We start from the raw sequence: 55,404 nt of genomic DNA, 5'->3' as shown, positions 1-55,404 counted from the left end.
AAACGCTGCAACGCAATCGCTTCTTCGATCGGGTTGAGGTCTTCACGCTGGATGTTTTCGATCAACGCCATGGCGATGGCGGTTTCATCCGGTACATCGCGCACCATCGCCGGGATGGTTTCCTTGCCGGCCTGCTGGCTTGCGCGCCAGCGGCGTTCGCCGGCGATGATTTCAAACCGACCGCCGCCAATCGGGCGCACCACAATCGGCTGCATCACGCCCTGGGCCTTGATCGAGTTGGCCAGTTCTTCCAGCGCCTGGGGGTCCATATCCCGGCGTGGCTGGTATTTGCCGCGCTGGATCAGGTCCAGCGGCAAATGTTGCAGCTCGCGCTCGTCGGCCTGCACCGCTTGTTCTTCAAGCGAAGTGACAGTCGGACCACTCAGCAGTGCATCCAGTCCACGTCCGAGACCTCGTTTCTTGACGGCCATGGGGATTCCTTAAGTTGGCTGGGCTGCAGCGGTGCGTGAGTTGCGGCGTTGACGGCGAACCATCTCGCCGGCCAGTGCCAGGTAGGCAATGGCACCACGCGATGATTTGTCGTACGCCAGCGCGGGCATGCCGTAGCTTGGCGCTTCGGCCAGGCGGATGTTGCGTGGGATCACAGTGTCGTACAACTGATCACCAAAGTGTTCCTTGAGCTGCGCCGACACATCGTTCATCAGGCTCAGGCGCGGATCGAACATCGTACGCAGCAGGCCTTCGATCTGCAGGTTCGGGTTCAACAGCTCAGCGATTCGCTTGATGTTATCCACAAGGTCGCTCAAGCCTTCCAGTGCGTAGTACTCGCACTGCATGGGGATAATCACCCCATCGGCGGCCACCAACGCGTTGAGCGTCAACATCGACAACGACGGTGGGCAGTCGATCAAAATGTAATCGTAATTCTCGCGGATCGGCGCCAAGGCGCTGCGCAGACGGCTTTCTTTCATCTGCATTTCGAGCAGCACCACTTCCGCCGCAGTCAAATCGCGGTTCGCCGGCAGCAGTTGGTAACCACCGTGCTCGGAGTAGTGCATGGCCTGGGCCAGGTCACACTCGCCAATCAGCAAGTCGTAGACCGAATTTTCCAGGCCGTGTTTATCCACACCGCTACCCATGGTGGCGTTGCCCTGTGGATCAAGATCGATCAACAGCACCCGACGCTTGGTGGCGACCAGGGATGCTGCGAGGTTGATGCAGGTGGTGGTTTTGCCCACGCCACCTTTCTGGTTCGCTATCGCGAATACCTTAGCCATTCTTGCTTGTGTTCCCAATCATGCCGTGCGGCGCAGTATCAGCAGATGGCGTTGGCCTTGGCAACCGGGTACGGCCAAGGCGTGTTCGCTATCGAGGTGGAAGTCTGTCGGCAATGCTAACAGCTCGTCGCTTGGATGAACGCCCTTCATTGCCAGCCAGCGGGTGTCACGGTCGCCCAGGTGGCGCGTCCAGTTGCTGAAGTTCTCCATGCTGCTGAAGGCCCGGGAAACAATTCCGTTGAAGGGCCGTTCAGGCATGAACTCTTCTACACGACTGTGGATAACTTGCAGGTTGTCCAGTTTGAGCTCGAGTTTTACCTGGGTCAGGAAGCGGGTTTTCTTGCCGTTGCTGTCCAGGCACGTCACTTGCGACTCGGGAAACAGGATCGCCAGCGGAATACCTGGCATGCCGCCGCCACTGCCCACGTCAAGCCAACGGCCGTTTTCGATAAACGGCATCACGCTCAAACTGTCGAGCAAATGCCGCGAAACCATTTCGTCAGGGTTACGCACCGCAGTCAGGTTGTAAGCCTTGTTCCACTTGATCAACAGGGCCAGGTAGCCCAGCAGCAATTCGTGCTGGGCTGCGGTCAGGTCCACGCCCAACTGGCGTGCACCTGTGGATAACTCTTCGGCGTGTTGCGAGGTGACCAACGAACTCAAGCGCTTTGCTCCAACTGACGGCCCGCGCCGCGTTTTTTCAAATGAATCATCAACAGCGAAATCGCTGCTGGTGTGACGCCGGGAATACGCGAAGCCTGGCCCAGCGTTTCCGGCCGAGTTATCCCCAGCTTGCTTTGGATTTCTTTCGACAACCCGGAAATCCCGGTGTAATCAATATCCACAGGCAGTTTGGTGTTTTCACTGGCGCGCAGGCGAGCGATCTCGTCCTGTTGGCGGTCGATGTAACCGGCGTATTTGGTCTTGATCTCGACCTGCTCGGCAACCTGTGGGTCTTCTGCGCCCTGGCCTGTTACTTCGACCAGACCAGCGTAGTCGATTTCCGGACGCGACAGCAGGTTGAGCAAGTTGTATTCGTGGGTCAGCGGCGTGCCGAATTTTTCCGCAATCGCATCGCCCTGCTCGGTGCCCGGGCGAACCCAGGTACTTTTCAGGCGCTGCTCTTCGAGCGTGATGCTTTCACGTTTTTTGCAGAAGGCTTCCCAACGCGCATCATCGACCAGGCCCAGTTCGCGACCTTTTTCGGTCAGGCGCAAGTCGGCGTTGTCTTCGCGCAGGATCAAACGGTATTCCGCCCGGGAAGTGAACATCCGGTACGGTTCCTGGGTGCCCAGGGTAATCAGGTCATCGACCAAAACACCGATGTACGCTTCATCGCGACGCGGGCACCAGCTGTCTCTGCCCTGTGCACGCAATGCTGCGTTGGTCCCGGCGAGCAAACCTTGGGCGCCGGCTTCTTCGTAACCGGTGGTGCCATTGATTTGGCCCGCGAAAAACAGACCGGCGATAACTTTGGTTTCGAGGCTGTACTTCAGGTCACGCGGGTCGAAGTAGTCGTACTCGATGGCGTAGCCCGGACGCACGATGTGGGCATTTTCCATACCGCGAATCGACTGCACGATCTGAATTTGCACGTCGAACGGCAAGGATGTGGAAATCCCGTTCGGGTACAGCTCATGGGTGGTCAAGCCTTCCGGCTCGATGAAGACCTGATGGCTTTCCTTGTCGGCAAAGCGATGGATCTTGTCTTCGATCGATGGGCAATAACGCGGGCCAATGCCTTCGATCACCCCTGAATACATCGGCGAACGGTCGAGGTTCGCGGCAATGATTTCGTGGGTGCGGGCGTTGGTGTGGGTAATCCAGCAGCTCACCTGTTTCGGGTGCTGTTCTTTGTTGCCCATGAACGACATGACCGGGATCGGTGTATCACCGGCTTGCTCGGTCATTACCGAGAAATCCACAGAACGCCCGTCGATACGTGGCGGGGTTCCGGTTTTTAGGCGACCGACACGCAGCGGCAATTCACGCAGGCGTTTTGCCAAGGCAATCGACGGCGGGTCACCGGCGCGACCGCCGGAATAGTTCTGCATACCGATGTGGATAAGTCCGCCGAGGAATGTACCGGTGGTCAACACCACGGACTCTGCGAAGAAACGCAGGCCCATCTGAGTGACAACGCCCTTTACCACGTCCTGTTCGACGATCAAGTCATCGGCAGCTTGTTGAAATATCCACAGGTTCGGCTGGTTTTCCAGGGTTTCACGTACCGCAGCCTTGTACAGGATGCGGTCGGCCTGTGCCCGAGTAGCGCGTACGGCCGGACCTTTGCGGCTGTTGAGCACGCGAAATTGAATACCACCTTTGTCGGTTGCCATGGCCATGACACCGCCAAGGGCATCAATTTCCTTGACCAGATGGCTTTTGCCGATCCCGCCAATGGCGGGGTTGCAACTCATGGCACCGAGGGTTTCCACGTTATGCGTCAGCAACAGGGTTTTAACGCCCATGCGTGCTGACGCCAGTGCTGCCTCGGTACCGGCATGACCGCCGCCGATGACGATCACTTCAAAACGGGAAGGGAAATCCACCACGCACCTCGTGCCTGCTTATGTAGGTAATCAGGAATTGTTTGTTGAAAGAGTTTTAGAGCTTTGGCGGCAAGTATAGGGACTTACCCCTCCCTAAAGAACCCTTTGCACAAAATTTAACCAGCTGTGGATGAATCACAGACAATAGAAATTAAAAAAGAAGAAATTTATAAGATCTTTGTTTTTATGTTTATTTCTACTGAGCCTGTTTTCTGTGGATAGATCTCTACAGACCTCTATTTACGTCGTGTACAGAGATTCAAAAGTCTGTGGTCATGTGCCAATGAGGCCCTTGGATAAGTGCTTTAAGCCTGTGGATTAAAGGGTTGGTTATCCACAGAGGGGTTTTTACTCAGGTTTCAGGCCCTGTTATCAACTGGGCACAGGTGCGGTTATTCACAGGGCTTAATCTACAGAAAATGGCCTGCGTCGCCAGATGTCGCCCACGCAAAAGCCACCCGCCATTTGGGTAATGAGTCAAAAATGGGAATTGAATACCCTGAGGCGGGCGAAACAGACAGGCGCGAATGGCCTGCCTGTGAACAACGAAGGGTTATTTACCGATGCAGAAGCTGGAAAAGATCCGTCCCAACAAATCATCGGAGCTGAACGCACCGGTGATTTCCCCAAGCAGCTGCTGCGCCTGGCGTAAATCCTCAGCCAGCAGCTCGCCAGCCCCCGCCAAGGTCAGCTGAGCCCGACCGTGCTCCAACGCCGCACTGGCGTGACGCAGAGCCTCCAGGTGCCTGCGGCGTGCGCTGAAGCTGCTTTCAGAGGTCTGCTCATAGCCCATGCAGGCCTTGAGGTGGTCGCGCAGCAATTCCAACCCATCGCCAGCCGACTTTGCGCTCAGGCTGATGGTCACGTGGCCATCGTCACTGGTCTGCATGGCAATGGCTTCGCCGGTTAAATCCGCTTTGTTACGGATCAAGGTGACGTTGGCCGGGTCCGGGCGTTGCTCGAGAAATTCCGGCCACAGGGCAAAAGGATCCATTGCCTCTGGCGCAGTGGCATCCACCACCAGCAATACGCGGTCCGCTTCACTGATCGCCTTGAGCGCACGTTCCACGCCGATCCTTTCCACCTGGTCGTCGGTATCGCGCAAGCCGGCGGTGTCGACCACGTGCAGCGGCATACCATCGATGTGGATATGTTCGCGCAAAATGTCCCGGGTGGTGCCGGCAATCTCGGTGACGATCGCAGCTTCACGGCCTGCCAACGCATTGAGCAGGCTGGACTTGCCGGCATTCGGCCGCCCGGCGATCACCACGGTCATGCCGTCACGCAGCAAAGCACCCTGCCCGGCTTCGCGCAGGACGGTGGATAACTCATCGCGAACTTTATCCAGCATCGCCAGGACGTGGCCATCCGCGAGGAAGTCGATTTCTTCCTCTGGGAAGTCAATCGCAGCCTCAACGTAGATGCGCAGACTGATCAACTGCTCGGTCAAGTTATGCACACGCAGGGAAAAAGCACCCTGCAGCGAGCGCAGCGCATTGCGCGCCGCCTGTGCAGAACTGGCTTCGATCAAATCGGCAATGGCCTCGGCCTGGGCCAAGTCGAGTTTGTCATTGAGGAATGCCCGCTCGCTGAATTCGCCTGGGCGCGCCAGCCGGCAGCCCAATTGCAGGCAACGCTGCAGCAGCATATCAAGCACCACCGGGCCGCCATGGCCCTGCAGTTCCAGGACATCTTCACCGGTGAACGAGTTAGGGCCGGGAAAATACAGCGCCAGTCCCTCATCCAATACCGTTTCGTCAGCATCCAGGAATGGCCCGTAATGGGCATATCGGGGTTTCAACTCACGGCCGCTGATAGCCTGGGCCGCCACGCTGGCCAGCGGCCCGGAAATTCTAACGATACCAACACCGCCGCGACCTTGAGCGGTAGCGACAGCAGCGATGGTTTCACGAGGAGCGCTCATCAGCAGGTTCCAGAACAAAAGTGACAGAAAGCAAAACGCCCCACTAGGGGGCGTCTTGAGTGGTTATCCACAGAGTAAATTACGCCGCAGCTTTTTTGGTAGCCGCTTCGATTTTACGTGTGATGTACCACTGTTGAGAGATCGACAACACGTTGTTGACCACCCAGTACAGCACCAGACCAGCAGGGAACCACAGGAAGAAGAAGGTGAAGATGATTGGCATCATTTTCATTACCTTGGCCTGCATCGGATCCGGCGGAGTCGGGTTCAGACGCTGCTGGATAAACATGGTCGCGCCCATGATGATCGGCAGAATAAAGAACGGGTCTTTAATCGACAGGTCAGTTATCCACAGAATGAACGGTGCCTGGCGCATTTCGACGCTTTCCAGGAGCACCCAGTACAGCGACAGGAATACCGGCATCTGCACCAGAATCGGCAAGCAACCACCCAGCGGGTTGATCTTCTCTTTCTTGTACAGCTCCATCATGGCCTGCGACATTTTCTGCCGGTCGTCACCATGTTGCTCTTTCAGAGCCGCCAGTTTTGGCGCAACGGCACGCATACGCGCCATTGACTTGTAGCTGGCTGCCGACAGCGGGAAGAAGATCCCTTTGATCAGCATGGTCAGGAAGATGATCGAGAAGCCCCAGTTACCCACAATGCTGTGGATATGTTGCAGCAGCCAGAAAATCGGCTGGGCAATGAACCAAAGAATGCCGTAGTCCACAGTCAGTTCCAGACCTGGGGACAACTCTTTGAGCACCGCCTGGCTTTTAGGGCCGGCGTACAGGGTAGTGCTGGTTTCAGCTTTGGCACCTGGAGCGACGGTCAACGCCGGGCCAGTAAAACCAATGATGTAGTTGCCTTGGCTGTCTTTGCGGGTTTGAACCAGGTTGGCGTCACCCTTGTTCGGGATCCATGCGGTCACGAAGTAGTGTTGCAACCAGGCAACCCAGCCGCCTTGGACGGTTTCTTTCAGCGGGCCCTTGTCGATATCTTTCATCGACACTTTTTTGTACGGCTCGCTACTTGTCCACAGGGCGGCGCCCAGGTAAGTCGCGGTGCCGGTGGCGGTGCTGGAAGAAGGGTCGGCGCTGTTGTCACGCTTGAGCTGGGCAAACAGGTTGCCGGTCCATGGTTTGGCGCTTTCGTTGTCGATCAGGTAAGTGACCTTCAAGTCGTACAAACCACGGGTGAAGCTGAAACGCTTGATGTAGTTGACGCCGTCGAGGCTGAATTTCAGGTCGACGTTCAACTGGTTCTGGCCCTCGGCCAGTTGATAAGTCTTCTGTTCGGTCGAATAAACCGGACGACCGGTAGCACGAGCATCCGGACCGTCAGTGCCGGTCAGGCCGCTTTGCGCCAGATAAGTACGTTCACCACCGTTATCGAACAGTTGGAACGGAACATCCGGATGGTCTTGGCGACGTGGATACAGCGGCAGTTTCAACTGCGCGATATCACCACCTTGTGGGTCGATAGCCAGGTCGAGCACATCCGTTTTCACGTGGATGAGGTCTTTATTGGTGACCACTGGCGTTTCTAGAGGGGCGCTTGTCTCGCCATTCGCGCTGGGAACATCGGCACTCGCGGACGCATTGTTACCCAGCGGGGTGTCCGGAATAGCCGGCGCAGCCTGGTTGGTAGCAACATTCTGAGTCGGCAGGGCAGCCTGGCCGTAGTCCTGGTTCCACTTAAGAACCATGACGTAGGACACGATTGCCAGGGCGACGATCAGGATCGTGCGTTTAATATCCATGATTACTCGGCCATCGAAGAAGAACGGGAGGTAGGGATAGGTGGAACCGGGTCGAAACCACCGGGATTCCACGGATGACAGCGGCCTAAACGACGAAAGGCCAGCCAGCCACCGCGCAGAAGACCATGATTTTCTATGGCCTCTAACGCGTAGCAGGAACAACTGGGGTAGAAACGACAGTGGTCGGCCATCAGAGGACTAATGGCATAACGGTAAAACTGGATCGGAACGAGTGCCAGTTTACGCATTGGTGCTGTCTACCCCTACAGTTTCGGTGCTGACTGCTGGTGCTGGCTTGTTGGTACGCGCCAGACGTTTCCAGAGCTTGCCGAAATGCTGAATCAATTCGGGGTTTTCTACATCCCCCAAGCCTTTGCGCGCGACGATAACAATATCCCAACCAACCAGAGTGTCCTGGTGGAGGCGAAACGATTCGCGCATCAGACGCTTGAGGCGATTGCGCTCAACGGAGAGCTTTACGCTCTTCTTGCCGATCACCAACCCGAGACGGGGGTGATCCAGATCGTTGTTACGCGCAAGGAGCAGGAGATTTTTCCCCGGAACCTTGCCGGTGGGGGAGTCAAAGACTGCCTTGAAATGCCGGGGGGTTAGCAGACGCTTTTCCCGACTGAAGTCCTGACTCACCACCAGTACCGGATTATCAAACTGCCAGACGCGCACGACCTTTGGCGCGGCGACGCGACAGGACAGCACGGCCGTTCTTGGTAGCCATGCGAGCACGGAAGCCGTGAGTACGGGCGCGTTTGATGGTGCTTGGTTGGAAAGTACGTTTCATGGCGTTGTTACCTGGTTCGTCCACAACGGGCCGGAATGGCCCCCGTTTTAAGAGACCGGCGATTCTAGAGAAAGCAAGCCTCTAGGTCAATTTCCAACCAGCTTTTCCTTCAATTAGATCTTCTACAGGTATTCGCTCCTTTTCTGTACGCCAGGCTTTCACGAGCAATGCCATAGATATAAAAATAAAGAAGGAAGTTATTTAAAGCTTTTCTGTAAAGCTTATAAAAGCTAGGCAGGCGATCATCTGTGGATAACTGCCTTGAGCCCATATTCCACCTGATGTACAGAGAATGACAAGTACGGGGGAAAACGGTGCTCTGCCTGTGCTGCGCTGTCGGATAAGCTGTGGGTGGAATGGGTTGTTATCCACAGGCCAGTTACCCACAGAGTTTCGACCCCACTTGTACAACGGGCTTAGGTGCGCTTATCCACAGAGCTTATGCACAGACCATTGGTCGGCTTTTTTGCACTTAACACATTGATTTTGGCTGCCCTGTGAGCAACCTACATGTGGATAAGTGGGCGGCTGGCCGCTACAATGGCGGCTGTTTTTGCCTCACCGGCTTTCAACTTAGGGGATATCCGTGTCAGTGGAACTTTGGCAGCAGTGCGTGGAGCTTTTGCGCGAAGAGCTGCCTGCCCAGCAATTCAACACCTGGATCCGTCCGCTACAGGTCGAAGCCGAAGGCGACGAGTTGCGTGTCTACGCGCCGAATCGTTTTGTTCTCGACTGGGTCAACGAAAAATACCTGAGCCGCGTTCTCGAATTGCTCGATGAACACGGCAACGGCATTGCGCCCGTGCTTTCCTTATTAATAGGCAGCAAACGCAGTTCTGCACCTCGCGCTGCGCCGAATGCGCCGCTGGCGGCTGCTGCGTCACAAGCCCAAGCGGCACCGTCACCTGTTAATAACTCGCCGGCGTCCGTGGCCCAGGCGTCGTCGAAATCCTCGTCGCAGAAAAACGCGCCTATAAATGAAGAACCGTCGCGTGACAGCTTCGATCCGATGGCCGGCGCCAGCTCCCAGCAAGCACCGGTTCGCGCCGAGCAGCGCACCGTGCAGGTGGAAGGTGCGCTCAAGCACACCAGTTACCTGAACCGCACGTTTACCTTTGAGAACTTCGTCGAAGGTAAATCCAACCAGCTGGCTCGCGCTGCCGCCTGGCAGGTAGCCGATAACCCCAAGCATGGTTACAACCCTCTCTTCCTTTATGGTGGCGTTGGCTTGGGTAAAACTCACTTGATGCACGCTGTGGGTAACCATCTATTAAAGAAGAACCCGAATGCCAAGGTTGTGTACCTGCACTCGGAGCGCTTCGTGGCTGACATGGTCAAGGCCTTGCAGCTCAACGCAATCAACGAATTCAAGCGCTTCTACCGTTCGGTGGACGCTTTGCTGATCGATGACATTCAATTCTTCGCTCGCAAGGAACGTTCCCAGGAAGAGTTTTTCCACACCTTCAATGCCCTGCTCGAAGGCGGCCAACAGGTCATCTTGACCAGTGACCGTTACCCGAAGGAAATCGAAGGCCTGGAAGAACGCTTGAAGTCGCGCTTTGGTTGGGGCCTGACCGTAGCGGTAGAACCGCCGGAACTGGAAACCCGCGTGGCTATCCTGATGAAAAAGGCCGACCAGGCGAAAGTCGACCTGCCCCACGATGCGGCCTTCTTTATCGCCCAACGCATTCGTTCCAACGTGCGTGAGCTGGAAGGCGCGCTCAAGCGGGTCATCGCACACTCGCACTTCATGGGCCGCGACATCACCATCGAGTTGATTCGCGAATCCCTGAAAGATTTGTTGGCCCTGCAAGACAAGCTGGTGAGTGTGGATAACATCCAGCGCACCGTGGCTGAGTACTACAAGATCAAGATTTCCGACCTGCTGTCCAAGCGCCGTTCGCGCTCGGTGGCACGTCCACGTCAGGTGGCGATGGCGCTCTCCAAAGAGCTGACCAACCACAGCCTGCCGGAAATCGGTGATGTGTTTGGCGGTCGCGACCACACCACGGTCTTGCACGCGTGCCGCAAGATCAATGAACTTAAGGAATCCGACGCGGATATTCGCGAGGACTACAAGAACCTGCTGCGTACACTGACTACCTGATGACACCAGCGCAGCTTATTAAGGCAAGGGACTAGACCATGCATTTCACCATTCAACGCGAAGCCCTGTTGAAACCCCTGCAACTGGTCGCAGGCGTCGTCGAGCGCCGACAGACCTTGCCGGTGCTTTCCAACGTATTGCTGGTGGTCGAAGGCCAGCAATTGTCCTTGACCGGTACGGACCTGGAAGTCGAACTGGTGGGTCGAGTGCAGCTGGAAGAACCGGCTGAGCCCGGCGAAATCACGGTGCCGGCACGTAAGCTGATGGACATCTGCAAAAGCCTGCCCAACGACGCGCTGATCGACATCAAGGTCGATGAGCAGAAGTTGGTGGTCAAGGCCGGTCGCAGCCGTTTCACGCTATCGACCTTGCCGGCCAATGATTTCCCTACCGTCGAAGAAGGCCCGGGTTCGCTGACCTGCAGTCTGGACCAGAGCAAGCTGCGCCGTTTGATCGAGCGCACCAGCTTCGCGATGGCCCAGCAGGACGTGCGTTACTACCTCAACGGTATGTTGCTGGAGGTCGCTGAAGGCGTTATCCGTGCAGTGGCCACCGACGGTCATCGCCTGGCCATGTGCTCGATGCGTGCCGATATCGGCCAGCCGGACCGTCACCAGGTCATCGTGCCACGTAAAGGTATCCTGGAGCTGGCGCGTCTGCTCACCGAGCCGGATGGCAATGTCAGCATCGTCTTGGGTCAGCACCACATTCGCGCCACTACCGGCGAATTCACCTTCACGTCCAAGCTGGTCGATGGCAAGTTCCCGGATTACGAGCGTGTGCTGCCAAAAGGTGGCGACAAGCTGGTGATCGGCGATCGTCAGGCGCTGCGTGAAGCGTTCAGCCGTACTGCGATTCTGTCTAACGAAAAGTACCGTGGTATTCGTCTGCAACTGGCCAACGGTCAGCTGAAAATCCAGGCCAATAACCCGGAGCAGGAAGAAGCGGAAGAAGAAGTCGGCGTTGACTACAACGGCGGCTCGCTGGAAATCGGCTTTAACGTGAGCTACCTGCTGGACGTACTGGGCGTGATGACCACCGAACAGGTTCGCCTGATTCTGTCGGACTCCAACAGCAGTGCCCTGGTGCAAGAATCCGACAACGACGACTCGGCTTACGTTGTTATGCCGATGCGTCTGTAATCATGCTCAGCAGAAGCTAGATGTCCCTCAGTCGCGTCTCGGTCACCGCGGTGCGCAATCTGCACCCGGTGACCTTCTCCCCCTCTCCCCGCATCAATATCCTTTACGGCGCCAACGGCAGCGGCAAAACCAGCGTGCTGGAAGCCGTCCATCTGCTAGGGCTCGCGCGTTCCTTCCGTAGTGCTCGCTTGTTACCGGTGATTCAATATGAACAGCCAGCTTGCACAGTGTTTGGTCAAGTTGAACTGGCAGAAGGTGGGCATAGCGCCTTGGGGATATCCCGTGATCGCGGCGGTGAGTTCCAGATTCGCATCGACGGGCAAAATGCCCGCAGTGCCGCGCAATTGGCAGAAATCCTGCCGTTGCAGCTGATCAACCCAGACAGCTTCCGCCTGTTGGAAGGTGCGCCGAAAATCCGCAGGCAGTTCCTCGATTGGGGAGTGTTCCACGTGGAACCACGCTTCATGGCCACTTGGCAGCGCCTTCAGAAGGCCCTGCGGCAGCGGAACTCATGGCTGCGGCATGGTACACTTGACGCCGCTTCACAAGCGGCCTGGGACCGGGAACTGTGCCTGGCCAGCGACGAAATAGATGAATACCGCCGTACCTATATCAAAGCCTTGAAACCAGTCTTTGAGCAGACTTTGAGTGAGCTGTTGGAACTCGAGGGGCTGACGCTGAGCTACTACCGTGGTTGGGATAAAGAACGTGAGCTGAGCGCAGTGCTCGCCACGTCCTTGCAGCGGGATCAGCAAATTGGCCATACCCAGGCAGGCCCACAACGTGCTGACTTGCGTCTTAGATTAGGCGCACACAATGCCGCGGATATCTTGTCCCGCGGTCAGCAAAAGTTGGTGGTGTGTGCACTGCGTATTGCCCAAGGGCATTTGGTTAGCCAAGCCCGGCGCGGTCAGTGTATTTATCTGGTGGATGACTTGCCGTCCGAACTCGACGAGCAGCACCGCCGCGCGTTATGCCGCTTGTTGGAAGACTTACGCTGCCAGGTGTTTATCACCTGTGTAGACCACGAATTATTGAGGGAAGGCTGGCAGACGGAAACGCCAGTCGCTTTGTTCCACGTGGAACAGGGCCGTATCACCCAGACCCACGACCATCGGGAGTGAAGGCATGAGCGAAGAAAACACGTACGACTCGACCAGCATTAAAGTGCTGAAAGGTTTGGATGCCGTACGCAAACGTCCCGGTATGTACATCGGCGACACCGATGATGGTAGCGGTCTGCACCACATGGTGTTCGAGGTGGTCGACAACTCCATCGACGAAGCTTTGGCCGGTCACTGCGACGACATCAGCATTATCATCCACCCGGATGAATCCATCACCGTGCGCGACAACGGTCGCGGCATTCCGGTTGATGTGCACAAAGAAGAAGGCGTATCGGCGGCAGAGGTCATCATGACCGTGCTTCACGCCGGCGGTAAGTTCGACGACAACTCCTATAAAGTCTCCGGCGGTTTGCACGGTGTAGGCGTGTCGGTGGTGAACGCTCTGTCCGAAGAGCTGATCCTGACTGTTCGCCGTAGCGGCAAGATCTGGGAACAGACCTACGTTCACGGTGTTCCACAAGAGCCGATGAAAATCGTTGGTGACAGTGAATCCACCGGTACGCAGATCCACTTCAAGCCTTCGGCTGAAACCTTCAAGAATATCCACTTCAGCTGGGACATCCTGGCCAAGCGAATTCGTGAACTGTCGTTCCTTAACTCCGGTGTGGGTATCGTCCTTAAGGACGAGCGCAGCGGTAAGGAAGAACTGTTCAAGTACGAAGGCGGCCTGCGTGCGTTCGTTGAATACCTGAACACCAACAAGACTGCGGTCAACCAGGTGTTCCACTTCAACATCCAGCGTGAAGACGGCATCGGCGTTGAAATCGCCCTGCAGTGGAACGACAGCTTCAACGAGAACCTGTTGTGCTTCACCAACAACATTCCACAGCGCGACGGCGGCACTCACTTGGTGGGTTTCCGTTCCGCACTGACGCGTAACCTGAACACCTACATCGAAGCGGAAGGCTTGGCCAAGAAGCACAAAGTGGCCACCACCGGCGACGATGCGCGTGAAGGCCTTACCGCGATCATCTCGGTGAAAGTACCGGACCCTAAGTTCAGCTCCCAGACCAAAGACAAGCTGGTGTCTTCCGAAGTGAAGACCGCAGTGGAACAAGAGATGGGCAAGTACTTCTCCGACTTCCTGCTGGAAAACCCGAACGAAGCCAAGCTGGTCGTCGGCAAGATGATCGATGCGGCACGCGCCCGTGAAGCGGCGCGTAAAGCCCGTGAGATGACCCGCCGTAAAGGCGCGTTGGATATCGCTGGCTTGCCGGGCAAACTGGCTGACTGCCAGGAGAAGGACCCTGCCCTCTCCGAACTGTACCTGGTGGAGGGTGACTCTGCTGGCGGTTCCGCCAAGCAGGGTCGTAACCGTCGCACCCAGGCTATCCTGCCGTTGAAGGGTAAGATCCTCAACGTCGAGAAGGCCCGCTTCGACAAGATGATTTCTTCTCAGGAAGTCGGCACCTTGATCACAGCGTTGGGCTGCGGTATTGGCCGCGACGAGTACAACATCGACAAGCTGCGTTACCACAACATCATCATCATGACCGATGCTGACGTCGACGGTTCGCACATCCGTACGCTGCTACTGACCTTCTTCTTCCGTCAGTTGCCGGAGCTGATCGAGCGTGGCTACATCTACATCGCGCAGCCGCCTTTGTACAAAGTGAAAAAGGGCAAGCAAGAGCAATACATCAAAGACGACGACGCCATGGAAGAGTACATGACGCAGTCGGCCCTGGAAGATGCCAGCCTGCACTTGAACGACGAAGCGCCGGGCATTTCCGGTGAGGCGCTGGAGCGTTTGGTTAACGACTTCCGCATGGTGATGAAGACCCTCAAGCGTCTGTCGCGCCTGTACCCTCAGGAGTTGACTGAGCACTTCATCTACCTGCCTTCCGTGAGCCTCGAGCAGTTGGGCGATCACGCACATATGCAGGATTGGCTGGCTCAGTACGAAGTGCGTCTGCGCACCGTGGAGAAGTCTGGCCTGGTGTACAAAGCCAGCCTGCGTGAAGACCGTGAACGTAACGTGTGGCTGCCAGAGGTCGAACTGATCTCCCACGGCCTGTCGAACTACGTCACCTTCAACCGCGACTTCTTCGGCAGCAACGACTACAAAACCGTGGTCACCCTCGGCGCGCAATTGAGCACCCTGTTGGACGACGGTGCTTACATCCAGCGTGGCGAGCGTAAGAAAGCGGTCAAGGAGTTCAAGGAAGCCCTGGACTGGTTGATGGCCGAAAGCACCAAGCGCCACACCATCCAGCGATACAAAGGTCTGGGCGAGATGAACCCGGATCAACTGTGGGAAACCACCATGGATCCCGCTCAGCGTCGCATGCTGCGCGTGACCATCGAAGACGCCATTGGCGCAGACCAGATCTTCAACACCCTGATGGGTGATGCGGTCGAGCCTCGTCGTGACTTCATCGAGAGCAACGCTCTGGCGGTGTCTAACCTGGACTTCTGATCAGGCTACCCGCTAAAACAAAAAGGCCAACGCTTAGCGTTGGCCTTTTTTATTGGGTGAAACTTAAGCGTTTTACAATTGCTCCACGTGGAACATCAGCCTTTTTAACCTTGGGCCGCCGCCGCCACACTCTCCAACCGATAACCGTACCCGTAGATAGTCAGCAGTTGCCAACCCCGGTCGGCGGTCAACCCCAGCTTGTTACGCAGCCGATAAATATGCGTATCCAGTGGCCGCGAAGAGACCATTTCTTCATGGCTCCAGAATCGCTCATACAGATATTCCCGAGACAGTGGCCGTGCCAGGTTGGCGAACAAACAACTGGCGAGGCGGTATTCACGCTCAGTGAGATTGATCGGCTTACCCGCGCGCGTCACCGTCAGTTCGGCATCATCAAAGGTCAGATCGTTGAAACTCTGTACCTCGTTGGTGGCGGGCTTTTGCAGCCCATGGCGGCGTAGCACGGCGTTGACCCGAGCCTTGAGCTCGTTCGGTCGAAACGGCTTGCTGACGTAATCGTCCGCCCCGCTGTTGAGCGCGGTGACGATATCGCTCTCGGCATCTCGGCTGGTCAACATGATTACGGCGGGTGGTGAGTCCATGTGCTCGCGCGTCCAGCGCAGCAATGCGATGCCCGTGATGTCAGGCAGTTGCCAGTCGAGTATCAACAGGTCAAAGGTTTCACGGCGCAGTTGGCGCAGCAAGTCTTCACCGCGCTCGAAGAAATGCAGGGACCAGGGTTGCTCTGCGGTGCTGGGGATCTGTCGCAGCGTCTGTTCAACCCGACGCAATTCAGCGGGTTCGTCGTCCAGTATTGCGACACGCATGGGTGGGTCCTTTCTACAAAAAATACGACAGCCGACGGCCTGTTCAATCGCGTAGGTGATGCGCAGATGCCTGTGGTTGAATCTGAAGAATTGTGGCCAGACTCAATGTTCACAGGATCTATCGGTACGCTGATATCAAAGGGCCGTAAACCCGTTTAAAGTCGTTCGTACCTGCTAGTCGAAAGATACCGGCTCCTACCCCTGAGGAAAAGGATCAGCCGACACATGCGCTGCCGTAAACCTGTACGTGCCGATGTCAGATGCCGTCTGAAACTACTCGGGTGATGAACACCATGACCTGTTTTGCCCATCGATTATGGTGTGCCCTACCCGCGTTGCTGGCCTTGGTCATCGATACGGCGCAGGCTGCCACGCCCTATCGCCCTGCTTATATCGACGAGCCGTTCCAGTGCCGCGCACAACCGCTGCCAGCCGTTGTGCAGTATTTGACGGGGGAAGCCTGGAAGCTCGATGCCAAAGGCGGGGCTCAGCCTCTGCTGGAAGGGATGAGCATTGATGAGCAAGAAGGCGTGAAGACGTCGACATCGGCTTTTGTCAGCCTGCGCCTGGGTGATGGTTCCCGTGTGGTGCTGCCCTCCAGTTCACAGGTTCGCCTGCACCTTGTTGAGAAACAGGCGATTCCCCAGGTCATTCTGGAACAGGGCCAGGTTGAGACCTATGTGATCAAGCGGGCCAGTGACTACGACCGTTTTCAGATCGTGACGCCCGTCGGCGTTCTGGGCGTGCGTGGCACGCACTTTCGCGTGCGCAATGACGGCGAGCAGTCTGTGCTTGAGGTGCTTAATGGCCAGGTAGCGGTCAACCGCGCAGCAGGCAGCGGCGTAGCCGAAGTGAAGGTGGACGCCCGCCAAGGCCTGCTGATCAAACAACAAGGTGAACTCAAGGCCGTGGAGCTTTTGCCCGCGCCTGTATTGATCGGCCAGGACGGCCAGAAAGGCCAGTCTCCGGTCTGGAGCCTTTACCTGCGGCCGTTACCCGGTGCATTGCGCTACCGTGCCCAAGTGGCGACCGACTCAGCCTTTATGAACATCAAGCAGGAAAACTTTTCCAGTGAGCCGAAAATGCGCTTCACTGGGCTCAAAGCATCGTTTTACCACGTGCGTTTGTCCGCCTATGACGCACAGGGCCTGGAGGGAGAAACCGGGGTTTATGACATCTTCTATTACCCACCCGCCACTCAGGCACAGGCCAGCGGTGGTTAACCCATGATGCTTTGGCGCAAGGCCGAGAAACGCCAGCCCACCCATGCCCAGCGTTTGTTCCACGGCCTGGTGCGCGAGTGGTTGTGGATAGGTTTGCTGTTATTGCCAATGACAGCCTACCTCTCGTTGAGCCCGGGCCTGGCGCTGAACAACCCGCTGTATGACAGCCTCAGGCGTCTGGCGCCGTTGCCGGTAGACCCGCGCATCGTGCTGGTGACCATTGACGATTCTAGCCTGAAAGAGCTGGGCCGCTGGCCCTGGCCACGCAGTTTGCACGCCGACCTGATCGACCGCCTGAGCGCCGCGCAGCCAGAGGCCATCCTCTTCGATGTGATCTTCAGTGAGCCCGGTGTGCCCGCCAACGACCAACGCCTCGCAGCCGCTGTGTGCAACGCCGGCAACGTGGTACTGCCACTGTTGCGTGAGGAAGCTGCTAGTTACAGCGCGCCGGACGCGCAAGTGCTGCCGCTGCTCAAATGCGCTAAAGGCCTGGGGCATATCAATGTCGAAGCGGACAATGACGGCGTGGTGCGCAGCCTGTTTTTGCGTGAAGGCCCACCCGGTGACACCACGCCGCAGTTGGCGTGGATGGCCTATGCATTGAGCGGCCAGGCGTCTGAGATGCCAGGAGAACCCCTGCCGCAAATCAACCCGTCGTGGCATCGCGAGCACGCCATTCGGATCCCGTTCATCGCTGCCGACACCCGTTTTCCTACGGTCTCCTACGCCAGCGTCCTGCGCGGTGAGGTCGACCCTGAACGGTTGCGTGGCCGGCTTGTTCTGGTAGGTGCCACGGCGTCGGGCATGGGCGATCGTTTCGTTACTCCGCTCTCCTCGACTGTCGGCACCACGGCGGGTGTGGAGATCCAGGCCAACGTACTCAATGGTCTGCTGCAAGGGCGCAGCATCGTTGATCTACCCGGCGCGGTGTCGGCCTTGATGGCGACTGCCTGGGTGGCATTGTTACTGGGCCTGTTGTTGTATCGCCCGCGCTACGCGCTCTGGATGACCCTGGGCTGTATGGCCACCGCATTGCTCGGTGCGTGGGTGTTGCTGCGCCAGGGTCACTGGTGGTCACCGGCCGCGTGCCTGATTGGTTTGCTGCTCAGCTATCTGATATGGAATTGGCGGCGCCTCAGCGTGATCCTGGCCTACTTCGGCTGGGAACTGGCGCGCCTGGATAACGAGCCCAAAGTACTCCCCGAGCGTCGGCGAGCGCCTGCGAGCAAGGGCGATGTACTGCAAGCGCGGATCTTTGCCCTGGAGCAAGCGGTAAGTCGTACACGCGATACCCGCAGGTTTATGGCCGACGGCCTGGAGTGCTTGCCGGTGGCCACGCTGATTACCGACCCCAGAGGCAGCATCCTGCTGGCCAACCGGATTGCACGTGACGTGTTCAGTCAAGAGTTGGTCAACCAAAACCTCCTTGAACAACTCGCCGACCTGGGTTATCCGCCGCTGCACAATGGCGTGCGCCCTGCTCTCTCAGCGCTGGAACTCGTTGAGTTTCGCGACATCCATCAGCGCAGCCTGCGCATTGAGCTTGCCCCCTTGCTGCCGGCTGAAGGCGACGTCGCCCTCGGCTGGCTGATGAGCCTCACAGACTTGAGCAAAGAGCGCGAAGCGCAGCAGCACCGCGAAACCATGCTGCGCTTCCTGTCCCATGACCTGCGTGCCCCGCACTCGGCGATCCTGGCGTTGCTGGATGTGCATAACGGTGAGTCGCCGGTGTTTGCTCAGATCGAGCAACAGGTCAGGCGTGCGCTGAGCCTGACCGAATCCTTCGTGCAACTGGCCAAAGCCGAGGCCGATGGCTACCAGTTTCAGCCTACGCTGTTTGCCATGCTGGTCATGGATGCGTTCGATCAAGTGGCGGTCATTGCCCAACTCAAAGGCATTCAACTGGTCCATGACCTGGACGAGGCCGATGAAGGCATGGTCTGCGCCGACCAGTCGCTGCTGACCCGCGCGTTGTTCAACGTGCTGGAGAATGCGATCAAGTATTCCTCTTCCGGCACCACCGTCACCTTGAGCCACGGCAGCGCGCAAGGGTGGCTGGAATGCCGTATCAGCGATCAAGGACCTGGCATCGCGCCAGAGGATTTACCGGAGTTGTTCAGCCAGTACCGACGCTTTGACTCGGCCCAGGGCAGTGAGGGCCTGGGGTTGGGATTGACCATGGTCAAGGCTGTGGTGGAGCGCCATGGCGGTCGCATTCTGTGTGAAAGCCAGGTGGGTAAAGGCTCAACCTTCAGCGTCCAATTGCCGTTGCTTGAGGATTGAAAAACGCACTTTTTCACTGCGCATAAAAAACCGATCACAAGGACCGGTTTTTTTATGCGAAAAAAAACTTATGCACGTTTTTCGCGATTTTATGAGTTTGAGAAATATGTAATTAAATCAGCTTGTTAGGAAGAAAAAACGTCAATTCGCCAACAAACCGTACACAGGTTATCCACAGATCACTAAATCGCTGGTGTCTCGACTACAACAGGCTCAGGCGGCAGCGAACCCATGGCCCGTTGCTGCGCTTCATTCCACGCTTGTGCGCGGTCATTGAGTGCGGCAATGGCGCGTGGCCCTTCACCTTCTGCGTACATGGGCTCGCCAATGACCACGGTGATAGTGCCTTCGCGTTTGGCCCAACCGGTCTTCGGCCAGAACTTGCCGGCGTTATGCGCAATCGGCAGCACGGGCAGATGGGCGTTGACCGCTAATGCAGTACCGCCGCGCGAGAACTTGCCCACGGTGCCATACGGCACACGCGTACCTTCCGGGAAGATAAGCACCCAAACGCCATCCTTAAGCAGCTCGTCACCCTTCTTGGCCACGTGCTTGAGCGCCGCCTTGGGGTTGTCACGGTCGATGGCGATCGGTCGCAGCATGGCCATTGCCCAGCCGAAAAACGGCACGTACAGCAGCTCACGCTTAAGCACCTGGCTCAGGGGCGAGAAGTATGCGGACAAGAAGAACGTTTCCCACGTGCTCTGGTGATTCGACAGAATCACGCAGGGCTGGTCCGGGACGTTTTCAGCGCCCTTGATCTCGAAACGAATGCCCAGGAATACCTTGGTCAGCCACAACGCACAGCGGCACCAATAGACGTTGATAAAGCGATAGCGCGCCTTGAATGGCAGGAACGGCGCGATAAAAAAGCTCAGGGTGCACCACAGAAACGAACTGGTGCCCAGCAGCAGGTAAAAGAAGAAGGTTCTGATGGCCTGCAAAATCGACATGGCAGCATTTACCGTTGCGGGACATGGCCCGCCTGCTAAAAGCACACTCCCGAGCAATCCTTGTTCAGGAAGTCGAGGGCGGCTAGTTGTTAATAAGTTCTGCGGCAACCGCCGCCAGATCGTCAAAAATCAAGGTGCCTACCGGCAGGTTTTTCGCCTGGGTCTTTTCGCCTTTCCCGGTCTTAACCAAAACTGGCTGAGAGTCGACGGCTTTGGCCGCCTCCAGGTCACCGAGGCTGTCCCCGACGAACCATAGCCCAGCTAACGGCACCTTGTAATGTTCTGCAATGGTTTTCAACATGCCAGGCTTGGGTTTGCGGCAATCGCAGCCCTCATCCGGCCCGTGGGGGCAGTACACCACCAGCCCCACCTCACCGCCCTGCTCGGCCACCAGCGTGCGCAAACGCGCGTGCATGGCGCCCAGGGTGGCGATGTCGTAATAACCGCGGGCGATGCCGGACTGGTTGGTGGCGATGGCCACCGTCCAGCCGGCTTTGCTCAACTGCGCGATGGCCTCGATCGAGCCGGGCAGTGGAATCCATTCCGCCACCGACTTGATGTAAGCGTCGGAGTCGTAATTGATCACCCCGTCCCGGTCGAGAATCAGCAGTTTCAACATGGTCAGCCCAGCACGGAAATGTCAGCGATGTTGATGAACAAGCCGCGCAGGCGTGCCAGCATGGCGTAGCGGTTTTTCCGCACGCCAGCATCTTCGGCATTGATCATCACCGCTTCAAAGAACGCATCCACCGGCTCACGCAAGGTGGCCAGGCGCGCCAGTGCTTCGGCGTAATTACGTTCGGCGAGCAGCGGCTTCACGGCGTTTTCCGCTTTGGCGATGGCCGAGTTCAACGAGAACTCCTTGGCATCGGCAAACAGGCCAGGGTCGACTTCGGCATTGCCGAGGTTGTCGGCCTTGCTCAGCAAGTTCGACACACGCTTGTTCACGGCGGCCAGGGCGTCGGCTTCCGGCAGCTTGCGGAAGGCTTGTACGGCCTGTACCCGCTGATCGAAGTCCAGCGCCGAACCCGGTTGCAGGGCACGTACCGACAGGTAGACGGAAACGTCCACACCTTCGTCTTCATAACGCGCACGCAGGCGGTCGAATACGAATTCCAGTACTTGCTCGGCCAGGCCGGCTTGCTTGACCTTGGTGCCAAACTGGCCGACTGCAAACACCACGGCCTGGGTCAGGTCGAGGTCGAGCTTTTTGTCGATCAGGATACGCAGCACGCCCAGGGCCGCACGGCGCAGGGCATACGGGTCTTTGCTGCCGGTAGGCAACATGCCGATACCGAAGATACCGACGAGGGTGTCCAGCTTGTCAGCGATGGCCACGGCCGCACCGGTCAAGGTGCTTGGCAGCTCAGCGCCAGCGCCGCGCGGCATGTACTGCTCGTTCAGTGCCAGGGCCACATCGTCCGGCTCGCCGTCGTTGAGGGCGTAGTAATAACCGGCAACGCCTTGCATCTCCGGGAACTCGCCGACCATCTCGGTGGCCAGGTCGCACTTGGACAGCAAGCCAGCGCGGGCTGCCCAGGCAGCGTCACCGCCAATGCGTGGGGCAATGTAGGCGGCCAGCTTGGAAACGCGCACGGCCTTGTCGTAGACGCTGCCGAGTTTTTCCTGGAACACCACGTTTTGCAGGCGCAGGTTGAAGTCTTCGAGCTTCTGTTTCTTGTCTTGCTTGAAGAAGAATTCGGCGTCAGTCAGGCGCGGGCGTACGACTTTCTCGTTACCGGCGATGATCTGCTGCGGGTCTTTGCTTTCGATGTTGGCCACGGTGATAAAACGCGGCAGCAACTTACCGTCCACATCCAGCAGGCAGAAATACTTCTGGTTGTCCTGCATGGTGGTGATCAGCGCTTCTTGCGGCACGTCGAGGAAACGCTCTTCGAACGAGCACACCAGCGGCACCGGCCATTCAACCAGCGCGGTCACTTCGTCAAGCAGGCTTGACGGCACGATGGCGGTGCCTTCCTGCAGGCGAGCCAGCTCTTCGGTGCGCTTGCTGATCAGTTCGCGACGCTCGTTGGCGTCCGCCAGCACGTAAGCGGCACGCAGGTCGGCGGCGTAGTTAGCCGGCGAGGTGATACGCACGGCTTCAGGGTGATGAAAGCGGTGACCGCGGGAATCACGGCCAGACTTCTGGGCGAGGATGGTGCAGTCGATGACTTGGTCACCGAGCAACATCACCAGCCACTGAGTTGGGCGCACGAACTCTTCCTTGCGAGCACCCCAGCGCATGCGCTTGGGGATCGGCAAGTCGTTCAGCGAGTCTTCAACGATGGTCGGTAACAGGCTCGCCGTCGGCTTGCCGGTGATGACCTGGCTGAAGCGCAGTTTCGGGCCGCTCTGGTCGATCTCGCTCAGCTCAACGCCACACTTCTTGGCAAAACCAAGGGCGGCTTGAGTCGGATTGCCTTCAGCGTCGAAAGCTGCCTGGCGCGGCGGGCCGTCGAGGTTGATGCTGCGGTCCGGCTGCTGGGTTTCCAGCGCGGTCAGCAACACCGCCAGGCGACGTGGCGCGGCGTAGACTTTTTTCGCCGCGAATTTCAGGCCGGCGCTTTGCAGGCCTTTTTCGATACCGGCCAGGAACGCATCGGCCAGGGTGTTGAGTGCCTTGGGTGGCAGCTCTTCGGTGCCCAGTTCAACCAGGAAATCTTGAGCACTCATTGTGCAGCCTCCAGCTTAGCCAACACTTCATCACGCAGGTCCGGGGCAGCCATCGGGAAGCCCAGCTTGGCGCGAGCCAGCAGGTAGGCTTGGGCGACGGAACGCGCCAGGGTGCGTACACGCAGGATGTATTGCTGGCGCGCGGTCACCGAGATAGCACGGCGGGCGTCCAGCAGGTTGAAGGTATGGGAAGCCTTCAACACCATTTCATAGCTCGGCAACGGCAGCGGCTGGTCGAGTTCGATCAGGCGCTTGGCTTCGCTTTCATAGAAATCGAACAGTTCGAACAGCTTGTCGACGTTGGCGTGTTCGAAGTTGTAAGTGGACTGCTCCACTTCGTTCTGGTGGAACACGTCGCCGTAGGTGACTTTGCCGAACGGGCCGTCTGCCCACACCAGGTCGTAGACCGAATCCACGCCTTGCAGGTACATGGCCAGGCGCTCAAGACCGTAGGTGATCTCGCCGGTCACCGGGTAGCACTCGATGCCACCGGCTTGCTGGAAGTAAGTGAACTGCGTGACTTCCATGCCGTTGAGCCAGACTTCCCAGCCCAGGCCCCAGGCGCCCAGGGTTGGCGACTCCCAGTTGTCTTCGACGAAACGGATGTCGTGTACCAAAGGGTCCAGGCCGACATGCTTCAGCGAGCCCAGGTACAGCTCCTGGAAGTTGTCCGGGTTCGGCTTCAGTACCACCTGGAACTGGTAGTAGTGCTGCAAACGGTTCGGGTTTTCGCCGTAGCGGCCGTCAGTCGGGCGACGACTGGGCTGCACATAAGCGGCGTTCCAGGTTTCCGGGCCGATGGCCCGCAGGAATGTTGCGGTGTGGAAAGTGCCGGCGCCTACTTCCATATCGTAGGGCTGAAGTACCACACAACCTTGCTCGGCCCAGTATTGCTGGAGGGCGAGGATCAAGTCTTGGAAGGTACGCACGGCTGGCGTAGGCTGGCTCACGAAATTCACCTGTTACTTGGGCTGCGATTTAAAGAGCGGGAGTATACCCGATTCGGCCCCGCCACCACTCCCTGGAGCCTTATGCCACGCTGCTTTTGGTGTTCTGAAGATCCGTTGTACATGGCTTATCACGATCAGGAGTGGGGAACGCCGCTGCGCGATGCGCAGGGCTTGTTCGAGTTGCTTTTGCTCGAAGGGTTCCAGGCGGGCCTGTCCTGGATCACCGTTTTACGCAAACGTGAGCATTATCGAAAGGTCTTGTTCGGCTTTGATGCGCAGCGTTTGGCGCTGTTGACCGATGAAGAAATCGAAGCGCTGATGCTCGACCCAGGCATCGTGCGCAATCGCCTCAAGCTCAACGCCACTCGCCGCAACGCCGCCGCCTGGCTGACGTTGGAGGACCCGGTGGGCTTGCTCTGGTCGTTTGTCGGCGGTGTGCCCAAGGTCAACCACTTTACCGATCGCAGCCAAGTCCCGGCGATTACGCCCGAGGCCGAAGCCATGAGCAAAGCGTTGAAAAAGGCCGGTTTCACCTTCGTCGGCCCGACCATCTGTTACGCGTTCATGCAGGCTTCGGGCATGGTCATGGACCACACTCAGGACTGCGACCGTTACGCGGACTTGGCCAACGCCGGTTAGAATGCCCGCTTTGCGCACCACACACGATCAGGAGTGACCTGTGGAAAAGTTTAAAGGCGCCTTGCTGGTAGGCGCTCTCCGGTTGTTTGCCCTGCTGCCTTGGCGCGCTGTCCAGGCCGTCGGCACGGCGATTGGCTGGCTCATGTGGAAAACCCCCAACCGCTCGCGCGACACGGTGCGGATCAACCTCTCCAAATGCTTCCCGGACATGGACCCGGCCGCCCGTGAGCGTCTGGTGGGCCAAAGCCTGATGGACATCGGCAAGTCGCTGACCGAAAGCGCCTGCGCCTGGATCTGGCCGGCGCAGCGTTCCATCGACCTGGTGCGCGAAGTCGAAGGCCTGGAAGTGCTGCATGAGGCGTTGGCCTCGGGCAAAGGCGTGGTGGGCATCACCAGCCACCTGGGCAACTGGGAAGTGTTGAATCACTTCTATTGCAACCAGTGCAAACCGATCATTTTCTACCGCCCGCCCAAGCTCAAGGCGGTGGATGAGTTGCTGCAAAAGCAGCGCGTGCAACTGGGGAATCGCGTGGCGGCGTCCACCAAGGAAGGCATCCTTAGTGTGATCAAGGAAGTGCGCAAAGGTGGCCAGGTCGGCATTCCCGCTGACCCGGAGCCGGCAGAATCTGCGGGCATCTTCGTGCCGTTTTTCGCCACCCAGGCGCTGACCAGCAAGTTTGTGCCGAACATGCTGGCAGGCCATAAAGCCGTGGGCGTGTTCCTGCATGCCCTGCGGCTGCCGGACGGTTCGGGCTACAAAGTGATTCTGGAAGCGGCGCCGGAAGATATGTACAGCACCGACACCGCCACGTCCTGCGCGGCGATGAGCAAGGTGGTGGAGCGTTATGTCGGCGCCTACCCGAGCCAGTACATGTGGAGCATGAAGCGCTTCAAGAAACGCCCGCCGGGTGAGGCGCGGTGGTACTGATGCGCGGCTGACTTGATCGTTCCCACGCTCCGCGTGGGAACGCCGCCTGTGACGCTCCGCGTCACGGTTAAGGGCAGGCGCAGAGCGCCCAGGGCTGCATTCCCACGCAGAGCGTTGGAACGATCATCGAAACCAATGTGGGAGCGGGCTTGCTCGCGAATACGGTGTATCAGCTACATATTCAGTGACTGATACTCTGCATTCGCGAGCAAGCCCGCTCCCACATTTTGATCTCCATTCAGGCCTGGCGGTCGAGTTTCTTCAGGAACACTGTCATCTCTTTTTCGGCCTGCTTGTCGCCATGGGCCTGGGCTGCTTCTATGCCCTTTTCCCAAGCTAACCGTGCTGCAGCGTTATCACCCTGCCCTTGCTGAGCCTTGCCCAACAGCTTCCACGCCGCCGAATACTTCGGGTCGAACTCGACGCACTTTTGCAGATGCTCGGCCGCCTTGGCGTTGTCCTTCAAGTCCAGATAACCCTTGCCCAAACCAAAGCGCAGCAATGAATTATCCACACCCTTGGCGAGCATTTTTTCCAGGGATTCGAGCATTTATTGTCACCTTGAGTGAAAGAAGGCTGTTGTGGCTGCCTAGAAAAAACTCAACCCCACGTGGAACAGCTTTTCCACATCGCGAATATGTTTCTTATCCACAAGGAACAAAATTACATGGTCGCCCGTGGCGATCACCGTGTCGTCGTGGGCGATGATCACCTCTTCATCACGAATGATTGCACCAATGGTGGTACCCGGCGGCAGGCCGATATCGCGGATGGCCTTGCCTATCACCTTGCTCGACTTCGAATCACCGTGGGCAATCGCCTCGATGGCTTCCGCCGCGCCCCGGCGCAGGGAGTGCACGCTGACGATATCGCCACGGCGCACGTGGGCCAGCAAGGTGCCGATGGTCGCCAACTGCGGGCTGATGGCGATGTCGATGTCGCCGCCCTGGATCAGGTCGACATAGGCCGGGTTGTTGATGATGGTCATCACCTTTTTCGCCCCCAGCCGTTTGGCCAGCAACGAGGACATAATGTTGGCCTCGTCATCGTTGGTCAGGGCCAGGAAAATATCGGCGTCGGCGATGTTTTCTTCCATCAGCAGGTCGCGGTCCGAGGCGCTGCCTTGCAGGACCACGGTGCTGTCGAGGGTGTCGGACAAATGCCGGCAGCGTGCCGGGTTCATCTCGATGATCTTCACCTGATAGCGGCTCTCAATGGCTTCGGCCAAGCGCTCTCCAATCTGCCCGCCGCCAGCGATGACGATGCGTTTGTAGCTCTCATCGAGCCGACGCATTTCGCTCATGACTGCACGAATATTCGCTTTGGCAGCGATGAAAAACACTTCGTCATCCGCTTCGATCACCGTATCGCCCTGGGGCAGAATCGGCCGGTCGCGACGGAAAATCGCCGCCACGCGGGTTTCCACATTCGGCATGTGTTCGCGCAGCTGGCGCAGTTGCTGGCCCACCAGCGGCCCGCCGTAATAAGCCTTCACCGCCACCAGTTGCGCCTTGCCTTCGGCAAAGTCGATGACCTGCAACGCGCCGGGAATTTCGATCAGGCGCTTGATGTAATGGGTCACCACCTGTTCGGGGCTGATCAGCACGTCCACCGGAATCGCATCGTTGTCGAACAGACCGGCGCGGGTCAGGTAGGCGGCTTCGCGCACGCGGGCGATCTTGGTCGGCGTGTGGAACAGGGTGTGGGCGACCTGGCAGGCGACCATATTGGTCTCGTCACTGTTGGTCACCGCCACCAGCATATCGGCGTCGTCGGCACCGGCCTGGCGCAGCACCGTCGGGAATGACGCGCGGCCTTGCACGGTGCGGATATCCAGGCGGTCGCCCAGGTTGCGCAGGCGCTCGCTGTCGGTGTCGACCACGGTAATGTCGTTGGCTTCGCTGGCCAAATGCTCGGCCAGCGTGCCGCCGACCTGCCCTGCACCAAGGATGATGATCTTCATCCGGTCACTCCCTTAAACCCATTAGCCGCGCGCGGCGGCAATCTTGATCAGTTTGGCGTAGTAGAAGCCATCGTGTCCGCCTTCCTGCGCGAGCAACTGGCGGCCATGGGGCTGCTTGATACCGGCCGCCGTGGCGAGGTCCAGTTCCCGCGCGCCACTGGTGCGGGCGAGGAAGGCTTGGATCACCTCGGTGTTCTCGGTGGGCAAGGTCGAGCAGGTGGCGTAAAGCAGGATGCCGCCGACCTCCAGCGTTGGCCACAACGCGTCGAGCAGTTCGCCTTGCAGCACGGCCAGGGCGGCGATGTCGTCGGGTTGGCGGGTGAGCTTGATATCCGGGTGACGGCGGATCACGCCCGTGGCGGAACATGGCGCGTCGAGCAGGATGCGCTGGAACGGTTTGCCATCCCACCACGTGGTGGTGTCGCGGCCGTCAGCGGCGATCAGCTCGGCGCTCAGGCCCAGGCGCGCAAGGTTTTCACGCACACGCACCAGTCGCTTGGCTTCCAGGTCGACGGCGACTACACCGGCCAGGTCTTTTTCGACTTCCAGAATGTGACACGTCTTACCGCCCGGCGCGCAGCAGGCGTCTAACACGCGTTGGCCTGGGGCCAGGTCGAGCAGGTCGGCGGCCAATTGCGCGGCTTCGTCCTGCACGCTGATCCAGCCTTCGGCAAAGCCCGGCAAGCTGCGCACGTCGGTGGCCGCTTCCAGCACGATGCCGTCGACGCTGTACACGCACGGCGTGGCGCTGATGCCGGCATCGGCCAGCAATTGCAGGTAGGCGTCACGGCTGTGATGGCGACGGTTGACCCGCAAAATCATCGGTGGATGCGCATTGTTGGCGGCGCAAATGGCTTCCCATTGCTCGGGCCAGAAGGCTTTCAGGGATTTTTGCAGCCAGCGCGGGTGCGCCGTACGCACCACGGGGTCATGTTCCAGTTCGGCCAGCAGCCCTTCGCTTTCACGCTGGGCGCGGCGCAGCACGGCGTTGAGCAAGGCCTTGGCCCACGGCTTTTTCAGCTTGTCGGCGCAACCAACGGTTTCTCCGATGGCGGCATGCGCGGGCACGCGGGTGTAGAGCAGTTGATAAAGGCCCACCAGCAGCAACGCCTCTACATCGGCATCGGCGGCCTTGAACGGCTTTTGCAGCAGCTTGGCCGCCAGCGCCGACAAGCGCGGCTGCCAGCGGGCGGTGCCAAAGGCCAGGTCCTGGGTGAAACCGCGATCACGGTCTTCAACCTTGTCCATTTGCGTAGGCAGCGAACTGTTCAGCGAAGCCTTGCCGTTGAGTACGGCAGCGAGAGCCTTGGCGGCGGCCAGACGCGGGTTCATTGAGCGACCGCCCCGAGAACCGTGCCCAAGGCAAATTTCTCACGACGGCTGTTAAACAGGTCGCCAAAGTTCAGTGCTTTGCCGCCAGGTAATTGCAGACGGGTCAGGCATAGCGCCTGTTCACCGCAGGCGACCAACAGGCCGTCCTTGCTGGCGCCGATGATTTCACCCGGAGCGCCTTTGCCATCCGCCAAGGTGGCGGCCAGCACTTTCAAGGCTTCACCATTGAGGGTGCTGTGGCAGATCGGCCATGGGTTGAAGGCGCGCACCAGGCGCTCCAGCTCTACGGCCGGGCGGTTCCAGTCGATGCGGGCTTCGTCTTTGTTCAACTTGTGCGCGTAGGTGGCGAGGTTGTCGTCCTGAACTTCGCCTTCCAGCGTACCGGCTGCCAGGCCAGCAATGGCCTGGATCACGGCGGGTGGGCCAAGCTCGGCCAAGCGGTCGTGCAGGCTGCCGCCGGTGTCTTCAGCCGTGATCGGGGTGGCAACCTTGAGCAGCATCGGGCCGGTATCCAGACCCGCCTCCATGCGCATCACGGTCACGCCGCTTTCAAAGTCACCGGCTTCCACGGCGCGCTGGATCGGCGCCGCACCGCGCCAACGCGGCAGCAACGAAGCGTGGCTGTTGATGCAACCCAGGCGCGGGATATCCAGCACGGCTTGGGGCAGGATCAAACCGTAAGCCACAACCACCAACAAGTCGGGCTTCAACGCCGCCAGTTCCGCCTGGGCATCGGCGTTGCGCAGGGTTGGCGGTTGCAGCACAGGGATGTTGTGCTCAAGCGCCAACTGCTTGACCGGGCTTGGCATCAGTTTTTGCCCGCGACCGGCCGGGCGATCCGGCTGGGTGTACACCGCCACGATGTCATAAGGGCTGGCAAGCAGCGCCTTGAGGTGTTCGGCAGCGAATTCGGGGGTGCCAGCAAAAACAATGCGCAGTGGCTCGGTCATGGGAGGTCTCGGTTAAAAACAGTCACAAAAGAAAAAGGCTTGCCGCAGCAAGCCTTTGGAAGAAGGGCATCAAGCTTGCTGGCGATGCTTTTTTTCCAGCTTCTTCTTGATCCGGTCGCGTTTAAGCGTGGACAGGTAATCAACAAACAGCTTGCCGTTGAGGTGGTCGCATTCATGCTGAATGCACACTGCCAGCAAGCCTTCGGCGATCAGTTCGTAGGGCTTGCCGTCACGGTCCAGGGCCTTGATCTTCACGCGCAGCGGGCGTTCGACGTTCTCGTAGAACTCCGGCACCGACAGGCAGCCTTCCTGGTATTCGCCCATCTCTTCGGTCAGCGGTTCGAACTCGGGGTTGATAAACACCCGTGGTTCGCTGCGATCTTCCGACAGGTCCATGACCACGACGCGCTGATGCACGTTGACCTGGGTGGCGGCGAGGCCGATGCCCGGGGCTTCATACATTGTTTCAAACATGTCATCGACCAACTGACGAACCTTGTCGTCCACTACGGCCACCGGTTTGGCGATCGTGCGCAGGCGCGAGTCGGGAAATTCGAGGATGTTCAAAATAGCCATAAGCGTAATTGCTGCACATGTGAGGTAGAGGCAAATCGGCGTTGGGATGGACCCAGACCGCCGGTGTGAAAGGTTCGAAAGCCGCTAAGGCTCTGGCATTTCACGCGAACGTACATAATAAAGGAGATTGACCCCATGAGGAAATCGCTACTCGTCTTGCTGTTGTGGGCGCCGCTCACCATGGCCCTGGTTCCCCAGCCCGGCCCGCGCCTGGAACAGGCCACGCAACAGGCCATCCGCCACTTCTTGCTGCACAACCGCATTTTCGATACACCCCAGGACCTGGACAACGCACCTTACATTGTTGCCGCCGACGCGGGGCGAGTCCTGGGCGCCAACGGTGAGCGCGTGCATGCGCGCGGTGACCTGGACCCGACCCAACCGGACTATGGGATCTTTCGTCGCGGCAAAACCTACACCGACCCGCAAACCCAGGAGCTGCTGGGCATCAATGCCGACGACATCGGCAGCGCACGCTTTGTGATGGCAGGCGACCTCAGCACCCTGGCCGTGCAACGGGTCACCCAGGAAGTGCGCCCCGGCGACCGCTTGCTGCGCGCCGAACCGCCCGCCGAATGGGCCAACCTGGGGCCTGCGCCTGTCATCGAAGGGCACATTATCGATATTCCCAAGGGCGTCACCCAGATCGGCGTAATGGATGCCGTGACCTTGAACAAAGGTCGCCGTGACGGTCTGGCCGAAGGCCACCTGCTCACGGTGATCAAGGCTGGCGCAAGCGTTCGCGACAGCCTCACTGGCGCCCCGACCCAACTCCCCGATGAAGATGCTGGCACGTTGCTGGTGTTTCGCACCTACGAAAAACTCAGTTATGGCCTGGTGCTCAGGGCCTCACGTTCGCTGGCGGTGATGGATCGATTCGAGACTGCCCGACAATCGCAATAAATAGCCTGCTAAATAAGTTACCAACAGAGTTATCCACAGCTTGTTCAGATCAAGGACGATCAAATGTATCCGACAAACAGCCCTGAAATTTCCCCTGCAGAACTGGAAGCCCGACTACGCTTGCACAGGCTGCCGGAACTGGGCCCCAAGCGTTTTCGAGTATTGATCGAGGCATTTGGTTCTGCCTCCAAGGCCATCAGCGCACCGGCGAGTGCCTGGCGTTCTCTCGGGTTGCCAGCCATTAGCGCCGATGCCAGGCGCAGCCCTGAAATTCGCGATGGCGCCAGTGCTGCGCTCGCATGGTTGGAGCGCCCGGCCCAGCATTTACTGATGTGGGACCAGCCTGAGTACCCTGCATTGCTGGCGCAGATTGACGCTGCACCGCCGTTATTATTCGTCGCTGGCGAGCCGAACATCCTCGAAAAGCCGCAGTTGGCCATGGTCGGCAGTCGCCGTGCTTCACGCCCGGGGATGGACACTGCCGCCGCCTTTTCGCGCAGCCTGGCGAGCGCCGGTTTTGTCATCACCAGCGGCTTGGCCTTGGGCATCGACGGTGCTGCGCACCAAGCGGCATTAGATGTCGGGGGGCAGACAATCGGCGTGCTCGGCACCGGCCTCGAAAATTTTTATCCACAACGCCACCGCCAGCTCGCCGCAGCGATGATTGCCCAAGGCAGCGCGGTGGTTTCCGAGTTCCCGCTGGACGCCGCGCCCCAGGCCGCTAACTTCCCACGGCGCAACCGGATCATCAGCGGCTTGTCGCTGGGGGTACTGGTGGTGGAAGCCAGCATGGCCAGTGGTTCGCTGATCACGGCCAAGCTGGCCGCCGAGCAAGGGCGTGAGGTGTATGCGATCCCGGGCTCCATTCATCACCCGGGCGCCAAAGGCTGTCATCAGTTGATTCGCGATGGCGCCACGCTGGTGGAGTCCATCGAGCACATCCTGGACGGCTTGCGCGGCTGGCAGGCGTTGTCGCGCCCGGCGCCGATGCCGGTCACCCATCCGCTGGTGGCGCTGCTGCACGCGGCGCCCCATACCAGCGAGGGCCTGGCGATTGCCAGCGGGCGGCCTTTGTCCCACGTACTGGCGGCGCTCACCGAGCTTGAGCTTGAAGGGCAGGTGATCTGTGAAAGCGGTCGCTGGCTGGCGCGTGGCCCGCTTATGTAATTAGTTTTTGCAAAGAACATCGGTAAACTGCCCACAGCTTTAGTCCGGAGAGTGAGCAATGGTCAACAGGTGGCGTGTGCTGGAAGCCGCACGAGAAATTCGCGCAGGCGCGGTGATTGCCTATCCGACCGAGGCGGTCTGGGGCCTGGGCTGCGACCCGTGGAATGAAGACGCGGTGGACCGGCTGCTGGCGATCAAGAATCGCTCGGTGGACAAGGGGCTGATCCTGGTGGCGGACAATATCCGCCAGTTCGATTTCCTGTTTGAAGACTTCCCGGACACCTGGATCGACCGCATGGCCAGCACCTGGCCGGGGCCCAATACCTGGCTGGTGCCGCATCAGGGCATGTTGCCGGAATGGGTGACCGGTGTGCATGACACCGTGGCGCTGCGGGTCAGCGATCATCCGTTGGTCAGGGATTTATGCGCGCAGGTGGGGCCGTTGATCTCTACCTCCGCCAACCCGCAAGGTCGCCCGGCGGCGCGCACGCGGCTTCGTGTGGAGCAATATTTCCGTGGCCAGGTCGACTTGGTACTGGGCGGCGCCCTGGGTGGGCGCAAGAACCCGAGCCTGATTCGCGATTTGGCGACGGGTGAGGTGGTGCGGCCTTCTTAGTGCCTTTGTGGCGAGGGAGCTTGCTCCCGTTGGCCTGCGAAGCAGGCCCAAAACTGGACGATGCGGCTTACCTGAAGAAGCACCATTCACTGTTTTGGGGCCGCTTCGCGGCCCAACGGGAGCAAGCTCCCTCGCCACAATGGGCAGTTAAGGCAGCAAAATTGTCGACCCGGTAGTCCTGCGCCCCGACAACTCCGTCTGCGCCTTCGCCGCATCCGCCAGCGCAAACCGCTGGTTGATATCAATACGCACCTTGCCGCTCTTGATCATCGCGAACAGATCATCAGCCATCGCCTGCAGGTCTTTCGGGTTGCTGGCGTAAGTCGCCAGTGTCGGCCGAGTGACATACAACGAGCCCTTCGCCGCCAGAATCCCAAGGTTCACACCATCCACCGCGCCGGACGCATTGCCGAAACTCACTACCAAACCCCGTGGCGCCACGCTGTCCAGTGAGGTCAGCCAGGTGTCTTTGCCGACGCCGTCGTACACCACCGGGACTTTTTTGCCGTCGGTCAATTCCAGTACGCGCTGTGCGACGTTTTCCTTGCTGTAGTCGATGGTTTCCCAGGCTCCGAGGGATTTGGCCAGTGCGGCTTTTTCCGGCGAACTCACCGTGCCGATCAGCTTCACGCCCAGCGCCTTGGCCCATTGGCAGGCCAGGGAGCCCACGCCACCGGCAGCGGCGTGGAACAGAATGGTTTCGCCGCCCTTCAACTCGTAGGTCTGACGTAGCAGGTACTGCACGGTCAGGCCCTTGAGCATCGCGCCGGCGGCTTGTTCAAAGCTGATATCGTCCGGCAAGTGCACCAGGTTGGCGGCAGGCAACACATGCAGCTGGCTGTACGCACCCAGCGGGCCGCTGCCGTAGGCCACACGATCGCCGACCTTGAACTGCGTGACCTCGCTGCCGACGGCATCCACCACGCCAGCGCCTTCTGCGCCAAGGCCCGATGGCAAGGCTGGCGGCGCGTACAGGCCACTGCGGAAATAAGTGTCGATGAAGTTAAGACCGATGGCCTCGTTACGCACACGAACCTGCTGTGGGCCAGGTTCTGCCGGGGTGTAGTCCACATACTCAAGCACTTCGGGGCCGCCATGGGCGCTGAACTGGATACGTTTGGCCATCTGCACTTCTCCTGAGGTCGAATCGCGTAGCCCCCTATCCCACTCCTAACCTTGATCTTCGTCAACTGCGGCGCAGTCGGATGCAGTGCTATCCTGTGCGCCCATTTGCCGCCGACGCCCGATGGCCTCGCGTAGCTTTGCCCGATTCAAGGTGATGCCATGACTACCCGCACCGAGGCTGTTAAAGCCTACCTGCTCGACCTGCAAGACCGCATTTGCAGCGCCCTGGAAACCTTCGAGACGGACACTCGCTTTATCGAAGACGCCTGGACCCGGCCTGCCGGCGGCGGCGGTCGCACCCGTGTGATCGAAAACGGTTCGGTGATCGAAAAAGGCGGGGTCAACTTTTCCCACGTATTCGGCAGTGGCCTGCCACCGTCCGCCAGCGCGCATCGCCCGGAGTTGGCCGGCCGTGGCTTTGAAGCCCTCGGCGTGTCGCTGGTGATCCACCCGCACAACCCGCATGTGCCGACATCCCACGCCAACGTGCGCTTTTTCATCGCCGAAAAAGACGGCGAAGAACCGGTGTGGTGGTTCGGTGGCGGCTTCGACCTCACGCCCTACTACGGCAATGAAGAAGACTGTGTCCACTGGCACCGCGTGGCCGAGCAGGCCTGTGCGCCGTTTGGCCCAGACGTGTATTCGCGCTATAAGGCCTGGTGCGACACCTACTTCCATATCAAGCACCGCAATGAACCACGCGGCATCGGCGGCCTGTTCTTCGATGACTTGAACGAGTGGGGCTTCGATACCTGCTTCGCCTTCATCCGCGCCATCGGCGATGCCTACATCGACGCCTACCTGCCAATCGTGCAGCGCCGCAAGGCTATGGCTTACACCGAGCAGCAGCGCCAGTTCCAGGAATTCCGTCGTGGCCGCTACGTTGAATTCAACCTGGTCTACGACCGTGGCACCCTGTTCGGCCTGCAATCGGGCGGGCGTACCGAGTCGATCCTGATGTCGCTGCCGCCGCAAGTACGCTGGAGCTACGACTGGAAAGCCGAGGCCGACAGCGAAGAGGCGCGCCTCACCGACTACTACCTGCAAGACCGCGACTGGCTGGGGCTTGCTGCGCCCAAGGCAGCTGTCTGATGGACCGTTATGTGGTGTTCGGCAACCCCATCGGCCACAGCAAGTCGCCGTTGATTCACCGTATGTTCGCCGAGCAGACCGGCGAGGAACTGGACTACAGCACCCTGCTTGCGCCGCTGGAGGATTTCACCGGCTGTGCCCGTGAGTTCTTTGCACAAGGCCGTGGCGCCAACGTCACCGTGCCGTTCAAGGAAGACGCCTTCCGCCTGGCCAACAGCCTGACCGAACGCGCCCAGCGCGCAGGCGCCGTGAACACCCTGAGCAAGCTCGCCGACGGCAGCTTGTTGGGCGACAACACCGACGGTGCCGGCCTGGTGCGCGACCTGACGGTAAACGCCGGGTTGAGCCTGCACGGCAAACGCATTCTGCTGCTGGGCGCCGGTGGCGCGGTACGCGGCGCGCTGGAGCCCTTGTTGGCTGAGCAGCCCGCCTCATTGATCATCGCCAACCGCACCGTGGAAAAAGCCGAACTGCTTGCCGAGCTGTTCGACGATTTGGGGCCGGTGTCTGCCAGCGGTTTCGACTGGCTGCGTGAGCCGGTGGACGTGATCATCAATGCCACGTCCGCCAGCCTGTCAGGTGATGTACCGCCGATTGCCGGCAGCCTGATCGAACCGGGCAAAACCTTTTGCTACGACATGATGTACGCCAAGGAGCCGACCGCCTTCTGTCGCTGGGCTACCGAGCAAGGCGCGGCGGTGGCGATGGACGGGTTGGGCATGTTGGTGGAGCAGGCCGCAGAAGCCTTCTACCTGTGGCGCGGCGTGCGCCCGGAGTCGGCACCGGTGTTGGCTGAGTTGCGTAGACAGTTGGCCTGACACAAAGCGAATGTGGGCACAGTCAGTGTGGGAGCGGGCTTGCTCGCGAAAGCGGTGTGTCAGTCAATAATTACTTAACTGAGCCACCGCATTCGCGAGCAAGCCCGCTCCCACAGTTTTAACCGTGTTTATTCTTCAAAATGGATGGGGCATTTGTCGGGCCCTTCCAATTTCTTTAATTCTTCCACGACTTGCGGCCGCGCCCGGCGCAACGTCAGGCTGCGCCCCAAACCCACCAACCGCCGCGCCTCCTGGTGCAGCATCTCCACCCCGGAATAGTCGATAAAGTTAATCTGCTGTGCCTCGATCACCACCCGTTCGCCCTGCAAGCTTTGCAGCCGCACTTGCAGGTAATGGCTGGCGCCGAAAAAGATCGAACCGCCCACCCGTAACACATCCTCATCACCGTCGCGCCATTGCTGAACCCGCGGCTGCGAGGTGCGTTTGAGGTAGAAAAACAACGATGCCAGCACGCCCGCATAAATCGCCGTTTGCAGCTCCAGCAGCAAGGTCGCGACGCAGGTCAGGCTCATCACCACAAACTCGGCGCGGCTGACGCGGAACAGCGCGCGAATGCCACGATGATCCACCAGGCCCCAGCAAATCAGCAGGATGCTTGCAGCCATGCTCGGGATCGGAATGTGCGCGATCAGGGCCGCGCCGAACAACGCAAACAATGCCACCCAGAGCGCGGAAAACACGCCTGCCAAGGGCGAGCAGGCGCCTGCTTCATAGCTCAGGCCGGAGCGGGTAAAGGAGCCGGCCGACAAGTACCCGGAGAAAAAGCCGCCGATGATATTGGATAAACCCTGCGCACGGACTTCCTGATTGGCGTCGAGCAATTGCTGTGAACGCGCCGACAACGAGCGCGCAATCGACAGGCTGGTGACCAGCCCGAGCATGCCCACCGCCACGGCGCTGGGCAGCAGGCGCAGGAGCATGTCCAGGTCCATCGGCAGCGGGCTGAACGGCGGTAGTTTGCCGACAAACGAACTCACCAGCGCCACATGCCCGAACATCGCCGGCCACAGCCACGCCACCAGGCTGCCCAGCGCCAGCGCAATCAACAGGGTTGGCCAACGCGGGACCAGGTATTTGAGCAGCGCGCCCACCAGCAAGGTGCCCAGGCCCAGTGCCAGTGAGGCGTGGTCCCATTCCCCGGCATGCTCTACCAATGCCAGCAAGCTATTGATCGCCGTGGCCTGGCTGGGCAACTCCAGCCCCAGCAAGTTGGGCAATTGCCCCAAGGCAATCACCACGGCAGCGCCCAGAGTGAAACCCAGCACCACCGAATGCGAGACGAAGTTCACCAGCGCGCCGAAGCGCAGCATGCCCAGCAGCCACTGGAATACACCGGCAAGGAATGTGAGCAACAGGATCAACGTGATGTAGTCCTGCGAGCCAGGCACGGCCAGCGGACTGACGCTGGCATACAGGACTATGGAAATCGCCGCCGTCGGCCCACAGATCAGGTGCCAGGAGGAGCCCCACAGGCAGGCGATCAACACCGGGATGATGGCGGCATACAGGCCGTATTCGGGTGGGAGCCCAGCGATCAGCGCGTAGGCAATCGACTGCGGCAAGGCGAGCACGGCGCCGCTGAGCCCGACAATCGCATCGCGGCCGACGCTGGCGCGGGTTTGGCGCGGCAGCCAGGCGAGGAAGGGCAAGAGAGTGTGGCGGTTGGGCCGGGGCATCGTGAGCTCGGGTTGGAAGGTTTGAGCCAGAATATCAGTACACATTGGTCCCTGTGGGAGCGGGCTTGCTCGCGAATGCGGTGGTTCAGCCAATGAATCTATCAACTGACATACCGCATTCGCGAGCAAGCCCGCTCCCACATTCGGATTGCATCAGACCTTAGAGTTTGGCTTTGACAGCCGCCAGCGCATCCTTGCCATCCACGGTTTTCACGCCATCGAGCCACTTGTCCAATATCGCCGGGTTGGCTTTGATCCACGCTTTCGCCGCCTCGGCATTGCTGACTTTATTGTTGACCACCTGCGCCATGATGCTGTTCTCCATCTCTTGGGTAAAACTCAGGTTGGTCAGCAACTTTCCTACGTTCGGGCAGGCCTGTGCATAACCCTTGCGGGTCAAGGTATACACGCTGCCGGTGTCACCAAAATATTTCTCGCCGCCTTTGAGGTAGTGCATCTTCAATTGCACGTTCATCGGGTGTGGTGTCCAGCCGAGGAAGGTCACGAACTTCTGCTTTTTCACCGCCCGCGACACTTCGGCCAGCATCGCCTGCTCGCTCGACTCGATCAGCTTCCACTGGCCCAGGTCGAAGTCATTCTTCTTGATGATCTCCTGCAGCGAAATATTCGCCGGCGCGCCGGAGCCAATGCCGTAGATCTTCTTGTCGAACTTGTCGGCAAATTTGTTCAAGTCGGAAAAATCATGCACACCGGCGTCCCATACGTAGTCCGGCACGGCGAGGGTGAACTCGGTGCCGTCGAGGTTTTTCGCCAGTTGCACCACATCGCCATTGGCCACGAACTTGTCGTAGAAACCCTGCTGTGCCGGCATCCAGTTGCCCATGAACACATCCACCTGGCCATCCTTGAGCCCGCCAAACGTGATCGGCACCGCCAGGGTGTCGACCTTGGCCTTGTAGCCCATGCCGTTCAACAGGAAACCGGTGATGGCATTGGTGGCGGCGATATCGCTCCAGCCGGGATCGGCCATTTTTACCGTTTCGCAGCTAGTGTCTGCGTACACATTGGCGCTGCCCAGCACCAACATACTCAGTACCACGGTCAACTTTTGCATGGCCTTCCCTCTGTCTATTTATTGGTTTTGGCAGGGTTGTGGATAACGTGCCTTGCGCTCCAGGTCGTCGAGGTCGATATGGTTGCGCATGTATTGCTGGCTGGCGTCCACCAGTGGCTGGTGATCCCAGCTCTTCAGCTTGCCCTGGGTCAGCGCCTCGAACACCAGGCGGCGACGGCGTTGGCTGGCGAGCACCTGCTGGTGGATCGCCGGGATGTCCCATTTGGCCCGCGCTTCATTCAAAAACGCCTCGAACAGTGGCCGGTGTTCCGGTGACTGGCTGAGGTCTTCCCGCTCGTGCGGGTCGTTGTGTACATCGAACAGTAGACAAGGGTCGTCTTCGCTGTAGATGAATTTGTAGGCACCGCGCCGAATCATCATCAGCGGGCTGATGGTGCCTTCGGCCATGTATTCGCCAAACACTTCGTCGTGCCCGCCCTGCCCTTGCAAGTGCGGGACCAGCGAGCGGCCGTCCAGCGCCAGGCGCGGGTCCAGTTCGCCGCCGGCCAGTTCAACCAGGGTGGGCAGCAGGTCGGCGGTGGACACAGCCTTGCTCACGCGCCCCGCCGCAAACTGGCCTGGCGCACTCACCAGCAGCGGTACGCGGGCAGCCATTTCAAACCAGTGCATTTTGTACCAGAGGCCACGCTCGCCGAGCATGTCGCCATGGTCGCCGGAGAAGATGATGACCGTGTCGTCGGCCAGGCCGGTGTCTTCCAGGGTTTGCAGGAGTTTGCCGACATTGCTGTCGATGTAGCTGCACGCGCCGAAGTAGGCGCGGCGCGCATCGCGGATCTTGTCCACAGGCAGCGGCTTGTCCCACAGGTCGTAAACCTTGAGCAGGCGCTGGGAATGCGGGTCGAGATCGCCTTGCGCGGGCGTCACTGGCATTGGGATGTCGCTGTCGTCGTACAGGTCCCAGAACGGCTTGGGGATGGTGTACGGGTCGTGCGGGTGCGTCATCGAGACGGTGAGGCAGAACGGCTGATTGCCGTCTTCACGGATATGGTCGAACAGATACTGCTGGGCCTTGAACACCACCTCTTCGTCGAAGTCCAGCTGATTGGTGCGCACGCACGGCCCGGCTTGCAGCACCGACGACATGTTGTGGTACCAGGTGGGGCGCACGTCCGGTTCATCCCAGTTCACCGCCCAGCCATAGTCGGCCGGGTAGATGTCGCTGGTCAGGCGTTCTTCATAACCGTGCAACTGATCCGGCCCGCAGAAATGCATCTTGCCCGACAGTGCCGTGCGGTAACCGAGGCGGCGCAGGTAGTGGGCATAGGTCGGTACATCGGCGGGGAAATCGGCGGCGTTGTCGTAGGCGCCAATCTTGCTCGGCAACTGGCCGCTCACCAGGGTGAAGCGTGAGGGCGCGCACAACGGGCTGTTGCAGTAGGCGGCGTCAAACACCACGCCTTGTTCGGCGAGGCGGCTCAGGTTCGGCAACTCGATTGGGGAAGGTCCGTAGAACGGCAGCATCGGCGCGGCCATTTGATCGGCCATGATGAAAAGAATGTTCTTGCGCTTCATGATCTATCGGCATTCCATAGGCGGTGTTTATGCGAATGAGCATGCGGCCCATGGAAAATGGGGTAAAGCCCATGAAAAGCAATGTCTAGGATAAGCACAGCTTATGTATGAAGCCCTCGGTGATCTGTCCCTCGACCTGCTGCGTGCCTTTGAAGCAGCGGCGCGCCATCGCAGCTTTACCGCCGCTGCGATGGAACTGGGCACTACGCAGCCAGCCATCAGCCAGCAGATCAAGCGCCTTGAAGAGCAACTGGCGATCCGTCTGTTTGATCGCATCTACCGAGGCATCGAACTGACGGATGCAGGCGCGCTGTTGTTCGAACAGGTGCAAGGCGGTTTGCAGGCCATCAACCAAGGCCTCAGCGCGATCACCCAGCAGGACCAGCACGAAGTGCTGCAAGTGGCCACCGACTTCGCCTTCGCCGCCTACTGGCTGATGCCACGCCTGCATCGCTTTCACCAGGCCAACCCGCAGGTGGACGTCAGCCTGGTGACCAGCGAACGCAACCACGCCACGTTGCGCAGCGATATCGACGTGGCGGTGTTGTTTGGCGATGGTCGTTTCAAGCAGGGCGAGAGCTTGTGGCTGTTCAACGAGGAGGTGTTTCCGGTGTGCAGCCCGCAATGGCTCAAGGCCCAGTCCACGCCACTGACGGTGCAAAATCTGCACGATTACCCGCTGCTGCACCTGCGCCAGGAAAACAACAGCCAATGGTTCGACTGGAGCGGCATGTTTCGTGAGTTGGGCATCACCACGGCGCCCACGCCTGGGCAATTGCGCTTCGACAATTACACCCTGCTGATCCAGGCCGCGATTGCCGGCCAGGGCGTGGCCATCGGCTGGCGCCATTTGGTGGATAACCTGCTGGAGCAGAACTGGTTGTGCCGGCCGATCAGCGACACCGTGATCTCGCGCTTCGGTTATTACGTAGTGCAACCCCAGCGCAAACGCCGGGGGCAATTGGTCGAGCGCTTTGTCGAGTGGCTGGTGGCCGAGCAAGCCAGCAGCGCGCAGTCGTTGACTGGGCTAGCCCTGCCGTCGATTGCGGTCTAGGATCGGCGCATATTGGATCCGGATTTCGCCATGCAACGTATCAAGGGCTACCACGCCCATATCTACTTTGACGCCAGCACCATCGACCAGGCGCGCAAGCTCTGCGAAGACGCGGCCAAGCTGTTCCCGCTGCGTATGGGCCGTGTACACGAAAGACCGGTTGGCCCGCACCCGGACTGGAGCTGCCAGCTGGCGTTCGAGCCGGAATACATCGGCGTGGTGCTGCCGTGGCTGGCGCTGCATCGCGACGGGCTGGTGGTGTTCCTGCACCCGGATACCGGCGATGACTTGAAGGACCACACCGATTACGCGATCTGGATGGGCGCGATGCGCGAGCTGAACCTGTCCATTTTTTAACCACTGTTGCAACTAATCCCATCACCTTGTGCAAAGGCGATGGGATTTTTTATTAAATAAACCCAATATGTGGGACTGTTATTTATATATTGAGATATCGCCAGTCATAGGTTTATATTCGCCCATCTGCTTTTTTCAGCACCCACTCATTTCAGGTGAAGCGATGCAGGCGCAATTGATCGCGCTCGACTGGGGGACCAGCTCCCTTCGTGCTTACAAACTCGGCCCGGAAGGCTGCGTGCTCGAACAGCGCGCACTGGCGTTCGGCATCATGCACCTGCCCAGTGAACCTCGGGAGATTGCCGGCGCGCTCTGCAGCGATGGTTTTGAGTTGGCGTTCGATGCGGCCTGCGGCGACTGGCTCGACGCGCAGCCCGGCCTGCCGGTAATTGCCTGCGGCATGGTCGGCAGCGCCCAGGGCTGGAGCGAAGCGGCTTACCGCAAGACGCCCGTCGACGTCGCCAGCCTCGGCCAGGCCTTGCACCCAGTGTGTAGCCTGCGCGGGGTGCAGGTGCACATTGTGCCGGGTGTGATCGAGCGGGTCGGCTTGCCCAATGTGATGCGTGGCGAAGAAACCCAAGTGCTGGGTGTGCTGCAGGGCCTGGGCGCCGACGTGTTGATCGGCCTGCCGGGCAGCCATTCCAAATGGGTCGAGGTGGTTGAAGGTTGCATCACCCACTTCGACACGTTCATGACCGGCGAGCTGTTTGCGGTACTCAGCAAGCACAGCATTCTTGGGCGTACCCAGCAACCGTCCGAAAAATTCCAGGGCGAGGCCTTTGATCGTGGCGTGCGCGTGGCGCTCTCGGAGGATGGCCAGCGCGGCGTGCTGTCGACCTTGTTCAGCGCCCGCACGCTGGGCTTGACCGGCGAACTGGCACCTGACGAGCAGCCCGATTATCTGTCCGGCCTGTTGATCGGCCACGAACTTGCCGGCTTGCCACCGCAGGCCAAACACAAGCCTATCGTCCTGGTCGGCGCCGCCAACCTCTGCGCCCGCTACCAACGCGCCCTCGCCCTCTGCGGCTTTGCCCACGTCAGCCTCGCGCAGGAAGCCACCGAGCGCGGCCTGTGGCAATTGGCCGTCGCCGCTGGGCTCACTCAACCTGTACTGGAGGCCTGACATGCTCAAGCAAGCACTCGCATACAACGGTTTGATCGCAATTTTGCGCGGCGTGCGCCCGGATGAAGTGCGGGCGATTGGCCAGGTGCTCTATGAGGCCGGTTTTCGCGTGATCGAAGTGCCACTGAATTCGCCGGAGCCTTACACCAGCATCCGCACCCTGCGCGACACCTTGCCCGCCGATTGCCTGATCGGCGCGGGCACCGTGCTGACTCCGGAACAGGTCGAGCAGGTCAAAGCCGCTGGCGGCCAAGTCATCGTCATGCCCCACAGCGATGCCAAGGTATTGCGTGCCGCCAAGGCGGCGGGCTTGTTCCTGTCGCCGGGTGTGGCGACGCCGACCGAAGCCTTCGCCGCGTTGGCCGAAGGCGCGGATGTATTGAAGCTGTTCCCGGCCGAGCAAATGGGCCCGGCGGTGATCAAGGCGTGGCTGGCGGTACTGCCGACCGGCACCTTGCTGCTGCCGGTGGGCGGCGTGACCCCAGGCAACATGCAAGTGTATTTCGACGCTGGCGCCAAGGGCTTTGGCCTGGGTTCCGGGTTGTTCAAACCGGGCATGTCGGTAGACCAAGTGGCGAGCAATGCCCAGGCCTATGTCGCGGCCTGGAACGCGCTTAACTGAACTCAAGGTTTGCGCCACTGGCGCTGCATCGATAAGAGAGATAAGAAGATGAAAATCACCAAACTGACCACCTTTATCGTCCCGCCGCGCTGGTGCTTCCTCAAGGTCGAGACCGACCAGGGTGTGACTGGCTGGGGTGAGCCTGTGGTGGAGGGCCGCGCCCACACCGTGGCTGCCGCCGTCGAAGAACTGTCCGACTACCTGATCGGCAAAGACCCACGCAATATCGAAGACATATGGACCGTGCTCTATCGTGGTGGCTTCTACCGTGGCGGCGCGGTGCACATGAGCGCCCTCGCCGGTATCGACCAGGCGCTGTGGGACATCAAGGGCAAGGCGCTCGGCGTGTCGGTCAGCGACCTGTTGGGTGGCCAGGTGCGTGACAAGATCCGCGTGTATTCCTGGATCGGCGGCGACCGCCCCGCCGACACCGCCCGCGCCGCCAAAGAGGCCGTGGCCCGTGGCTTCACCGCCGTGAAAATGAATGGCACCGAAGAATTGCAGTTCGTCGACAGCTTCGAAAAAGTCGACCTGGCACTGGCCAACGTAGCCGCAGTGCGAGATGCGGTCGGGCCTAACGTCGGCATCGGCGTCGACTTCCATGGCCGTGTGCACAAGCCCATGGCCAAGGTGCTGATGAAAGAGCTGGACCCGTACAAGTTGATGTTTATCGAAGAGCCGGTGCTCAGCGAAAACTACGAAGCGCTCAAAGAGCTGGCGCCGCTGACCAGCACGCCGATTGCCCTGGGCGAGCGGCTGTTTTCGCGTTGGGACTTCAAGCGTGTGCTCAGCGAAGGTTATGTCGACATCATCCAGCCGGACGCGTCCCACGCTGGCGGCATCACCGAAACCCGCAAGATCGCCAACATGGCCGAAGCTTACGACGTGGCCCTGGCCCTGCACTGTCCGCTGGGTCCGATTGCCCTGGCGGCGTGCCTGCAATTGGACGCGGTTTGCTACAACGCGTTTATCCAGGAGCAAAGCCTGGGCATCCACTACAACGAGAGCAACGACCTGCTCGATTACGTGCGCGACCCAGGCGTGTTCGACTATGACAAAGGCTTCGTGAAGATCCCCAACGGGCCGGGTCTGGGCATTGAGATCAACGAGGAATACGTGATCGAACGCGCCGCCATCGGCCACCGCTGGCGTAACCCGATCTGGCGGCATGCCGACGGCAGCTTTGCCGAGTGGTAATTCCTTACTGAAGGAATGCGGTCAAGTGTGGGAGCGGGCTTGCTCGCGAATGCGGTAGCTCAGTTGCGGATGTGTTGAATGACACACCGTATTCGCGAGCAAGCCCGCTCCCACAGTTTTGATCCAGTTTCTTCAGTCAGGCCCCATTCCGGACCTCAATAATCACAAGAAGAGGCAACCCCCCATGCACCCTGAATCCTTCACTGGGCAGGCTTCTCTCGTCACGCCCAGCAGAAAGCGTTTCTTCATCATGGTGCTGCTGTTTATCACCGTGGTAATCAACTACCTCGACCGCAGCAACCTGTCGATTGCCGCCCCGGCGCTGACCAGCGAACTGGGGATCGACCCGGTGCATGTCGGGCTGATCTTCTCCGCGTTCGGCTGGACCTACGCCGCCATGCAAATCCCCGGCGGCTGGCTGGTGGACCGCGTGCCGCCGCGCATTCTCTACACCGTGGCGCTGCTGTTGTGGTCCATCGCCACGGTGATGCTGGGGTTTGCTGCCAGCTTTATTGCGCTGTTCGTGCTGCGCATGGCCGTCGGCGCCCTGGAAGCACCGGCCTATCCAATCAACAGCCGCGTGGTCACCACCTGGTTTCCCGAGCGCGAGCGTGCCACCGCGATTGGTGTTTACACCTCCGGGCAGTTTGTCGGGCTGGCGTTTCTGACGCCGGTGTTGGCCTGGCTGCAGCACGCATTCGGTTGGCACATGGTGTTTGTCGCCACCGGTGGTGTCGGCATTCTGTGGGCGCTGATCTGGTACGCGGTGTACCGCGAGCCGAAGGATTTCAAAGGCGCTAACGCGGCAGAAATCGAGCTGATCCGCGAGGGCGGCGGCCTGGTGGATATGCAGGCGAAAGCGGTCAAGGCGCCGTTCAGTTGGGTCGACCTCGGGATAGTGCTAAGCAAGCGCAAGCTGTGGGGCATTTACCTGGGGCAGTTCTGCCTGAACTCGACACTGTGGTTTTTCCTGACGTGGTTCCCGACCTACCTGGTGAAATACCGCGGCATGGACTTCATCAAGTCCGGGCTGCTGGCGTCGCTGCCTTTCCTCGCTGCGTTTATCGGCGTGCTGTGTTCGGGGATTTTTTCTGATTGGCTGATTCGCCGGGGCACGTCGGTAGGGTTTGCGCGCAAGCTGCCGATCATTGGTGGGCTGCTGATTTCCACGGCGATCATCGGCGCCAACTATGTGGACTCGACGGCCTGGGTGATCGCATTTCTGGCGGTGGCGTTCTTTGGCAATGGCCTGGCGTCGATCACCTGGTCATTGGTGTCGACTTTGGCGCCAGCGCGGTTGCTGGGGCTGACGGGTGGGGTGTTTAACTTCATCGGCAACTTGTCGGCGATTACCACGCCGATTGTGATTGGCTTTCTGGCCAGTGGAAATTCGTTTGCGCCGGCGATTACTTATATTGCGGTACTGGCTTTACTGGGGGCGCTGTCCTACGTGTTGCTGGTGGGCAAGGTCGAGCGCATAGAGCTGTAGATAAAAACCTGTGGCGAGGGAGCTTGCTCCCGCTGGGCTGCGTAGCAGCCCCAAAAAAACGGGAGCGCTGCGCACTGGAACGCCAGCCCGGTCCAGCGGGAGCAAGCTCCCTCGCCACAAAAGCATCTCGGGGCTAGTAGAGGGCGCCATCCAGGATCTGGTAGACGATGCTGGTGCCGATGGCGATCAACACGACATCGCCGCCGGACCGGCGCCATTCATACCCTGGGTATTGCGGCAGATGGGCCAAGGCGCGGTTGTCGAGGCGTTCGCCGTAGTAGTTGCGTGGCAGTGGTTGGCCCCGCACCAGGCGCACGCCGGGCGGTGGTGGTGCGCCACGGCGGAAGTCGTTGTGGTTGTCACGAATCACCTGGCGCACCGGGCCGAAATCCTGAGGTGGGCCGCCACGACGGTTATCCTGCGGGCCGCGATGGTCGTCACCGCGTTGCTCGTACTGGCCTTGCGGGCCGCCACGGCCTGGGCCATCGCCGCGTTGGTCGGGCGGCGCGGCTTGCGCCAGGGCACTTGCGCCGAGCATCAACACGCCAAGACCTGCGATCCAGCGTTTGGGCATTTTCATGGGGGCTTTCCTCAGTACTGCACGAACAAAAAAGGGATTTCGAACGAAGCTCGAAATCCCTTGGTCTTGTCAGTTTAGGTACTGGATTACCCAGATGATTCCTCTGTATCAGGAACTTTACCCATTGCTACACGCCGCTTACTTACGGGCGTTACGGACACCTTCCGACAGGGCTGCACACAGGGTCAATACCCCATCGATTGCTTGCTGATCATTTTTCGCGGTGGCGATGTGATCGATCAGCGCCGAACCTACCACCACACCGTCTGCCAGACGGGCGATAGCGGCGGCTTGTTCCGGCGTGCGAATACCAAAGCCGATGCTGATTGGCAGGTCGGTATGCCGACGCAGGCGGGTCACGGCTTCTTCGACGTGTTCCAGGGTGGCGGCACCGGCACCGGTCACACCGGCCACCGACACGTAATACACAAAACCGGAGCTGCCATTAAGTACGGTTGGCAGGCGCACGTCATCGGTGGTCGGCGTGGTCAGGCGGATAAAGTCGATGCCTGCGGCCTGGGCCGGGTCGCACAGCTCGCCGTTATGCTCAGGGGGCATGTCGACCACGATCAAGCCGTCTACGCCGGCTTCTTTGGCGTCGGCGATAAACTTGGGCACACCGTATTTGTGGATCGGGTTGAAGTAACCCATCAGCACCAGTGGCGTGTCCTGGTTGTCTTTGCGGAACTCGCGGACCATCTGCAGGGTTTTCAGCAGGTTCTGTTTGGCTTCCAGCGCACGGATGTTGGCCAGTTGAATCGCCGGGCCGTCGGCCATCGGGTCGGTGAACGGCATGCCCAACTCGATCACGTCGGCACCGGCGGCGGGCAAGCCCTTGAGGATCGCCAGCGAAGTGTCATAACCCGGGTCGCCGGCGGTGACGAAGGTCACCAGGGCGGCGCGGTTTTGTTCTTTCAGTTGCGCAAAGCGGGTTTGCAGGCGGCTCATCAGTGTTTCTCCTGCGTCGACTGCTCTTGTTGAGAGAGGTCCATGTGGTGCATCACGGTCTGCATGTCTTTGTCGCCACGGCCGGACAGGTTCACCACCATCAGGTGATCTTTCGGCAAGGTCGGTGCGCGTTTGAACACTTCAGCCAGGGCATGGGCGCTTTCCAGCGCAGGAATAATCCCTTCCAGGCGGCAGCATTTGTGGAAGGCTTCAAGGGCTTCGTCGTCGGTCACCGAGGTGTACTGAACGCGGCCGATATCATGCAACCACGCGTGCTCAGGGCCGATGCCTGGGTAGTCGAGGCCGGCGGAAATCGAGTGGGCGTCGATGATCTGGCCGTCGTCGTCCTGCAACAGGAAGGTGCGGTTGCCGTGCAGCACGCCCGGTACGCCGCCGTTGAGACTGGCGGCGTGCTTGCCGGTTTCGATGCCGTGGCCGGCGGCTTCAACGCCAATGATCTCCACGCTGGTGTCATCCAGGAACGGGTGGAACAGGCCCATGGCGTTGGAGCCACCGCCGATGCATGCCACCAGGCTGTCCGGCAGGCGGCCTTCCTGGGCTTGCAACTGGTCGCGGGTTTCCTTGCCGATCACGGCCTGGAAGTCGCGCACCATCGCGGGATACGGGTGTGGGCCAGCCACAGTGCCGATCAGGTAGAAGGTGCTGTCGACGTTAGTCACCCAGTCACGCAGGGCTTCGTTCATCGCGTCTTTAAGGGTGCCGGTGCCGGCGACCACCGGGATCACTTCTGCGCCCAGCAGCTTCATGCGGAACACGTTGGCCTGCTGGCGCTCGATGTCGGTGGTGCCCATGTAGATCACGCAATCGAGGCCAAAGCGCGCCGCCACGGTGGCGGTGGCCACGCCGTGCATGCCCGCGCCGGTCTCGGCGATGATGCGTTTTTTGCCCATGCGCCGCGCCAGCAGGATCTGGCCGATGCAGTTGTTAATCTTGTGCGCGCCGGTGTGGTTGAGCTCTTCGCGCTTGAGGTAGATCTTGGCGCCGCCACAGAAGTCGGTCAGGCGCTCGGCGAAGTACAGCGGGCTTGGGCGCCCGACATAGTCGCGTTGGAAGTAGGCCAATTCTTCGTTGAAGGCCGGATCGATCTTGGCCGCTTCGTATTCACGGGCCAGGTCGAGGATCAACGGCATCAGGGTTTCAGCGACGTAGCGGCCGCCGAACGCGCCAAACAGGCCGTTGGCGTCGGGGCCGTTGCGAAGGTCGGTCTGGGACTGAGTCATGGGGCGCTCCAGGAAAGAAGGTGAGGAGAGGCAATGACGGCCACTCTACCCCTGACGCTTCACGCTGAAAACCGATAAGATCGCCACAACCTGTCAGGAAAACTCACAGATGAGCCGAGACCTTCCACCCCTCAATGCCTTGCGTGCGTTTGAGGCCACCGCCCGCTTGAACAGCGTCAGCCAGGCGGCTGAGCAACTGCATGTGACCCATGGTGCAGTCAGCCGCCAGTTGAAGGTGTTGGAAGAACACCTGGGTGTCAGCCTGTTCGCCAAAGACGGGCGCGGCCTTAAACTCACAGATGCAGGCGTTCGGCTCAGGGATGCCAGTGCCGAAGCGTTCGAGCGTTTAAGGGATGTTTGCGCCGAGCTGACCCAGGCCGGCGCCGATGCGCCCTTTGTGCTCGGCTGCTCGGGCAGTTTGCTGGCGCGCTGGCTGATTCCGCGCCTGGGCCGCTTGAACGCTGATCTGCCCGACTTGCGTTTGCACCTGTCGGCGGGTGACGGCGACCTCGACCCACGGCGCCCCGGCCTGGATGCCCTGCTGGTTTTTGCTGAGCCGCCGTGGCCAGCCGACATGCAGGTGTACGAATTGGCAAGTGAGCGAATCGGCCCGGTAATGAGCCCGCGCTTTGCCGGTTACGAACGCCTGCGCCAAGCGCCGCCCCAAGCCCTGTGCGGTGAAGCCTTGTTACACACCACCTCGCGCCCGCAAGCCTGGCCCAGTTGGGCACAGCAGCACGGCATCGAGCCGGGCGCGTTGAAGCACGGCCAGGGTTTTGAGCATTTGTATTATTTGCTGGAGGCGGCGGTGGCAGGTTTGGGTGTGGCGATTGCGCCCGAACCGCTGGTGGCAGAGGACCTGCTCGCGGGTCGCCTGGTGGCGCCGTGGGGTTTCAGCGAAACCCCGGCGCACCTGGCGTTGTGGCTACCCAAGCGCGCCGCAGACGGGCGCGCGGGTCAGTTGGCGCAGTGGCTCAAGGCTGAGCTGTTGCGCCAGCCCGCTTAGTCACCGCGTTTGCACAGCAGGTAAGCGGCCAGCAGGCCCAGCGCGCCAACGGCAACGCCAGCGGTAGTCCATGGGTGCTCTTGTGCGTAGTCGCGGGTTGCCGCGCTGGTTTCGCGGATTTTGACTTTGCTTTCTTCGTAGGCATCGCTGATCAAGTGGCGGGAGTGCTTGAGGGCATTCTCGGCATTGCTTTTCAGGGCCTTCAGCGTTTTGCGCGACTCATCGGACGCATCGTCCTTGAGGCTCTCAAGGGACTTGAGCAGGCTCGAAATCTCGGCTTCCATGCTTTCCAGCGACGCTTTGCGTAAAGAAGTGTTGGCCATGTGGAACTCTCCTGAAGTGATTGAGTGGCATGTGTAGATACCGACTCCTGGGTTTTCAGAAAGTGCAGTAAATCTGAACTTTCGAGTGGGATTGGTCGCCAGAAGCAGTACGAAGATTCACTGCTACGCTCACTAGAGACCTCAGGAGAAACGTTATGTCTGATCATCACACCTACAAGAAAGTCGAACTGGTCGGCTCCTCGACCACCAGCATCGAAGATGCAATCAACAACGCTATCGCTGAAGCGCATAAGAGCATCAAGCACTTGGAGTGGTTTGAAGTGACCGAAACCCGTGGCCACATCAAGGACGGCAAGGCCGCGCACTTTCAGGTCACGCTCAAGGTGGGATTCCGAATTGCCAGTAGTTGATCCCGTGAGTTGAACTTGCTGACTGGCCGATTGCCATAACCTGCGCTACAACCATTGGGTGCCGACGCCATAAGCGTCGGCACGCTCTTTTCGATCAGCGCAAGGAAAGTAACGGATGAAGAAGTTCCTGTTAGCGGTAGGTTTGTTGAGCATTGCGGGCACGGCCCTTGCGGCGGGCAAGCCTTGTGAAGAGCTGAAAGGTGAGCTCGCGGCGAAGCTCGACGCTAAAGGTGTTCAGCATTATTCGCTGGATGTTGTCGACAAAGGCGCGGCGGCCGATGGCAAAGTGATTGGCAGCTGCCAAGGCGGCACCAAGGAAATCGTCTACAAGCGCGGTTAATCCCGTGCAGACATGATTGTGGCGAGGGAGCTTGCTCCCGCTGGAGTGCGCAGCGCTCCCTTTCTTTTGGGGCCGCTACGCAGCCCAGCGGGAGCAAGCTCCCTCGCCACAGGTGCGTCGTTTTTTTTGCCTGCGGGTTATCAGCCCTTCATCACCTGCGCCAGCAGCTCGTAGGAATGAATCCGGTCGGCATGCTCATACAGGTCGCTGGTAAAGATCAGCTCATCGGCGCCGGTTTGCTCGATCAACACTTCCAACTTCGCGCGGATCTTCGCCGGGCTACCGACCATGGCCAGGCCCAGGAAGCTGCCGACCGCGTCTTTTTCATGGGGCAGCCACAGGCCGTCCATGGTTTTTACTGGCGGGCGCTGCACCAGGCTTTGCCCGCGCATCAGCGCCAGAATACGTTGGTACACCGAAGTGGCCAGGTAGTCGGCCTGCTCGTCGGTATCGGCGGCCACCAGCGGAATGCCGAGCATCACGTAGGGCTTGTCCAGCACGGCTGAAGGCTTGAAGTGATTGCGGTACACGCGAATCGCCTCGTGCATCAAACGGGGTGCGAAATGGGAGGCGAAGGCGTAGGGCAAGCCGCGCTCACCGGCCAGTTGCGCGCTGAACAGGCTGGAACCGAGCAGCCACACCGGCACGTTGGTGCCGGTGCCGGGTACGGCGATGATTCGTTGGTCGGGCGTGCGCGGGCCCAGGTAGGCCATCAGTTCGGCCACGTCTTCCGGAAACTCGTCAGCGCTGCCGGAGCGTTCACGGCGCAGGGCGCGGGCGGTCATCTGGTCGGAACCGGGGGCGCGGCCCAGGCCCAGGTCGATGCGGCCGGGGTACAGGCTTTCCAGGGTGCCGAACTGCTCGGCAATCACCAGCGGCGCGTGGTTGGGCAGCATCACGCCGCCGGAGCCGACGCGAATGGTCGAGGTGCCGCCGGCCAAATAACCCAGCAGCACCGAGGTGGCCGAGCTGGCGATGCCGTCCATATTGTGGTGTTCAGCTACCCAGAAACGGTTGTAGCCGAACTTTTCCACGTGCTGGGCCAGGTCCAGCGAGTTGCGCAATGACTGCGCGATGCTACCGTTGGCGCGCACGGGCACGAGGTCGAGGGTCGAGAACTTCACGTCGGACAGCGATTTCATAAGCCTGCTTCTCCATTAGGTGCGCAGGCTTATAGACGAACCAAAACCTGCCGCTTCATGTGCATGCTCTATGCAATGAGGGCATATACCCGAGATTCAATAGCAGCCTGCGAAATTTCCTACTGAATTGCTAGGTTTCTCCGACAAGATGAACTTTGCCGGGCCGTCTATCCTCAGAACCCTTACTGACGCAAAACCACCGTTCGAGGAGAAAGCTATGAGTATCGTTAAAAAAGCATCCGCGCATTGGGAAGGTGATCTGAAAACTGGCCTGGGTTCCATTTCCACGGAAACCGGCGTGCTGCGCGAAGCACCCTACGGCTTCAAGGCGCGTTTTGAGGGCGGCAAGGGCACCAACCCTGAAGAATTGATCGGCGCGGCCCACGCGGGCTGTTTCTCCATGGCATTTTCCATGATTCTGGGCGATGCGGGCCTTAAGGCCGACAGCATCGACACCCAGGCTGAAGTGACCCTGGACCAAGTGGACGGCGGCTTTGCGATTACCGCCGTGCACCTGGTGCTGAAAGCCAAGATCCCGGGCGCAAGCCAGGCGCAGTTCGAGGAACTGAGCAAAAAGGCGAAGGAAGGCTGCCCGGTGTCGAAAGTGCTGAACGCAAAAATCAGCCTGGATGCCACGCTGGTCTAACTGACACAGCAAGATCCCCTGTGGGAGCGGGCTTGCTCGCGAAAGCGGTTTTCCAGTCAATATTTCAGGTGACTGATACACCGCCTTCGCGAGCAAGCCCGCTCCCACATTTAGTTCTGCGTTAAATCAGAACTCGTGTTTCCTGGATGTGGTCCTATAGGCTATGCAGCCTTAGACGCACACCCGTGCGCAGTGCATTCACGGAGCTTCACACATGAAACGTTTTGCCTTGGCGATCATTTGCGGTGTATTGGCCACTTCGGCTGTGGCCGCGCCAAAAGATTGTGAAGAGCTCAGGAAAGAAATTGAGGTGAACATCCAGGCAAAGGCGATTCCGTCTTACACCCTGGAAATCATCACCGAGGAAGAAGCCGAAAACCACGATAGCGCCATGATCGTCGGCTCCTGCGAAAACGGCACCAAGCGCATCCTCTATCAGAAGAACAACAACTGATCAGATGCAGTTAACACTGCGCTCTTCAGCCAACAGCTGACGCGCCGTGTTGTACAGCCGGATGTTGGGCGTAAAAGCCAGCGAGCGCCCTTCCAGCACATAGCGCTGGCCTGCCTGGAAGTTGTCGTATTGCAGGGTCATGAAGCAGGTTCGGTCATGGATCTGGTCCAGGCCGCCAAAGCCGGTCCCGGTGTTCACTTCGAAATCAAAGCGCACCATTAACTCATGGCTGCCGGGTGGCACCTGGAAGAAACGTCCGTCATTGAGGTTCTTGCCGTCCAGGCGCTGGGCCATCACCAGTTTGGCGCCGGGTGTCGGTGTGGCGAAATCGATCCAGGCCTGGTGCGGGTCGACCGGCGGGATTGGGGTCGAAGCGCAGGCGCTGAGAAACAAGGCGGTGACGGGTAGCAAGAGCTGGCGCATGGCGGGCACTCAACGGTGGGTAAGAATTGAACCTGGCAGCCTGTGGCAACAGACTCTGTATCAGTATAAACACGCCACGGCATGGAAAAATTCCGTGCAGGCAGGATAGTCTGGCGAGCCAATAACCCAGGAGCGGTCGGTGCATGGTCAGGCGTTTTCTTCCAGGGTTGATGGTGCTGCTGCTCAGCGGCTGTTCCAGTGTGAGTTACTACAGCCAGTTGGCCAGCGGCCAGTGGCACTTGCTGCGGGCCCGGGAGCCGGTTGCCGAGGTCATCGCCGACCCTGCTCGCCCGCAGGCGTTGCGCGATCACCTGGAGCAATCGCAGAAGGCCCGCGCCTTTGCCAGTGAGCACCTGCACCTTCCTGACAACCAGAGCTACCGCCTGTACGCCGACATTGGCCGGCCTTATGTGGTCTGGAACGTGTTCGCCACGCAGGAGTTTTCCCTGTCGCCAGAAACCCACTGCTTCCCCATCGCTGGGTGCGTGGCCTATCGCGGTTATTACAACCAGGGCGCAGCACGCGGCGAAGCGGCGTTATTGCGGCAACAAGGCATGGACGTGTCGATTGGCGGCGTTGAAGCCTATTCCACCCTGGGCTGGTTCAACGACCCGATCATGAGTTCGATGATGAGTTGGGGTGACGAGCGCCTGGCCACGCTGATTTTCCACGAACTGGCGCACCAGCGTTTTTATGTAAAGGACGACACTGAGTTCAATGAGTCCTACGCCAACTTCGTCGAGCAGGAAGGCACCCGCCAATGGCGTGCGGCGCGGGGTTTGGCGCCGCTGAGCGATGCGGCGTTGCAGCAGCGTGATCAGTTTATCCGGTTGGTGCTCGATACCCGCAAACGCCTGGAGGCGTTGTACGCCCAGCCCTTGGCGGCGGATGTGATGCGAGAGGGCAAGGCGGCAGAGTTCGAGCGCCTGCGCAGTGAGTACCGGCACATGCGCGACAGCCAATGGGGCGGCGACAAGCGTTATGACGTGTGGGTCAACCAGCCGTTGAACAATGCGCGGTTGCTGCCGTTCGGGCTGTATGACCAGTGGGTGCCGGCGTTTGCGGCGTTGTTTGCGCAGCAAGGCGGGGATTGGGTGAAGTTTTTTGCGGCAGTGGAGAAGCTCGGTGGGTTGCCGGTTGAGCAGCGTAAGGCGGCGTTGCGACACTTGGAAGGTGGTGGCCAGTAGGGCCCCTTCGCGAGCAAGCCCGCTCCCACAGGGTGATGTGTGAACACGGTCAAATGTGGGAGGCCCCGCCACCTCTTCGATGTAGCGCTGTCGCGCATCAAACTGGTTCATCGTAAGGTTGAAGAACGCGGGCGGGGCAAAGGCCGTAACCAGCACTGGTGTGCCAGCACCCGAGTGGGAGAGTGGCCTGCACGGTATCGGCGTGGAGTCATTGTCGGCACAGCTAGCTGTGACCACGTATAAGAGAGTGAATCCGCTCGCCACCGTGTACCCCGCCCGCGTCATTCAATCCTGCGAGGAATTGTCATGACGCGCAAGAACCAAAAACGTTTTGAAGTTATCCACCCTGACTGCGCTGCCGTTGATGTTGGCGGCGGTGAACATTTGGCCGCCGTTGATCCGACCAAATGCGCTGACCCGGTTAAAAGGTTTTCAACCTTCACCGACGATTTGCACGCCATGGCCGATTGGTTTGAATCCATGGGCGTCAAGATGGTGGCGATGGAAG

General features: G+C 59.7%; 54 protein-coding genes and 1 pseudogene (1 of these 55 only partly in view). 26 read left to right on the top strand and 29 right to left on the bottom strand.

The window, feature by feature from the left end; translation table 11 throughout:
- The 9 genes from ACTD9P_RS11700 to rpmH form a co-directional block, all read right to left on the bottom strand.
- Nucleotides 1–431: the 5' end (the start) of a ParB/RepB/Spo0J family partition protein gene (locus ACTD9P_RS11700; protein WP_016970690.1), read on the bottom strand. 442 nt of this gene lie to the left of the window's left edge; only the first 431 of its 873 coding nucleotides appear in the window; the start codon lies at nt 429–431; the stop codon falls past the left edge of the window.
- Between the two features lie 9 nt (nt 432–440).
- A complete protein-coding gene (locus tag ACTD9P_RS11695) occupies nt 441–1,238 on the bottom strand; it encodes a ParA family protein (RefSeq protein ID WP_016978715.1) in 798 nt (265 codons plus the stop codon).
- Nucleotides 1,239–1,256: 18 nt separating this feature from the next.
- Entirely contained in the window at nt 1,257–1,901 is a 645-nt protein-coding gene (gene rsmG, locus ACTD9P_RS11690; RefSeq protein WP_438867849.1) for a 16S rRNA (guanine(527)-N(7))-methyltransferase RsmG, read from the bottom strand.
- Nucleotides 1,898–3,790 carry a tRNA uridine-5-carboxymethylaminomethyl(34) synthesis enzyme MnmG gene (gene mnmG / locus ACTD9P_RS11685; protein ID WP_285684749.1) on the bottom strand — a complete coding sequence of 631 codons (1,893 nt, stop codon included), beginning with the start codon at nt 3,788–3,790 and terminating at the stop codon, nt 1,898–1,900. The genes rsmG and mnmG overlap by 4 nt, the downstream gene beginning before the upstream one ends.
- A 553-nt stretch (nt 3,791–4,343) precedes the next feature.
- A complete protein-coding gene (gene mnmE / locus ACTD9P_RS11680) occupies nt 4,344–5,714 on the bottom strand; it encodes a tRNA uridine-5-carboxymethylaminomethyl(34) synthesis GTPase MnmE (RefSeq protein WP_438867847.1) in 1,371 nt (456 codons plus the stop codon).
- Nucleotides 5,715–5,793: 79 nt separating this feature from the next.
- Nucleotides 5,794–7,476 carry a membrane protein insertase YidC gene (gene yidC, locus ACTD9P_RS11675; protein ID WP_438867846.1) on the bottom strand — a complete coding sequence of 561 codons (1,683 nt, stop codon included), beginning with the start codon at nt 7,474–7,476 and terminating at the stop codon, nt 5,794–5,796.
- A 2-nt stretch (nt 7,477–7,478) separates the two neighbouring features.
- Complete coding sequence (gene yidD, locus ACTD9P_RS11670; RefSeq protein WP_073636650.1) at nt 7,479–7,724, bottom strand: membrane protein insertion efficiency factor YidD; 246 nt, start codon at nt 7,722–7,724, stop codon at nt 7,479–7,481.
- The gene (rnpA, locus tag ACTD9P_RS11665) at nt 7,717–8,121 is read right to left on the bottom strand and encodes a ribonuclease P protein component (RefSeq protein ID WP_026013533.1); all 405 of its coding nucleotides are present in this window, start codon (nt 8,119–8,121) and stop codon (nt 7,717–7,719) included. Before rnpA ends, yidD begins: the two co-directional genes overlap by 8 nt.
- A gap of 16 nt (nt 8,122–8,137) precedes the next feature.
- The gene (gene rpmH, locus ACTD9P_RS11660; protein WP_003213577.1) at nt 8,138–8,272 is read right to left on the bottom strand and encodes a 50S ribosomal protein L34; all 135 of its coding nucleotides are present in this window, start codon (nt 8,270–8,272) and stop codon (nt 8,138–8,140) included.
- Nucleotides 8,273–8,858: 586 nt separating this feature from the next.
- On the opposite strand from rpmH, the gene dnaA reads away from it, so the two are divergent.
- From dnaA to gyrB, 4 genes are read left to right on the top strand one after another with little or no spacing between them, the layout of a single operon-like run.
- A complete protein-coding gene (dnaA, locus tag ACTD9P_RS11655) occupies nt 8,859–10,379 on the top strand; it encodes a chromosomal replication initiator protein DnaA (protein WP_438867845.1) in 1,521 nt (506 codons plus the stop codon).
- A gap of 38 nt (nt 10,380–10,417) precedes the next feature.
- On the top strand, nt 10,418–11,521 hold the full coding sequence (gene dnaN / locus ACTD9P_RS11650) for a DNA polymerase III subunit beta (RefSeq protein WP_017135131.1): 1,104 nt from the start codon (nt 10,418–10,420) through the stop codon (nt 11,519–11,521).
- Between the two features lie 20 nt (nt 11,522–11,541).
- On the top strand, nt 11,542–12,645 hold the full coding sequence (gene recF, locus ACTD9P_RS11645) for a DNA replication/repair protein RecF (RefSeq protein WP_219337512.1): 1,104 nt from the start codon (nt 11,542–11,544) through the stop codon (nt 12,643–12,645).
- A 4-nt stretch (nt 12,646–12,649) separates the two neighbouring features.
- Complete coding sequence (gene gyrB / locus ACTD9P_RS11640; RefSeq protein WP_138813197.1) at nt 12,650–15,067, top strand: DNA topoisomerase (ATP-hydrolyzing) subunit B; 2,418 nt, start codon at nt 12,650–12,652, stop codon at nt 15,065–15,067.
- Nucleotides 15,068–15,171: 104 nt separating this feature from the next.
- Here the strand turns inward: gyrB and ACTD9P_RS11635 are convergent, their stop codons facing one another.
- Nucleotides 15,172–15,894 (bottom strand): response regulator transcription factor, encoded by a 723-nt coding sequence (locus tag ACTD9P_RS11635; RefSeq protein ID WP_056860953.1) that lies wholly within the window; start codon nt 15,892–15,894, stop codon nt 15,172–15,174.
- 284 nt (nt 15,895–16,178) lie between these two features.
- Here ACTD9P_RS11635 and ACTD9P_RS11630 point away from each other — a divergent pair, with 284 nt between their 5' ends.
- Both ACTD9P_RS11630 and ACTD9P_RS11625 read left to right on the top strand, forming a co-directional pair.
- Nucleotides 16,179–17,117: a FecR family protein gene (locus ACTD9P_RS11630; protein ID WP_438867851.1), complete on the top strand. Its 939-nt coding sequence runs from the start codon at nt 16,179–16,181 to the stop codon at nt 17,115–17,117.
- 3 nt (nt 17,118–17,120) lie between these two features.
- The gene (locus ACTD9P_RS11625) at nt 17,121–19,400 is read left to right on the top strand and encodes a CHASE2 domain-containing protein (RefSeq protein WP_438867844.1); all 2,280 of its coding nucleotides are present in this window, start codon (nt 17,121–17,123) and stop codon (nt 19,398–19,400) included.
- Between the two features lie 182 nt (nt 19,401–19,582).
- Here the strand turns inward: ACTD9P_RS11625 and ACTD9P_RS11620 are convergent, their stop codons facing one another.
- From ACTD9P_RS11620 to glyQ, 4 genes are all read right to left on the bottom strand, one after another.
- Nucleotides 19,583–20,353: a lysophospholipid acyltransferase family protein gene (locus tag ACTD9P_RS11620; RefSeq protein ID WP_200431007.1), complete on the bottom strand. Its 771-nt coding sequence runs from the start codon at nt 20,351–20,353 to the stop codon at nt 19,583–19,585.
- A gap of 82 nt (nt 20,354–20,435) precedes the next feature.
- Complete coding sequence (gene gmhB, locus ACTD9P_RS11615) at nt 20,436–20,972, bottom strand: D-glycero-beta-D-manno-heptose 1,7-bisphosphate 7-phosphatase (RefSeq protein WP_438867843.1); 537 nt, start codon at nt 20,970–20,972, stop codon at nt 20,436–20,438.
- Between the two features lie 2 nt (nt 20,973–20,974).
- The gene (glyS, locus tag ACTD9P_RS11610) at nt 20,975–23,029 is read right to left on the bottom strand and encodes a glycine--tRNA ligase subunit beta (RefSeq protein ID WP_438867842.1); all 2,055 of its coding nucleotides are present in this window, start codon (nt 23,027–23,029) and stop codon (nt 20,975–20,977) included.
- Nucleotides 23,026–23,979, bottom strand: coding sequence for a glycine--tRNA ligase subunit alpha (gene glyQ / locus ACTD9P_RS11605; RefSeq protein WP_078735332.1), 954 nt, complete (start codon nt 23,977–23,979; stop codon nt 23,026–23,028). The genes glyS and glyQ overlap by 4 nt, the downstream gene beginning before the upstream one ends.
- 81 nt (nt 23,980–24,060) lie before the next feature.
- On the opposite strand from glyQ, the gene ACTD9P_RS11600 reads away from it, so the two are divergent.
- Together ACTD9P_RS11600 and ACTD9P_RS11595 are read left to right on the top strand one after the other, a co-directional pair.
- A complete protein-coding gene (locus ACTD9P_RS11600) occupies nt 24,061–24,618 on the top strand; it encodes a DNA-3-methyladenine glycosylase I (RefSeq protein WP_438867841.1) in 558 nt (185 codons plus the stop codon).
- Between the two features lie 40 nt (nt 24,619–24,658).
- Nucleotides 24,659–25,546 carry a lysophospholipid acyltransferase gene (locus tag ACTD9P_RS11595; protein ID WP_219337518.1) on the top strand — a complete coding sequence of 296 codons (888 nt, stop codon included), beginning with the start codon at nt 24,659–24,661 and terminating at the stop codon, nt 25,544–25,546.
- Nucleotides 25,547–25,784: 238 nt separating this feature from the next.
- Here ACTD9P_RS11595 and ACTD9P_RS11590 read toward each other — a convergent pair whose 3' ends face one another.
- The 5 genes from ACTD9P_RS11590 to def form a co-directional block, all read right to left on the bottom strand.
- On the bottom strand, nt 25,785–26,096 hold the full coding sequence (locus ACTD9P_RS11590; protein ID WP_438867840.1) for a tetratricopeptide repeat protein: 312 nt from the start codon (nt 26,094–26,096) through the stop codon (nt 25,785–25,787).
- A gap of 39 nt (nt 26,097–26,135) precedes the next feature.
- Nucleotides 26,136–27,509 carry a Trk system potassium transporter TrkA gene (trkA, locus tag ACTD9P_RS11585; RefSeq protein WP_056860960.1) on the bottom strand — a complete coding sequence of 458 codons (1,374 nt, stop codon included), beginning with the start codon at nt 27,507–27,509 and terminating at the stop codon, nt 26,136–26,138.
- Between the two features lie 21 nt (nt 27,510–27,530).
- The gene (gene rsmB, locus ACTD9P_RS11580; RefSeq protein ID WP_438867839.1) at nt 27,531–28,841 is read right to left on the bottom strand and encodes a 16S rRNA (cytosine(967)-C(5))-methyltransferase RsmB; all 1,311 of its coding nucleotides are present in this window, start codon (nt 28,839–28,841) and stop codon (nt 27,531–27,533) included.
- Nucleotides 28,838–29,791, bottom strand: a complete 954-nt coding sequence (gene fmt / locus ACTD9P_RS11575; protein WP_438867838.1) for a methionyl-tRNA formyltransferase — start codon at nt 29,789–29,791, stop codon at nt 28,838–28,840. The genes rsmB and fmt overlap by 4 nt, the downstream gene beginning before the upstream one ends.
- 69 nt (nt 29,792–29,860) lie before the next feature.
- Nucleotides 29,861–30,367 (bottom strand): peptide deformylase, encoded by a 507-nt coding sequence (gene def / locus ACTD9P_RS11570; protein WP_017135146.1) that lies wholly within the window; start codon nt 30,365–30,367, stop codon nt 29,861–29,863.
- 135 nt (nt 30,368–30,502) lie between these two features.
- Here def and ACTD9P_RS11565 point away from each other — a divergent pair, with 135 nt between their 5' ends.
- The 3 genes from ACTD9P_RS11565 (at nt 30,503) to tsaC (ending at nt 33,053) form a co-directional block, all read left to right on the top strand.
- Nucleotides 30,503–31,270 carry a peptidoglycan-binding protein gene (locus ACTD9P_RS11565; protein ID WP_438867836.1) on the top strand — a complete coding sequence of 256 codons (768 nt, stop codon included), beginning with the start codon at nt 30,503–30,505 and terminating at the stop codon, nt 31,268–31,270.
- Between the two features lie 63 nt (nt 31,271–31,333).
- Nucleotides 31,334–32,437: a DNA-processing protein DprA gene (dprA, locus tag ACTD9P_RS11560; protein WP_438867835.1), complete on the top strand. Its 1,104-nt coding sequence runs from the start codon at nt 31,334–31,336 to the stop codon at nt 32,435–32,437.
- A 58-nt stretch (nt 32,438–32,495) separates the two neighbouring features.
- Nucleotides 32,496–33,053: an L-threonylcarbamoyladenylate synthase type 1 TsaC gene (gene tsaC / locus ACTD9P_RS11555; RefSeq protein ID WP_056860965.1), complete on the top strand. Its 558-nt coding sequence runs from the start codon at nt 32,496–32,498 to the stop codon at nt 33,051–33,053.
- Between the two features lie 147 nt (nt 33,054–33,200).
- Here the strand turns inward: tsaC and ACTD9P_RS11550 are convergent, their stop codons facing one another.
- Nucleotides 33,201–34,178, bottom strand: a complete 978-nt coding sequence (locus ACTD9P_RS11550) for an NADPH:quinone reductase (RefSeq protein ID WP_438867834.1) — start codon at nt 34,176–34,178, stop codon at nt 33,201–33,203.
- A gap of 159 nt (nt 34,179–34,337) precedes the next feature.
- On the opposite strand from ACTD9P_RS11550, the gene hemF reads away from it, so the two are divergent.
- Both hemF and aroE read left to right on the top strand, forming a co-directional pair.
- A complete protein-coding gene (gene hemF, locus ACTD9P_RS11545) occupies nt 34,338–35,270 on the top strand; it encodes an oxygen-dependent coproporphyrinogen oxidase (RefSeq protein ID WP_438867833.1) in 933 nt (310 codons plus the stop codon).
- The gene (aroE, locus tag ACTD9P_RS11540) at nt 35,270–36,088 is read left to right on the top strand and encodes a shikimate dehydrogenase (protein WP_438867832.1); all 819 of its coding nucleotides are present in this window, start codon (nt 35,270–35,272) and stop codon (nt 36,086–36,088) included. The genes hemF and aroE overlap by 1 nt, the downstream gene beginning before the upstream one ends.
- 128 nt (nt 36,089–36,216) lie before the next feature.
- Here aroE and ACTD9P_RS11535 read toward each other — a convergent pair whose 3' ends face one another.
- The 3 genes from ACTD9P_RS11535 to betC all read right to left on the bottom strand — a co-directional run bounded on the left by ACTD9P_RS11535 (nt 36,217) and on the right by betC (nt 40,393).
- Nucleotides 36,217–37,785: a SulP family inorganic anion transporter gene (locus ACTD9P_RS11535; RefSeq protein WP_438867831.1), complete on the bottom strand. Its 1,569-nt coding sequence runs from the start codon at nt 37,783–37,785 to the stop codon at nt 36,217–36,219.
- Nucleotides 37,786–37,945: 160 nt separating this feature from the next.
- Entirely contained in the window at nt 37,946–38,860 is a 915-nt protein-coding gene (choX, locus tag ACTD9P_RS11530; RefSeq protein WP_438867830.1) for a choline ABC transporter substrate-binding protein, read from the bottom strand.
- A gap of 18 nt (nt 38,861–38,878) precedes the next feature.
- Nucleotides 38,879–40,393, bottom strand: coding sequence for a choline-sulfatase (betC, locus tag ACTD9P_RS11525; protein WP_438867829.1), 1,515 nt, complete (start codon nt 40,391–40,393; stop codon nt 38,879–38,881).
- Between the two features lie 103 nt (nt 40,394–40,496).
- On the opposite strand from betC, the gene ACTD9P_RS11520 reads away from it, so the two are divergent.
- From ACTD9P_RS11520 to ACTD9P_RS11495, 6 genes are all read left to right on the top strand, one after another.
- Nucleotides 40,497–41,447 (top strand): choline sulfate utilization transcriptional regulator, encoded by a 951-nt coding sequence (locus ACTD9P_RS11520; RefSeq protein WP_438867827.1) that lies wholly within the window; start codon nt 40,497–40,499, stop codon nt 41,445–41,447.
- Between the two features lie 30 nt (nt 41,448–41,477).
- Nucleotides 41,478–41,804: a DOPA 4,5-dioxygenase family protein gene (locus ACTD9P_RS11515; protein WP_200430990.1), complete on the top strand. Its 327-nt coding sequence runs from the start codon at nt 41,478–41,480 to the stop codon at nt 41,802–41,804.
- A 163-nt stretch (nt 41,805–41,967) separates the two neighbouring features.
- Nucleotides 41,968–42,927, top strand: a complete 960-nt coding sequence (locus ACTD9P_RS11510; RefSeq protein ID WP_438867826.1) for a 2-dehydro-3-deoxygalactonokinase — start codon at nt 41,968–41,970, stop codon at nt 42,925–42,927.
- 1 nt (nt 42,928) lies between these two features.
- Nucleotides 42,929–43,549 (top strand): 2-dehydro-3-deoxy-6-phosphogalactonate aldolase, encoded by a 621-nt coding sequence (locus tag ACTD9P_RS11505; protein WP_438867825.1) that lies wholly within the window; start codon nt 42,929–42,931, stop codon nt 43,547–43,549.
- 48 nt (nt 43,550–43,597) lie between these two features.
- A complete protein-coding gene (dgoD, locus tag ACTD9P_RS11500) occupies nt 43,598–44,746 on the top strand; it encodes a galactonate dehydratase (protein WP_017137927.1) in 1,149 nt (382 codons plus the stop codon).
- Nucleotides 44,747–44,930: 184 nt separating this feature from the next.
- Entirely contained in the window at nt 44,931–46,235 is a 1,305-nt protein-coding gene (locus ACTD9P_RS11495; protein ID WP_438867824.1) for an MFS transporter, read from the top strand.
- Between the two features lie 133 nt (nt 46,236–46,368).
- On the opposite strand, the gene ACTD9P_RS11490 is transcribed toward ACTD9P_RS11495, so the two are convergent.
- The 3 genes from ACTD9P_RS11490 to trpB all read right to left on the bottom strand — a co-directional run bounded on the left by ACTD9P_RS11490 (nt 46,369) and on the right by trpB (nt 49,004).
- A complete protein-coding gene (locus tag ACTD9P_RS11490; RefSeq protein WP_438867823.1) occupies nt 46,369–46,815 on the bottom strand; it encodes an anti-virulence regulator CigR family protein in 447 nt (148 codons plus the stop codon).
- Between the two features lie 138 nt (nt 46,816–46,953).
- Nucleotides 46,954–47,763: a tryptophan synthase subunit alpha gene (gene trpA / locus ACTD9P_RS11485; RefSeq protein WP_438867822.1), complete on the bottom strand. Its 810-nt coding sequence runs from the start codon at nt 47,761–47,763 to the stop codon at nt 46,954–46,956.
- Nucleotides 47,763–49,004, bottom strand: a complete 1,242-nt coding sequence (gene trpB, locus ACTD9P_RS11480; protein WP_438867821.1) for a tryptophan synthase subunit beta — start codon at nt 49,002–49,004, stop codon at nt 47,763–47,765. Before trpB ends, trpA begins: the two co-directional genes overlap by 1 nt.
- Before the next feature lie 109 nt (nt 49,005–49,113).
- Here trpB and ACTD9P_RS11475 point away from each other — a divergent pair, with 109 nt between their 5' ends.
- A complete protein-coding gene (locus ACTD9P_RS11475) occupies nt 49,114–50,010 on the top strand; it encodes a LysR family transcriptional regulator (protein ID WP_438867820.1) in 897 nt (298 codons plus the stop codon).
- Here the strand turns inward: ACTD9P_RS11475 and ACTD9P_RS11470 are convergent.
- The gene (locus tag ACTD9P_RS11470; RefSeq protein ID WP_003187304.1) at nt 50,007–50,333 is read right to left on the bottom strand and encodes an ElaB/YgaM/YqjD family protein; all 327 of its coding nucleotides are present in this window, start codon (nt 50,331–50,333) and stop codon (nt 50,007–50,009) included. The genes ACTD9P_RS11475 and ACTD9P_RS11470 overlap by 4 nt on opposite strands.
- 155 nt (nt 50,334–50,488) lie before the next feature.
- On the opposite strand from ACTD9P_RS11470, the gene ACTD9P_RS11465 reads away from it, so the two are divergent.
- Together ACTD9P_RS11465 and ACTD9P_RS11460 are read left to right on the top strand one after the other, a co-directional pair.
- Nucleotides 50,489–50,704: a dodecin gene (locus tag ACTD9P_RS11465; RefSeq protein WP_016969657.1), complete on the top strand. Its 216-nt coding sequence runs from the start codon at nt 50,489–50,491 to the stop codon at nt 50,702–50,704.
- A 115-nt stretch (nt 50,705–50,819) separates the two neighbouring features.
- Nucleotides 50,820–51,044, top strand: a complete 225-nt coding sequence (locus ACTD9P_RS11460; RefSeq protein WP_438867819.1) for a DUF1161 domain-containing protein — start codon at nt 50,820–50,822, stop codon at nt 51,042–51,044.
- Between the two features lie 140 nt (nt 51,045–51,184).
- Here the strand turns inward: ACTD9P_RS11460 and ACTD9P_RS11455 are convergent, their stop codons facing one another.
- A complete protein-coding gene (locus ACTD9P_RS11455) occupies nt 51,185–52,186 on the bottom strand; it encodes an LLM class flavin-dependent oxidoreductase (protein ID WP_017137920.1) in 1,002 nt (333 codons plus the stop codon).
- A 217-nt stretch (nt 52,187–52,403) separates the two neighbouring features.
- Here ACTD9P_RS11455 and ACTD9P_RS11450 point away from each other — a divergent pair, with 217 nt between their 5' ends.
- Complete coding sequence (locus ACTD9P_RS11450) at nt 52,404–52,832, top strand: OsmC family protein (protein ID WP_017137919.1); 429 nt, start codon at nt 52,404–52,406, stop codon at nt 52,830–52,832.
- Between the two features lie 214 nt (nt 52,833–53,046).
- Nucleotides 53,047–53,286, top strand: a complete 240-nt coding sequence (locus ACTD9P_RS11445; RefSeq protein ID WP_438867818.1) for a DUF1161 domain-containing protein — start codon at nt 53,047–53,049, stop codon at nt 53,284–53,286.
- Here ACTD9P_RS11445 and ACTD9P_RS11440 read toward each other — a convergent pair whose 3' ends face one another.
- Nucleotides 53,287–53,709 carry a PA0061/PA0062 family lipoprotein gene (locus ACTD9P_RS11440; protein ID WP_438867817.1) on the bottom strand — a complete coding sequence of 141 codons (423 nt, stop codon included), beginning with the start codon at nt 53,707–53,709 and terminating at the stop codon, nt 53,287–53,289. It lies immediately after the preceding gene.
- A gap of 143 nt (nt 53,710–53,852) precedes the next feature.
- Here ACTD9P_RS11440 and ACTD9P_RS11435 point away from each other — a divergent pair, with 143 nt between their 5' ends.
- Nucleotides 53,853–54,896: an aminopeptidase gene (locus tag ACTD9P_RS11435; RefSeq protein ID WP_438867816.1), complete on the top strand. Its 1,044-nt coding sequence runs from the start codon at nt 53,853–53,855 to the stop codon at nt 54,894–54,896.
- Nucleotides 54,897–55,202: 306 nt separating this feature from the next.
- A pseudogene (locus ACTD9P_RS11430) lies at nt 55,203–55,404 on the top strand (IS110 family transposase); the annotation flags it as partial.

This window comes from Pseudomonas onubensis (genome assembly GCF_965653655.1).
Lineage (GTDB): Bacteria > Pseudomonadota > Gammaproteobacteria > Pseudomonadales > Pseudomonadaceae > Aquipseudomonas.
The sequence above is the reverse complement of the archived record's forward strand: the minus strand, read 5'-3'. Positions and strand labels throughout refer to the sequence as shown.

Coding starts and splice junctions, on each gene's coding strand:
- dprA (WP_438867835.1), top strand. CDS start 31,334: ATGTATCCGACAAACAGCCCTGAAATTTCCCCTGCAGAACTGGAAGCC.
- betC (WP_438867829.1), bottom strand. CDS start 40,393: ATGAAGCGCAAGAACATTCTTTTCATCATGGCCGATCAAATGGCCGCG.
- ACTD9P_RS11535 (WP_438867831.1), bottom strand. CDS start 37,785: ATGCCCCGGCCCAACCGCCACACTCTCTTGCCCTTCCTCGCCTGGCTG.
- ACTD9P_RS11550 (WP_438867834.1), bottom strand. CDS start 34,178: ATGGCCAAACGTATCCAGTTCAGCGCCCATGGCGGCCCCGAAGTGCTT.
- ACTD9P_RS11695 (WP_016978715.1), bottom strand. CDS start 1,238: ATGGCTAAGGTATTCGCGATAGCGAACCAGAAAGGTGGCGTGGGCAAA.
- trpB (WP_438867821.1), bottom strand. CDS start 49,004: ATGACTCAGTCCCAGACCGACCTTCGCAACGGCCCCGACGCCAACGGC.
- ACTD9P_RS11465 (WP_016969657.1), top strand. CDS start 50,489: ATGTCTGATCATCACACCTACAAGAAAGTCGAACTGGTCGGCTCCTCG.
- aroE (WP_438867832.1), top strand. CDS start 35,270: ATGGACCGTTATGTGGTGTTCGGCAACCCCATCGGCCACAGCAAGTCG.
- ACTD9P_RS11470 (WP_003187304.1), bottom strand. CDS start 50,333: ATGGCCAACACTTCTTTACGCAAAGCGTCGCTGGAAAGCATGGAAGCC.
- gyrB (WP_138813197.1), top strand. CDS start 12,650: ATGAGCGAAGAAAACACGTACGACTCGACCAGCATTAAAGTGCTGAAA.
- fmt (WP_438867838.1), bottom strand. CDS start 29,791: ATGACCGAGCCACTGCGCATTGTTTTTGCTGGCACCCCCGAATTCGCT.
- ACTD9P_RS11505 (WP_438867825.1), top strand. CDS start 42,929: ATGCTCAAGCAAGCACTCGCATACAACGGTTTGATCGCAATTTTGCGC.
- ACTD9P_RS11590 (WP_438867840.1), bottom strand. CDS start 26,096: ATGCTCGAATCCCTGGAAAAAATGCTCGCCAAGGGTGTGGATAATTCA.
- ACTD9P_RS11440 (WP_438867817.1), bottom strand. CDS start 53,709: ATGCGCCAGCTCTTGCTACCCGTCACCGCCTTGTTTCTCAGCGCCTGC.
- yidC (WP_438867846.1), bottom strand. CDS start 7,476: ATGGATATTAAACGCACGATCCTGATCGTCGCCCTGGCAATCGTGTCC.
- ACTD9P_RS11625 (WP_438867844.1), top strand. CDS start 17,121: ATGATGCTTTGGCGCAAGGCCGAGAAACGCCAGCCCACCCATGCCCAG.
- ACTD9P_RS11435 (WP_438867816.1), top strand. CDS start 53,853: ATGGTCAGGCGTTTTCTTCCAGGGTTGATGGTGCTGCTGCTCAGCGGC.
- trpA (WP_438867822.1), bottom strand. CDS start 47,763: ATGAGCCGCCTGCAAACCCGCTTTGCGCAACTGAAAGAACAAAACCGC.
- ACTD9P_RS11445 (WP_438867818.1), top strand. CDS start 53,047: ATGAAACGTTTTGCCTTGGCGATCATTTGCGGTGTATTGGCCACTTCG.
- tsaC (WP_056860965.1), top strand. CDS start 32,496: ATGGTCAACAGGTGGCGTGTGCTGGAAGCCGCACGAGAAATTCGCGCA.
- ACTD9P_RS11455 (WP_017137920.1), bottom strand. CDS start 52,186: ATGAAATCGCTGTCCGACGTGAAGTTCTCGACCCTCGACCTCGTGCCC.
- dgoD (WP_017137927.1), top strand. CDS start 43,598: ATGAAAATCACCAAACTGACCACCTTTATCGTCCCGCCGCGCTGGTGC.
- rsmB (WP_438867839.1), bottom strand. CDS start 28,841: ATGAACCCGCGTCTGGCCGCCGCCAAGGCTCTCGCTGCCGTACTCAAC.
- ACTD9P_RS11460 (WP_438867819.1), top strand. CDS start 50,820: ATGAAGAAGTTCCTGTTAGCGGTAGGTTTGTTGAGCATTGCGGGCACG.
- glyS (WP_438867842.1), bottom strand. CDS start 23,029: ATGAGTGCTCAAGATTTCCTGGTTGAACTGGGCACCGAAGAGCTGCCA.
- ACTD9P_RS11515 (WP_200430990.1), top strand. CDS start 41,478: ATGCAACGTATCAAGGGCTACCACGCCCATATCTACTTTGACGCCAGC.
- ACTD9P_RS11600 (WP_438867841.1), top strand. CDS start 24,061: ATGCCACGCTGCTTTTGGTGTTCTGAAGATCCGTTGTACATGGCTTAT.
- rpmH (WP_003213577.1), bottom strand. CDS start 8,272: ATGAAACGTACTTTCCAACCAAGCACCATCAAACGCGCCCGTACTCAC.
- hemF (WP_438867833.1), top strand. CDS start 34,338: ATGACTACCCGCACCGAGGCTGTTAAAGCCTACCTGCTCGACCTGCAA.
- trkA (WP_056860960.1), bottom strand. CDS start 27,509: ATGAAGATCATCATCCTTGGTGCAGGGCAGGTCGGCGGCACGCTGGCC.
- mnmE (WP_438867847.1), bottom strand. CDS start 5,714: ATGAGCGCTCCTCGTGAAACCATCGCTGCTGTCGCTACCGCTCAAGGT.
- ACTD9P_RS11475 (WP_438867820.1), top strand. CDS start 49,114: ATGAGCCGAGACCTTCCACCCCTCAATGCCTTGCGTGCGTTTGAGGCC.
- ACTD9P_RS11510 (WP_438867826.1), top strand. CDS start 41,968: ATGCAGGCGCAATTGATCGCGCTCGACTGGGGGACCAGCTCCCTTCGT.
- yidD (WP_073636650.1), bottom strand. CDS start 7,724: ATGCGTAAACTGGCACTCGTTCCGATCCAGTTTTACCGTTATGCCATT.
- ACTD9P_RS11495 (WP_438867824.1), top strand. CDS start 44,931: ATGCACCCTGAATCCTTCACTGGGCAGGCTTCTCTCGTCACGCCCAGC.
- dnaN (WP_017135131.1), top strand. CDS start 10,418: ATGCATTTCACCATTCAACGCGAAGCCCTGTTGAAACCCCTGCAACTG.
- ACTD9P_RS11450 (WP_017137919.1), top strand. CDS start 52,404: ATGAGTATCGTTAAAAAAGCATCCGCGCATTGGGAAGGTGATCTGAAA.
- ACTD9P_RS11635 (WP_056860953.1), bottom strand. CDS start 15,894: ATGCGTGTCGCAATACTGGACGACGAACCCGCTGAATTGCGTCGGGTT.
- ACTD9P_RS11630 (WP_438867851.1), top strand. CDS start 16,179: ATGAACACCATGACCTGTTTTGCCCATCGATTATGGTGTGCCCTACCC.
- recF (WP_219337512.1), top strand. CDS start 11,542: ATGTCCCTCAGTCGCGTCTCGGTCACCGCGGTGCGCAATCTGCACCCG.
- def (WP_017135146.1), bottom strand. CDS start 30,367: ATGGCTATTTTGAACATCCTCGAATTTCCCGACTCGCGCCTGCGCACG.
- gmhB (WP_438867843.1), bottom strand. CDS start 20,972: ATGTTGAAACTGCTGATTCTCGACCGGGACGGGGTGATCAATTACGAC.
- ACTD9P_RS11620 (WP_200431007.1), bottom strand. CDS start 20,353: ATGTCGATTTTGCAGGCCATCAGAACCTTCTTCTTTTACCTGCTGCTG.
- choX (WP_438867830.1), bottom strand. CDS start 38,860: ATGCAAAAGTTGACCGTGGTACTGAGTATGTTGGTGCTGGGCAGCGCC.
- ACTD9P_RS11520 (WP_438867827.1), top strand. CDS start 40,497: ATGTATGAAGCCCTCGGTGATCTGTCCCTCGACCTGCTGCGTGCCTTT.
- ACTD9P_RS11490 (WP_438867823.1), bottom strand. CDS start 46,815: ATGAAAATGCCCAAACGCTGGATCGCAGGTCTTGGCGTGTTGATGCTC.
- ACTD9P_RS11565 (WP_438867836.1), top strand. CDS start 30,503: ATGAGGAAATCGCTACTCGTCTTGCTGTTGTGGGCGCCGCTCACCATG.